Source organism: Devosia sp. (assembly GCF_014860165.1).
Taxonomy (GTDB): Bacteria; Pseudomonadota; Alphaproteobacteria; order Rhizobiales; family Devosiaceae; genus Devosia.
Genome location: NZ_JACZKG010000013.1, coordinates 1 through 49,447 on the forward strand (window position 1 = coordinate 1; position 49,447 = coordinate 49,447).

At 64.2% G+C, this 49,447-nt stretch carries 42 protein-coding genes; 18 read left to right on the plus strand and 24 right to left on the minus strand.

Going from position 1 to position 49,447, the window contains the following annotated elements:
- From IH615_RS02980 to IH615_RS02995, 4 genes are all read left to right on the plus strand, one after another.
- Positions 1–1,594, plus strand: a 1,594-nt coding sequence (locus IH615_RS02980; protein WP_291359681.1) for a nitrite/sulfite reductase, incomplete at its 5' end; no start/stop codon positions are given.
- Entirely contained in the window at positions 1,581–2,855 is a 1,275-nt protein-coding gene (locus IH615_RS02985; RefSeq protein WP_291359683.1) for a phosphoadenylyl-sulfate reductase, read from the plus strand. The genes IH615_RS02980 and IH615_RS02985, both read left to right, overlap by 14 nt.
- Before the next feature lie 71 nt (positions 2,856–2,926).
- The gene (locus tag IH615_RS02990; RefSeq protein ID WP_291359685.1) at positions 2,927–3,952 is read left to right on the plus strand and encodes an NAD(P)/FAD-dependent oxidoreductase; all 1,026 of its coding nucleotides are present in this window, start codon (positions 2,927–2,929) and stop codon (positions 3,950–3,952) included.
- 79 nt (positions 3,953–4,031) lie between these two features.
- Positions 4,032–4,352: a 2Fe-2S iron-sulfur cluster-binding protein gene (locus IH615_RS02995; protein ID WP_291359686.1), complete on the plus strand. Its 321-nt coding sequence runs from the start codon at positions 4,032–4,034 to the stop codon at positions 4,350–4,352.
- A gap of 128 nt (positions 4,353–4,480) precedes the next feature.
- Here the strand turns inward: IH615_RS02995 and IH615_RS03000 are convergent, their stop codons facing one another.
- Positions 4,481–5,056, minus strand: coding sequence for an NAD(P)H-dependent oxidoreductase (locus IH615_RS03000; protein ID WP_291359688.1), 576 nt, complete (start codon positions 5,054–5,056; stop codon positions 4,481–4,483).
- A 95-nt stretch (positions 5,057–5,151) separates the two neighbouring features.
- Between IH615_RS03000 and IH615_RS03005 the strand changes: the two genes are divergently transcribed.
- Entirely contained in the window at positions 5,152–5,580 is a 429-nt protein-coding gene (locus IH615_RS03005; protein ID WP_291359690.1) for a helix-turn-helix domain-containing protein, read from the plus strand.
- Here IH615_RS03005 and IH615_RS03010 read toward each other — a convergent pair whose 3' ends face one another.
- The 4 genes from IH615_RS03010 to IH615_RS03025 all read right to left on the minus strand — a co-directional run bounded on the left by IH615_RS03010 (position 5,581) and on the right by IH615_RS03025 (position 10,018).
- Positions 5,581–6,597: a TIGR01620 family protein gene (locus tag IH615_RS03010; RefSeq protein ID WP_291359692.1), complete on the minus strand. Its 1,017-nt coding sequence runs from the start codon at positions 6,595–6,597 to the stop codon at positions 5,581–5,583.
- Positions 6,594–8,045 carry a YcjX family protein gene (locus tag IH615_RS03015; protein ID WP_291359694.1) on the minus strand — a complete coding sequence of 484 codons (1,452 nt, stop codon included), beginning with the start codon at positions 8,043–8,045 and terminating at the stop codon, positions 6,594–6,596. Before IH615_RS03015 ends, IH615_RS03010 begins: the two co-directional genes overlap by 4 nt.
- 87 nt (positions 8,046–8,132) lie before the next feature.
- Positions 8,133–9,053, minus strand: a complete 921-nt coding sequence (gene metA, locus IH615_RS03020; protein WP_291359695.1) for a homoserine O-succinyltransferase — start codon at positions 9,051–9,053, stop codon at positions 8,133–8,135.
- 68 nt (positions 9,054–9,121) lie between these two features.
- Positions 9,122–10,018: an ATPase gene (locus tag IH615_RS03025; RefSeq protein WP_291359697.1), complete on the minus strand. Its 897-nt coding sequence runs from the start codon at positions 10,016–10,018 to the stop codon at positions 9,122–9,124.
- A gap of 198 nt (positions 10,019–10,216) precedes the next feature.
- On the opposite strand from IH615_RS03025, the gene IH615_RS03030 reads away from it, so the two are divergent.
- The 3 genes from IH615_RS03030 (at position 10,217) to IH615_RS03040 (ending at position 15,995) form a co-directional block, all read left to right on the plus strand.
- Positions 10,217–11,992, plus strand: a complete 1,776-nt coding sequence (locus IH615_RS03030; protein ID WP_291359699.1) for a flagellar hook-basal body complex protein — start codon at positions 10,217–10,219, stop codon at positions 11,990–11,992.
- A gap of 71 nt (positions 11,993–12,063) precedes the next feature.
- Entirely contained in the window at positions 12,064–13,902 is a 1,839-nt protein-coding gene (gene flgK / locus IH615_RS03035) for a flagellar hook-associated protein FlgK (protein ID WP_291359701.1), read from the plus strand.
- A gap of 20 nt (positions 13,903–13,922) precedes the next feature.
- Entirely contained in the window at positions 13,923–15,995 is a 2,073-nt protein-coding gene (locus tag IH615_RS03040) for a hypothetical protein (RefSeq protein ID WP_291359703.1), read from the plus strand.
- Between the two features lie 73 nt (positions 15,996–16,068).
- Here the strand turns inward: IH615_RS03040 and flaF are convergent, their stop codons facing one another.
- From flaF to IH615_RS03080, 8 genes are all read right to left on the minus strand, one after another.
- On the minus strand, positions 16,069–16,443 hold the full coding sequence (gene flaF / locus IH615_RS03045; RefSeq protein WP_291359705.1) for a flagellar biosynthesis regulator FlaF: 375 nt from the start codon (positions 16,441–16,443) through the stop codon (positions 16,069–16,071).
- A complete protein-coding gene (flbT, locus tag IH615_RS03050) occupies positions 16,394–16,819 on the minus strand; it encodes a flagellar biosynthesis repressor FlbT (RefSeq protein ID WP_291359706.1) in 426 nt (141 codons plus the stop codon). The genes flaF and flbT overlap by 50 nt, the downstream gene beginning before the upstream one ends.
- A 117-nt stretch (positions 16,820–16,936) precedes the next feature.
- Positions 16,937–18,745, minus strand: coding sequence for a flagellin (locus tag IH615_RS03055; protein ID WP_291359707.1), 1,809 nt, complete (start codon positions 18,743–18,745; stop codon positions 16,937–16,939).
- Between the two features lie 189 nt (positions 18,746–18,934).
- Positions 18,935–20,743, minus strand: a complete 1,809-nt coding sequence (locus tag IH615_RS03060; protein ID WP_291359708.1) for a flagellin — start codon at positions 20,741–20,743, stop codon at positions 18,935–18,937.
- Positions 20,744–20,953: 210 nt separating this feature from the next.
- Positions 20,954–21,298, minus strand: coding sequence for a hypothetical protein (locus IH615_RS03065; protein WP_291359709.1), 345 nt, complete (start codon positions 21,296–21,298; stop codon positions 20,954–20,956).
- Between the two features lie 102 nt (positions 21,299–21,400).
- Positions 21,401–21,868 carry a flagellar protein FlgN gene (locus IH615_RS03070; RefSeq protein WP_291359710.1) on the minus strand — a complete coding sequence of 156 codons (468 nt, stop codon included), beginning with the start codon at positions 21,866–21,868 and terminating at the stop codon, positions 21,401–21,403.
- Positions 21,865–22,185 (minus strand): rod-binding protein, encoded by a 321-nt coding sequence (locus tag IH615_RS03075; RefSeq protein WP_291359711.1) that lies wholly within the window; start codon positions 22,183–22,185, stop codon positions 21,865–21,867. The genes IH615_RS03070 and IH615_RS03075 overlap by 4 nt, the downstream gene beginning before the upstream one ends.
- Positions 22,185–23,258, minus strand: a complete 1,074-nt coding sequence (locus IH615_RS03080; protein WP_291359741.1) for a flagellar basal body P-ring protein FlgI — start codon at positions 23,256–23,258, stop codon at positions 22,185–22,187. Before IH615_RS03080 ends, IH615_RS03075 begins: the two co-directional genes overlap by 1 nt.
- A 299-nt stretch (positions 23,259–23,557) precedes the next feature.
- Here IH615_RS03080 and IH615_RS03085 point away from each other — a divergent pair, with 299 nt between their 5' ends.
- The 4 genes from IH615_RS03085 (at position 23,558) to pbpC (ending at position 32,520) form a co-directional block, all read left to right on the plus strand.
- Positions 23,558–23,977, plus strand: coding sequence for a flagellar assembly protein FliX (locus IH615_RS03085; protein WP_291359712.1), 420 nt, complete (start codon positions 23,558–23,560; stop codon positions 23,975–23,977).
- A 152-nt stretch (positions 23,978–24,129) separates the two neighbouring features.
- On the plus strand, positions 24,130–24,549 hold the full coding sequence (gene dksA / locus IH615_RS03090; RefSeq protein ID WP_291359713.1) for an RNA polymerase-binding protein DksA: 420 nt from the start codon (positions 24,130–24,132) through the stop codon (positions 24,547–24,549).
- Between the two features lie 158 nt (positions 24,550–24,707).
- On the plus strand, positions 24,708–30,197 hold the full coding sequence (locus IH615_RS03095; protein ID WP_291359714.1) for an alpha-2-macroglobulin family protein: 5,490 nt from the start codon (positions 24,708–24,710) through the stop codon (positions 30,195–30,197).
- Positions 30,198–30,402: 205 nt separating this feature from the next.
- Complete coding sequence (pbpC, locus tag IH615_RS03100) at positions 30,403–32,520, plus strand: penicillin-binding protein 1C (protein WP_291359715.1); 2,118 nt, start codon at positions 30,403–30,405, stop codon at positions 32,518–32,520.
- A 49-nt stretch (positions 32,521–32,569) separates the two neighbouring features.
- Here pbpC and IH615_RS03105 read toward each other — a convergent pair whose 3' ends face one another.
- From IH615_RS03105 to IH615_RS03125, 5 genes are all read right to left on the minus strand, one after another.
- Positions 32,570–32,989, minus strand: a complete 420-nt coding sequence (locus IH615_RS03105; RefSeq protein WP_291359716.1) for a curlin — start codon at positions 32,987–32,989, stop codon at positions 32,570–32,572.
- Positions 32,990–33,344: 355 nt separating this feature from the next.
- Positions 33,345–33,731: a curli-like amyloid fiber formation chaperone CsgH gene (csgH, locus tag IH615_RS03110; protein ID WP_291359718.1), complete on the minus strand. Its 387-nt coding sequence runs from the start codon at positions 33,729–33,731 to the stop codon at positions 33,345–33,347.
- A gap of 82 nt (positions 33,732–33,813) precedes the next feature.
- Positions 33,814–34,248, minus strand: a complete 435-nt coding sequence (locus IH615_RS03115; protein WP_291359720.1) for a curlin — start codon at positions 34,246–34,248, stop codon at positions 33,814–33,816.
- 98 nt (positions 34,249–34,346) lie between these two features.
- Positions 34,347–35,942, minus strand: coding sequence for an ABC-F family ATP-binding cassette domain-containing protein (locus IH615_RS03120; protein ID WP_291359722.1), 1,596 nt, complete (start codon positions 35,940–35,942; stop codon positions 34,347–34,349).
- Positions 35,943–36,105: 163 nt separating this feature from the next.
- Positions 36,106–37,596, minus strand: a complete 1,491-nt coding sequence (locus IH615_RS03125; protein ID WP_291359723.1) for a carboxypeptidase M32 — start codon at positions 37,594–37,596, stop codon at positions 36,106–36,108.
- An 86-nt stretch (positions 37,597–37,682) separates the two neighbouring features.
- Between IH615_RS03125 and IH615_RS03130 the strand changes: the two genes are divergently transcribed.
- Positions 37,683–38,048: a hypothetical protein gene (locus IH615_RS03130; RefSeq protein ID WP_291359724.1), complete on the plus strand. Its 366-nt coding sequence runs from the start codon at positions 37,683–37,685 to the stop codon at positions 38,046–38,048.
- Positions 38,049–38,217: 169 nt separating this feature from the next.
- Here the strand turns inward: IH615_RS03130 and flgH are convergent, their stop codons facing one another.
- The 4 genes from flgH to flgF are packed head-to-tail and all read right to left on the minus strand — an operon-like array spanning position 38,218 to position 41,474.
- Positions 38,218–38,955 carry a flagellar basal body L-ring protein FlgH gene (gene flgH, locus IH615_RS03135; RefSeq protein WP_291359726.1) on the minus strand — a complete coding sequence of 246 codons (738 nt, stop codon included), beginning with the start codon at positions 38,953–38,955 and terminating at the stop codon, positions 38,218–38,220.
- Positions 38,956–38,977: 22 nt separating this feature from the next.
- On the minus strand, positions 38,978–39,922 hold the full coding sequence (flgA, locus tag IH615_RS03140; RefSeq protein ID WP_291359728.1) for a flagellar basal body P-ring formation chaperone FlgA: 945 nt from the start codon (positions 39,920–39,922) through the stop codon (positions 38,978–38,980).
- A gap of 14 nt (positions 39,923–39,936) precedes the next feature.
- The gene (flgG, locus tag IH615_RS03145; protein ID WP_291359730.1) at positions 39,937–40,722 is read right to left on the minus strand and encodes a flagellar basal-body rod protein FlgG; all 786 of its coding nucleotides are present in this window, start codon (positions 40,720–40,722) and stop codon (positions 39,937–39,939) included.
- Between the two features lie 14 nt (positions 40,723–40,736).
- On the minus strand, positions 40,737–41,474 hold the full coding sequence (gene flgF, locus IH615_RS03150; protein WP_291359743.1) for a flagellar basal-body rod protein FlgF: 738 nt from the start codon (positions 41,472–41,474) through the stop codon (positions 40,737–40,739).
- Between the two features lie 289 nt (positions 41,475–41,763).
- On the opposite strand from flgF, the gene IH615_RS03155 reads away from it, so the two are divergent.
- From IH615_RS03155 to IH615_RS03175, 5 genes are all read left to right on the plus strand, one after another.
- Positions 41,764–42,270, plus strand: a complete 507-nt coding sequence (locus IH615_RS03155) for a flagellar basal body-associated FliL family protein (RefSeq protein ID WP_291359731.1) — start codon at positions 41,764–41,766, stop codon at positions 42,268–42,270.
- Positions 42,270–43,451: a flagellar motor switch protein FliM gene (gene fliM, locus IH615_RS03160; RefSeq protein ID WP_291359733.1), complete on the plus strand. Its 1,182-nt coding sequence runs from the start codon at positions 42,270–42,272 to the stop codon at positions 43,449–43,451. The genes IH615_RS03155 and fliM overlap by 1 nt, the downstream gene beginning before the upstream one ends.
- On the plus strand, positions 43,451–43,879 hold the full coding sequence (locus IH615_RS03165; RefSeq protein WP_291359734.1) for a DUF6468 domain-containing protein: 429 nt from the start codon (positions 43,451–43,453) through the stop codon (positions 43,877–43,879). Before fliM ends, IH615_RS03165 begins: the two co-directional genes overlap by 1 nt.
- On the plus strand, positions 43,876–44,946 hold the full coding sequence (locus tag IH615_RS03170) for a MotE family protein (RefSeq protein ID WP_291359736.1): 1,071 nt from the start codon (positions 43,876–43,878) through the stop codon (positions 44,944–44,946). Before IH615_RS03165 ends, IH615_RS03170 begins: the two co-directional genes overlap by 4 nt.
- Before the next feature lie 159 nt (positions 44,947–45,105).
- Positions 45,106–48,438 (plus strand): hypothetical protein, encoded by a 3,333-nt coding sequence (locus tag IH615_RS03175; RefSeq protein ID WP_291359738.1) that lies wholly within the window; start codon positions 45,106–45,108, stop codon positions 48,436–48,438.
- Here the strand turns inward: IH615_RS03175 and fliP are convergent, their stop codons facing one another.
- Complete coding sequence (gene fliP, locus IH615_RS03180; RefSeq protein WP_291359745.1) at positions 48,439–49,125, minus strand: flagellar type III secretion system pore protein FliP; 687 nt, start codon at positions 49,123–49,125, stop codon at positions 48,439–48,441.
- 79 nt (positions 49,126–49,204) lie between these two features.
- Positions 49,205–49,447: hypothetical protein (locus tag IH615_RS03185; RefSeq protein ID WP_291359739.1), on the minus strand; the 243-nt coding region annotated here is incomplete at its 5' end.

A 49,447-nucleotide genomic window follows, 5' to 3' on the forward strand; every position in this document is an offset into this window, starting at 1 on the left:
GGTGAACCGCCGGCTCAGCGGGGAGATCAACGAGGACCAGTTCAGGCCGCTGCGGCTGATGAACGGGCTCTACCTGCAGCTCCACGCCTACATGTTCCGCATCGCCATCCCGTACGGCACGCTGCGCTCGAAGCAACTGCGCAAGCTCGCCTATCTGGCGCGCACCTATGACCGCGGCTATGGCCACTTCACGACGCGCACCAACATCCAGTTCAACTGGCCCAAGCTGCGCGACATCCCCGACATGATGGAGCATCTCAACGAAGTCGAGATGCATGCCATCCAGACCTCGGGCAATTGCATCCGCAACGTGACGGCAGACCATTTTGCCGGCGCTGCCGCCGACGAGATCATCGATCCACGCCCGATAGCAGAAATCTTGCGGCAATGGTCAAGCCTGCATCCGGAATTCTCGTATCTGCCGCGCAAGTTCAAGATCGCCATCACCGGCGCTCCGAACGACCGTGCCGCCATCCGCTTCCACGATATTGGCCTGCAGGCAGCGACCAATGCCGCTGGCGATATCGGCTGGGAAGTCTGGGTCGGCGGTGGCCTCGGCCGCACGCCGATGATCGGCAAGCTGATCAACAGCTTCGTGCCCAACGAGCACCTGCTGGCCTATCTTGAGTCGATTATGCGCGTGTACAACCGCTACGGCCGCCGCGACAACAAGTACAAGGCCCGCATCAAGATTCTGGTGCACGAAGAAGGGCTTGAGACCATCAAAGGGCAGGTCGAGGCCGAGTTTGCCGAGGTCCGCGGTGGCGTGCTGACGCTGCCGGCAGAGGAAGTCGACCGCATCACCGCCTATTTCGCGCCGCCCCAGTTCAAGGCGCTGCCGGCGACCAAGATCGACGTGGCCTACGAGTCAATCATCGACCCGGCCTATGGCCGCTGGCTCGACAACAACATCAATTCGCATCGCGAGCCGGGCTATGCCTCGGTCACCATTTCGCTCAAGCCTGTCGGCGGCGCCCCCGGCGACGCGACCGACAAGCAGATGGACGATATCGCCGACATCGCCGAGCGCTATGCCTTCGACGAATTGCGGGTGACGCATGAGCAGAATATCGTGCTGCCGCATGTCGCCATCTCCGACCTGCGCGCCGTCTATGACGCGCTGGTGGCGACCGGCGTGGCCGAGGGTAATACGGGCCTGATCACCGACATGATCTGCTGCCCGGGCCTCGATTTCTGCGCCCTGGCCAATGCTCGGTCGATCCCGATCGCGCAGGAAATCTCGCGCAAGTTCGCCGAGCCTCAGCGCCAGGCGGAAATCGGCGACCTCAAGATCAAGATATCCGGCTGCATCAATGCCTGCGGCCACCACCATGTCGGCCATATCGGCATTCTCGGCGTGGAGAAGAAGGGCGGCGAGCTCTACCAGATCACGCTGGGTGGCGACGCCACCGAGCAGGCTTCGGTGGGCAAGATCATCGGACCCGGCTTCGAGGCCGAGCAGGTTCCCGGCGCCATCGAGACGCTGGTCGATACCTATATCGCGCGGCGCAACAGCGCCGACGAGACGTTCATCGAGGCCTATCGCCGCCTGGGCGAAGCGCCGTTCAAGGAGGCCCTCTATGGCAATGCCTAAGCTGGCGCCGGTTCAGCCCGCGCATGACAAGCTGCGCGCGCTGGGTATCCTGGCTCTTAACGGTATGTTCGACGAAATGGACGCCGTGGGCGTACTGCGCTACGCGGTCAGCGACGTCCTGCCCGGCGATCTGGCCATCGTCTCGTCCTTCGGCGCCGATTCCGCCGTGCTGCTGCATCTGGTTGCGCAGGTCGACCCATCCATGCCGGTCTATTTCCTCGAAACGGGCAAGCATTTCGCCGAGACGCTGGACTATGTCGAGACCCTCAAGAAGCACCTGGGCTTGATCAACGTCCACGCCATTCATCCCAATCCGGATGACGTCAAGCGCTTCGATCCCAATGGCGATCTGTGGGAGACGGACCCCGATTCCTGCTGCCATATCCGCAAGACGGAGCCGCTTGAGCCGATCACCGAGCAGTATGGCGGCTGGGTCACCGGCCGGAAGCGCTTCCAGACCAAGGAGCGCGGCGTGCTGCCGCATTTCGAGCTGACCAGCGATAATCGCATCAAGGTCAACCCTTTAGCCTATTTCTCCGACGTCGACGTCAACCAGTACAAGATCGACCACGGCTTGCCCGAGCATCCGCTGTTCGCTAAGGGCTACAAGTCGATCGGCTGCGCACCCTGCACCTCGGTTGTTGCCGAGGGCGAGGATCCGCGTGCCGGACGGTGGCGCGGTCTCAACAAGAAAGAGTGCGGCATCCATTTCGATTTCAACGGAGCGATTGCCTCGCCGATGACTGCCGCTGCCCGCCATACGCTGTGGAAGGACGGCGCCTTCATCGCCGACCCGTTCCACGAATGGACGGAGGAGAGCGGCCCGGCCACGGCAAGCTACCGCCATGTCCCGCTGCCGGTGTTCCTGGCCAACCGCGAAGCCTTCCTCGCCACCCAGCATCCGCTTGGATTGCTGATCGTGCCGGGTGATCGCGTCGAGGACGTGGAAGCCGACCTTGGCCGCTTTGCCTCGATCGCCATCAAGTTCCCGGCCTTCAGCGACGGTCGCGGCTATTCCACGGCGCGCCTGCTCGCAGAGCGTTACAAATATGCCGGTGAAATCAGGGCTGTAGGCGATGTGCTGCAGGATCAGATTCCGCATATGCGCCGCTGCGGCTTCAACGCGCTGGTCGTGACCCACGAACCGACCCGCGCGGCGCTGGTCGAGAACCGCCTGCCGGAAGTGGCGATCTTCTACCAGCCGGTGGGCACTACTGAGGTTCCCGTCGGCACCCGCCCCTTCCTTCGTCGCGTCTCCTAGGCTAAGCGGATCGCGTCGCACATCTTAACCTGGGGTGCTTGAACCCCGGCGAAAACGGACTTCGAGACGAAATGACCACTGAAATCACCACCGATGTCGTCGTCATCGGCGCGGGCCCCTGCGGGCTGTTCGCGGCCTTTGAGCTGGGCCTGCTCGATCTCAAATGCCATTTCATCGACATCCTGGATCGCCCCGGCGGCCAGTGCGCCGAGCTCTATCCGGAAAAGCCGATCTACGACATTCCCGGCTTCCCTGTGGTTACCGGCCAGCAGCTGGTCGACAACCTGATGGCCCAGATCGCGCCCTTTGCCCCCGAATTCCACTTCAATCGGATGGTCAATTCCATTGAGAAGCAGGAAGACGGCTCCTTCAGGCTGGCAACCGATGCCGACGAGATCTTCCACACCAAGATCGTGGTGATCGCGGCCGGCGGTGGCTCGTTCCAGCCCAAGCGCCCGCCGGTCGATGGCATCGAGGCTTTCGAGAACAAGTCGGTGTTCTATTCGGTCCGCAAGATGGACGATTTCCGCGGTCAGGACGTGGTGATCGTCGGCGGCGGGGATTCGGCGCTGGACTGGACACTGAATCTGCAGCCCATCGCGCGCTCGCTGACGCTGGTGCATCGCCGCGCCGTGTTCAAGGCGGCTCCGGCCTCGGTCAACAAGATGCAGGAACTTGTCGGCGAGGGAAAGATCAACTTCCTCACCGGGCAGATCGCCAAGCTCGACGGCGAGAATGGCCAGATCGACCATGTTCATCTCAGCACCGATGCGGGCGATCTCTCATTGCCGGCAACGCGTTTGCTGCCTTTCTTCGGGTTGACCATGAAGCTGGGTCCCGTTGCCGACTGGGGTCTTGAGCTCAACGACAACACCATTGTCGTGGACACCGAGAAATTCGAAACCTCCGTGCCGGGCATTTTCGCCATCGGCGATATCAACTGGTATCCGGGCAAGCTCAAGCTGATCCTGAGCGGCTTCCACGAGGCCGCGCTGATGGCGCAGGCCGCCAAGGCGATCGTCTCGCCGGGCGAGCGCGTGGTGTTCCAGTACACCACCAGCTCGACCAAGTTGCAGAAGAAGCTGGGCGTCGCCTAAGCCGAAATGTGCAGGATCTTCCCCTTGCGGGAAGGGCTTGTCCGGGGGTATGGACGCCCTCGAAGTTGAGGACCCATCCATGATTATCCACGTTACCGACCAGGCCGGTGAAACGCACCAGCTTGAGGGTCTCGAAGGCTGGCGCGTCATGGAGGTGATCCGCGACTGGGGCCTCAACATCAAGGCCGAGTGCGGGGGGGCACTGAGCTGCGCCACCTGCCACGTCTATGTCGACAAGGACTGGCTTGAAACCGTTGGTGCGCCCAGCGAGGAAGAAGAGGACATGCTCGACAGCGTCGGCGACGTCCGCTCCAACTCGCGGCTGAGCTGCCAGATCCTGTGCAGCGATGCCATTGACGGGCTCAAGCTGACCCTGGCGCCGAGCGCCGCCAAGGATTAGATTCACATCCACCCACACTCACGGGGTCATTCCCGCGCAGGCGGGAATCTCCGTTTGCGGTGGTATGTGAAACAGAGATTCCCGCCTGCGCGGGAATGACCCGGTGACGCGTATCGTCCGGCGCCGAACTACTCCGCTGCGACGCTGAGCGTGTCGCGCTCACCATGCCTGTCGATCCAGTTGGCGAAGCTATCGACGAACCCGGCCAGGAATGCCCGGCTCTGGTCGTCGGTGACTTCGAAATGCTCGTCGATCAGGCCCGGCTTGAACTGGAAATAGACCTCGGGCTGGCCCATCACCACAAAATCAAGCACCGGCAAGACGGCGCGCAGCTGGCTCTGGCCGGCCGCCGTGCCGACGCCGCCCGGGCTGGCGCCGGCAATGGCCAGTGGCTTGCCGGCCCAGGAATTCTGGCCATAGGGGCGCGATGCCCAATCCAGCGCGTTCTTGATGATAGCGGGGAACGAGCGGTTGAATTCCGGCATCACGATCAGCACGGCATCGGCGGCCTCGACTCGATGCTTGAGGTGGGTGACGGCGGCGGGCGGGTTGTCCCACAGGTCGTTGTTGTAGAAGGGCAGGGCAGCGATATCGAGATAATCGAAGCGCAGGCGACCCTCGCCCAGCTTTTCGAAGGTCTTGGCCAGCGTCTTGTTGATCGAGTTTTCGCTCAGGCTGCCGAGCAGGACGGCGACGTTTTTCATGTCAGTACCCGTGGTATCTGTTGGTGACTGACGCTATATGAGTGACTGTCAAAAACGCCACAAGACGGCACTTTTTCGATACGCGAGGTACAAAAATGAAACCTGTCGATCTCGAACTTCACCACGACTGCCGCCCGGTCGGGGAGATTTTGAACCAGATCGGCGGCAAGTGGACGGTGCTGATCATCAACATGCTCAGCGGCGGTCCAATGCGGTTTTCAACGATCAAGCGGATGGTCGGGGGCATCAGCCAGAAGGTTCTCACCGCGACCCTGCGGGACCTGGAAATGGATGGCTTCGTTACCCGCACGGTGACGCCGTCAATCCCGCCACGCGTCGACTACGAACTGACCGAACTCGGTCGCGACCTGCAAAAGCCGCTCGACCTTCTGGGTAAGTGGGCCGTCGACAACCGCCCCAAAGTGCTGGCGGCACGGGAGCGATATTTCGCCGCCAATCCCGAGGCCCTGCCAACGCGCAAGGGCCGGGTCGCCCCAAGGCAGCAGTTGGCCGCTGCCGAATAGCTATGGAGCGGCGTCGCCGGTGAGCTTGGTCAGTTCGGGGATGAAGTCGCGCACCACAGGCTGCGGCTGCGTCTCGAAGGGCAGCGGTCGAACGACCCGCATGGCAGCGATGCCGACGCGCACGGTCATCAGGCCATTGACGACGCCCTCTCCGAGACGCGCCGAGAGTTTGGCAGCGATGCCCTGGCCCACCAGCTGTTCGACTATGCCATCGGTCAGCACCAGGCCGCCGGTGACGGCCAGATGCGCCAGCACGGCACCGGTGAGCCGCCAGAAGCCGAAGAAGCCCGGGCGGGCCCCGTAGAGGGCCGCAATCGCACCGGCAAGGCGGATGCTCTCATAGATCACGAAGGCGATGTCGACCAGCGCACGGGGCGACACGGCAGTCACCAGGGCGACGCGGCGGGCCGAAGCGGCTGTCAGCGCCTTGGCACGGGCATCCAGCGGGGTCATCAGGCTGCGCTCGGCCAGGGCGATGATTTCGTGACCATCAAGCAGATGCGGCAGGTGGTCGGCCACCGATTGGCGGGCGCGGGCGAGATCGGGGCGGTCGGCATAGATGCCGGCGAGGCTGCCGACGACATGTTTGGCGCGATGGCTGTCATTTTCTGCTGTTGCCAGGGCGGCGTCGCGGCGTAGCGCGTCGAGCACGCGCAGGCGGCGCAGGGCGAAGACTTCTCGCGCCGCCAGGGCCAGTATGGCGACGACGAAGACGCCGAGCACGCCAAGCCCCAGCCAGCCGAGCCACGCATTGGCGGCAAACAGGTCGCGGATCAACCGGTCGGCGGCAAGGCCCAGGCCGGCGGAGACGAGAATGCCGCCCGCGGTCCAGGCCAGACGGCCGACCCAGCCCATGCGGCGGGGAGGGGGTGCCACCAGCCTCTCATCGGCAACCGGGTCAAAGTCGGGCTCGGCAATCGCCACCTGGGCGGGTGCGAAGGCACGCGGGGCGCGGTTGGTGACTTCGGTGTCTGCTGCCGGGGTTGTGGCGGTGGGGCGGGCAACGGGCCGTTTCATGCGAGCCAGTCTCCCAGCAGATAATCCAGCGCCCGGTCGAAGCGGATATGGGGCAGGACCACATCGCCGTTGGCGTTGCGGTCGAGTTTTTGCGGTGGCGTGAAGCGCAGGAAGTTGAGCGAGACCGGCGTTCCGTCCTCGAACAGTGAATCCGGGCGCTCCGGCAAGTCCCCGGGAAACAAGGCGATTTCGGTCTTGCCGTCATAGATGGTGCCGTCGAGTTCTTCCCCGGCCATGGGCGTGCCGATGATGGTCGACAAGGTCTCGCCGGCCTCGACTATGGTGCCCTCGCGCGTCGCCCTTATGCCCGCCAGGGCGATGGGGCGCGCCTCAGCTCCGGCAAAGCGGGCGCGTTTGGCGGCATTGGCCACCAGCCGGTTGAGAATGGCTTCCAGTCGGTCATGGCTGGTGTGGTGAACGTGGTCGGCCTTGGTCGCGGCGAACAGGATGCGGTCGATGCGGCGCACGAACGGGCGGAGCAGGGGATTGGTTTCGCCCTGACGGAAGCAGCCCAGTACGGCGGTGAGTGCGGTCTCCAGATCGGCCACCGCGGCCGGCCCTGCATTGAGCGCGCGCAGCGTGTCGACCAGCACGATCTGGCGGTCGAGCCGGGCGAAGTGGTCGCGGAAGAAGGGGCGCACGACCCGATCCTTATAGGCCTCGTAGCGGTGCTCCAGCATGGCGTGGAGGCTGTTGCCGCGCATGGTCTGCTGCTGATGGGGCAGGGGTGCGAAGGTCAGCGCCGGGGAGCCCTCGAGATCGCCTGGCAGCAGGAAACGGCCCGGCGGCAGCGTGGACAAGGCGCCATGCTCGCGACTGCGCCGCAGGTATTCGGTAAAGGCGGCGGCCAGCCGTTCGGCATCCGGATCGTTGGCGTCCTTGTGCGGATCGATGCTGTCGAGCAGGTCGAGGAAGGGACCCGCTTCCTTTCCCGAGCCCGGGCGCCGGGCCCGTTCCAGTGCTTCCGCGCTCCATTCGGCAAAGCTCAGGCCGAGCAGCGGCAGGTCGAGCAGCCATTCGCCGGGATAGTCGACGATGTCGAGATTGAGCGTCGATGGGCCGGTCATGCCGGAATACCAGTTCTTCGACTGGTATTTGAGGACGATGCGAAGCTGGGAGATGCGCCGCGTGCTTTCGGGCCAGGTCGGCGTCTTGCCGGTCAGGGCCTCCAGATGCTGTTCATAGGCAAAGCGCGGGACAGTGGCATCGGGATATTCCGCGAGCCTGGCGCCGATGAAGCGACCCTCGGCCAGCGGGGTGAAGCCGGGCAGGCGGCCGCCGGTCAGCAGATTGTGCACCAGAGCGGTGATGAAGATGGTTTTGCCGGCCCGGCTGAGGCCGGTCACGCCCAGACGCAGCGTGGGGGTAAACGCGCCGGTGGCGGCGTCCGCAAGGTTGGAGAGGGCGATGCCCAGTTCGTCGACGATGGTCGTGGGTGGCTGGGGCACGCTGGGGTCTCACTTGTCCGTCCGCAAGATAGGGATTTGTGGAGACGGTTCAAGCGGCTGGGCTCCGCCATGGCGGAGCCCTTGATGTCAGGCCTTGCCTGTCCCGATCTCCGCCATGTCGTATGGGGTCGTCTGGTAGATCTCGTTGATCCAGTTCTGGAACAGCAGGTGGGCATGGCTGCGCCAGCGGTTTTCCGGCGTGGCTGACGTGTCGCCATTGGGAAACAGGTTGGCCGGCGGTGGCGTGTCGAGGCCGGCCTTGATGTCGCGCTCATATTCATCCGCCAGCGAGCGGTTGTCATATTCGAGGTGATTGAGGAAATGCACTGCGCGGTGCTTCGCGTCGCCCAGCATGCAGACCCCGATCTCCGGGTTGTCGATCAGGATTTCGAGGTCGGGGCCCAGCGAGGTCCGGTCGATGTCGTTGTAGCGCGACACCGGAATCATCGGGCTGTCGGAAAAGCCGCGCAGATAGGGCGAGCGCGGGCTGACCACCTGGTGGCGGAACACGCCGAAGGCCTTTGACGGCATGCGGTAGCGCACAGCCCCATGGAAATGGTGCAAGGCGGCCTGGGCGCCCCAGCAGATGAACATGGTGTGGTGCACATTGGTCTGCGTCCAATCCATGATCTCGACCATTTCGGGCCAGTAGCGCACCTCCTCGAAAGGAATATTGGCAATGGGCGCGCCGGTGACGATGAAGCCGTCGAACTTGGCGCTGCGGACCTCTTCCCAGGTTTTGTAGAAGGTCTTGAGGTAGTCCTCGGAGGTGTTCTTGGACTGGTGGTCGGTGACGCGCACCAGCGTCAGTTCCACCTGCAGCGGCGTCGAACCGATGAGGCGGGTGAACTGGGTTTCAGTGCGCTCCTTGTTCGGCATCAGATTGAGCAGGCCGATGGAGAGCGGGCGGATGTCCTGCCGCGCGGCGCGCGTTGAGTCCATCACATAGACGCCCTCGTCCTCAAGGGTCTTGCGGGCAGGCAGGTTGTCGGGAATTCGTATAGGCATATCAGCCTCTTGAGCGAGTTTGATCGAAAAGCGATTCAGGCGGTGCGCGTCTCCCCGAAGGAAGCGCGCTAGCGCATTCGCTGTTCGATGGCGGCCGCCATGAGATCGATGAATTCATCACCGTCGCGCACCGTCGCCAGGTCCGAAGCCTCCACCACATAGCCGAAATTGTCGGCCAGTGCCTGGTAGCGCGGCAGCCGGTCATGCAGCAGCGCCTCGAAGCCCCAGGCGCCGAAGCCCAAGGGATCGACGTCGCAGTCTTCCACGATGCCGTTGATCAGCTTGTACTCGGCCCATTTCTCCAGGAGGAAGGGCGGGCGGTAATACATCGGCTTGGGTGACTGCTTGAAGCGGCGGACCAGTTCGGCCGTGTCCTTGTCGGTCCCGCGGATGTAGAGCAGCGCGGTGGAAGCGGCCAAGGTCTTGACCACCGGGTCTTCGGGGTTCGCGGGGTCGATGACCTCGATCAGCGAGCCGCCGGTATCGGCGATGAAGTCGTCGTAGCCGTAAAGCGCCTTGGCCCGTTCGATGAAATACGGCACGTCCTGGAGCGCTGCGATTTCGGCCACCCGATGCTGCTCCTGGCGCCGCTGGTATTCGGGCAGCGGCAAGCCGCCCTTGTCGGGGTTGCCGGGCGTGCCGAGGTAGGTCGAGAGCGGATCGAGGTTGTCGAAGGTGATGTTGGACGAGATGTAGATCGAGTCCGAGCGCAGCAATTCCGCCAGGAACGGCACCTTCATGGCCTCGCGCTTGAAATTGTCGACGATGTACTCGCCCATGTAGCGCGTGCCGATGCGATAATCGGCCGAGTAGTGAAACCACTTGCTGGCGCGCAGCATGCTGCTCAGCCGGGTCTTGCCGACGCCGGCCATGCCGAACACGGTCACCGCGCGGCGCGGCGCTTTCACAAACTCATCGGCACTAGTGAACAGCATGGAATGACCCGGAATTGCAGGCTTCTGCATTACTGCAAGCGCCCCGCCTCCACAAGCAGGCGGCAAAATCTGCCGGTGGCTCGGACTCAATTGCCGGGATGTTGCCACATTCGCGGGCATCGGGCCGGAATAACCCAATCAAATCAAGGGAAAGGCGAGTTGGCATCGCGTTTGCATTGTTCCTGGTGAACGCGTCCGACGACGCAAACGGGTTTTACGGAGTATCACATGGGCATTTATGGCGCTCTTTCCAGTGCGGTGACCGGGCTGCGGGCCCAGGCACATGCCTTGGAGAACATTTCGGGCAATATCGCGAACTCGCAGACCACGGGTTACAAGCGCATCGAGACTGACTTCCTCGACCTGATCCCCGATGCTCCGATCTCGCGCCAGGTTCCCGGCGCCGTGCTGGCCCAGTCGCGCGGCACCAACAATGTGCAGGGCGACATCAAGACGGTTTCGGACGAAACCTTCATCGCCCTCAACTCCAACGGCTTCTTCGTCGTCGAGCCCAAGATCGGCCAGTCGGACGGCAATGCCGTGTTCGCCGGCACCAACTTCTACACCCGCCGCGGCGACTTCGAGATCGACAAGGACGGCCTGCTGGTCAACGGCGCGGGCTACTACCTCAAGGGCCTGCCGATCGACACCCTGACCGGCAATATTTCCGGCTCCGTGCCCGAGGTGATCAAGCTTTCGAACAACTTCCTGCCGGCGCAGGCGACCACCCGCGTCAACTACCAGGCCAACCTGCCGCAGCTGCCCAAGAACACCGGCTACAACCCGACCATCTACAATAGCGAGCTATTGGAAGCCGCCGACTATATTGCGGGTTCGACCACCGCATCGCGCACCGGCACGGTTGCCCTGGTGGGCGGCAACGACGCTGACACGGTCATGACGGCCGGCGAATCCATCACCGTCACGGTCAATGGCACTGCGGTGAAGTTCGATTTCTATGATGGCGACCTGGGCCCCTATGCCGGCACCGATACCGGCATCAACATCAAGAACAGCGCCCCGGCCATTACCATCACCCAGGCACTGGCGGCGATGCAGGCGGGCCTGCGTTCGGCTGGCGGGCCGGCGGCGACCTCCGCCACCGTGGCCCTCAACGGCGCCAACAACCTGGAAATCACGCTCGGTACCGACTATCACGCCTCCTTCTCTGTCGCTGGCTCGGCCGGCACCATGGCGGCGCTGGGCATGACAGCCGGCGCGTCCTCTGCCCCAACCCGACCGGCTGTCGCCACCGTTTCGGCGGACCTCGACGCGGAGTTCAAGGCGAACTCGGTCGCGGGTGGCGCCATCACCGTCTATGCCGAGAACGGCGCGCCCGCCAACGTCCAATTGCGCTGGGCCAAGGTGGATAGCGCGGCTGCGGGCGGGGTGGACACCTGGAACCTGTTCTACATGTCCAACAGCGAAGCCACCGGCACGTCGCCGATGTGGACCAATATCGGCCAGACCTACTCTTTCTCTGGCGACGGTTCGCTCGTGCCCCCTGGCGTGCCCACCGCGACGATCAACAACCTGACCGTCAACGGCGTCAACCTGGGTACGGTCGAACTCAAGCACGACACCAATGGTGTTTCCCAGTTCGCCGACGTGAACGGCACGGTGAACGTGTCGACCTTGAACCAGAACGGCTATGGCGCGGGCGAGTTCGTTTCGGTCGCCATCAATGACAATGGCCGCGTTGTGGCCACCTATTCCAATGGCGAGCGTATCGACATGGCGCAGGTGGTGACGGCGGAATTCAACGCCATCAACAAGCTGAAGCGCCTTGATGGCGGTGTGTTTGCGACGACCTCGGAATCGGGCGAAGCCATCCTCGACCTCTCGGGCTCGGGCGTCATCGGCGGGGCGCTTGAAGCCTCCAATACCGATATCTCGGACGAGTTCACCAAGCTGATCGTGACGCAGCAGGCCTATGCGGCCGGTACGCGCATCGTCACCGCCGCCGACAAGATGCTGCAAGAAGCGCTCAACATGATCCGCTGAGGCGGAGCTCGCCAGTAGCGGTCCGGGACCAGGGGTTCCGGGCCGGATTTCTCAGTTTGGAGTCCTCCTGAATGGGTCTGACAACGTCACTTACCAACGCTGTGTCCGGTCTGCGCGTCAATCAGGACTCCATCGACATCCTGAGCCGCAACATCGCCAATTCGGGCACGCCCGGATACCACCGGCAGTCGCTCAACATTCTCGACTACAATTCCCAGGACAGCAGCTACGCCCGCTCGGTCGGCACCAACCGCGCCTTCAATTCCAGCCTGCAGGCCTATTACACGCGCCAGGTGTCGGACACGGCCAATTCCAGCGTGAGCGCCAGCTATCTCGACCGGTTGCAGGGATTTCTGGGCAAGCCCGGTACCGCAGGCTCACTCGATACCGTCTTTAGCGGATTGCAGAACGCCCTGCAGGGCATCGCCACCAGCCCCGATGACTACAATTCCCGCGCGCAGGCCGTATCCGCCGCGCAGAGCATGGTGGAGACGCTCAACCGCCTTTCCACCACCGTCCAGGGCATGCGCCAGGAGACGGAAGGGCAGATAGCGTCCAACGTTCACAACCTCAACGGCATGTTGAACTCCCTCGCCGAGGTCAATCACCGCATGCTCGACCTGGGCATGACCGAAACCGCGCGCGCCGCGCTGCTCGATCAGCGCGACCGGCTGGTAAGCTCGGTCGCCGAGATGATCGACGTGCGAGCCGACTACCGTGCCGACGGTACGGTGGCGCTGATGACGCGCTCGGGCGTGGGGCTGATCGACAATGGGGTCTCGACCTTCAAGTTCGAGAGCGCCGGCAACCTGTCCCCCAATTCGATCTTCGATCCCGACCCGACGCAGACCAAGGTCGGCAAGATGACGCTGACGACCCCCTCGGGCCTCACCATCGATCTGGTGACGCAGGGCGTCTTGCAGGGAGGCGAACTGGGCGGCCTGGTGACGCTGCGCGACCGGACGCTGGTCGAGGCGCAGGAACAGCTTGACCAGATCGCCGCCGGTCTGGCGCTTGCCTTTTCGACCAACAAGAGTGCCGGCGTGGCCGCCACCAGCGGTGCGGCCACAGGGCTCGATGTCGATATTTCCAACCTGGCGCCGGGCAATGATGTCCTTCTGACCTATGCCGAAGACGGCGTGGAGAAGCGCGTCCGCATCATCAATACGAGCCAGGCGTCGGACTATGTGGACGCCTCCGGCCAGCGGGTCATCGGCGTCGATTTCTCGACAGGCGCGGCAGCCGTTGCCGCGGCGCTGGATGCCAAGCTGCCCAACCTCGATATCAGCAGCACCGGCGCCAACAACCTGCGTATTCTGGACGATGGTGCCGCCGGCAGGACTGACGTCCGCACCGCGGTCGCGCGCTCGAGCTCGACAGGGCTGCAGGGCACCGGTCTCGGTCTCAACCTGTTCGTGGACCAGGGCAACAAGGCCTTCACCAATAATCTCGATACCGACCCGCAGCAGATCCAGGGCTTTGCGGCACGCATCTCGATCAATCCGGCCGTCGTCGCCGACAATCGCCTGCTGGTGCAGTATGAAGTCGGCGGCACGCTGGGCGATTCAGACCGCGCCGACTACGTCATCGATCAGCTCAACAAGATGCAGTTCGTGTCCGGCGGCAACCCCGCCGCCAATACCGGGCGGTTCCAGCTCACCGGCAACCTCAGCGAGGTCATCTCGCAGATCGTCGGCTTTCAGGGTTCGACCGTCAACGCGGCCATCAGCAAGCGCGACGATCGCCAGCTGACCCTCGATACCATCGTCGACCAGATGCAGAGCGAATATGGCGTCAATGTCGATGAGGAAATGGCTCGCCTGATGGAGCTGCAGAATGCCTATGCCGCCAATGCGCGTGTGGTTTCCGTCGTCAAGGAACTGCTCGATGCCCTGCTGGCTGCGACGTGACGGTGAAGGAGTAGCGTAAGATGATCGTCAACAAATCCATGTTCCCGCTTCAGACCGGGTTCGGCGTCATCTCCCAGATGCAGGACAAGTTCGCCACGCTGCAGATGCAACTGGGGACGGGCAATAAGGCGTCCAAGCTGTCCGAGATGGGGCGGGACCTGCCCATGTCGCTGTCGGTGCGGGCGCGCCTGGGCAAGATCGAGGGCTTCTCGGCCAATATCGACACGGTCAACCTGCGCCTGAGCTTCCTCGACAAGACAGTCACCCGGCTGGACGCCATGGAGGCCGAGGCCCGCAATGCTGCGGTGCAGGGGCAGTACGGCACCAACAATATCAACATGGCGACCTTGCCCGGCCTGTCCAAGGCACGGCTGGATGAGCTCGTGACCCTGCTCAATTCCGATGTCGCGGGGCGCTACCTGTTCGGGGGCTCAAACACCGACCGCCCGCCACTGCCCGACACCAATGTGCTGCTCGATGGGCAGGGGGGCAAGGCCGGTTTCAAGACCGTCCTCAACGAGCGCAAAGCCGCCGATATCGGCGATGACGGCATGGGGCGGCTGGATTCGACCCTGGTTGTCGGGGCTCCGCCGGTGCCGGGCCCGGCAACCGCCTCGGTGCTGACCCTCAGCGAAGACGGGGTGCATCCGTTTGGCTACAAGCTCTCGACCATCTCCACCACAGCGGCGCCTTCGGCATTGACCTACACGTCCCCGGTGGCTTCCGTGCCGCCGGTGGCCAAGAATCTCACGGTCACCTTCCAGCCGGATCCGGCCGAGCAGGTGAGCTCGGGTCAGACCATCACGATGGGCTTCACCTTGCCCGATGGTACCGAAACGCAGATCACGCTGCGGGCGACGACCGCGGCCGAGTCCACTGGCGGTACCGATGAGTTCATCATCGGTGCGGATGCCAGCGTGACCGCCACCAACTTCCAGGCGGCGCTCAACGCCAAGCTGGTTTCTGTGGGCGAAACCCAACTCTCCGGAGCGTCGAATTTCGCAGCGGCAGCCAATTTCTTCAACGGCGCGGGGGAGCCCGTGCTGCGCGTCCAGGATGGCGGTGGCGGCTTCGGCAATGCGACATCGCTGCGCGTCGCCGACGCGACCGATACCATCATGTGGTATACCGGCCAGTCGCCGGCGATCGCCGGAGAAGGCCTGGGTCGCATGCAGATCGGCACCAACACGGCCACCAATACCGTGTCGCTGACCGAGACCGCGCCTGTCTCGGCCAACCATGGCTTCCAGATCACCAGTGTTTCCGCCAGCACGGCCAATATCACCACGGCCTATACAGCGGCCGATCCCAGCGTGGCCGCTGCGACCTTCGCCGCCAATCCGGCTGCAGGCGAGGCGGTGCAGATAACGCTGACCGAGCCCAGCGGCGCCACGCGTGTGCTGGCGCTGACGGCGGTGACCGGCAAGGCCGGCGCAGGCCAGTTCACGATCGGCGCCACTGTCGCCGAAACCACCGCCAATTTCGCCAAGGCGCTGAACGTGGTAGCGGCAGAAGCCGCGATGACGGCCGAGGGCAACCCGCGCCAGAGCGTTACGGCCCAGGTGGATGACGCCACTCGCGTTGCCTATGGCATCCAGGGCAATGAATCGGGCCTGCTCAACCTGGTGCGCACGATGGCCTCGCTATCGGTCGAGACTTACCCTACCGAAGAGAACATCCTGGCCTCGCGTGAGCCGATGCGGCTGGCTGCCATGGCCCAAACCAACCCCGCAACACGCGCTGCAGACCTTGCCGCCTATGAAAAGGCCGTTGTCGCGGATCGCCGCGCCGCCAATGGTCGGTTCGACGCCATGGCGACCCGGCAGCAGGCGCAGCTATCGGAGGCGCACAACGCCGAGCGCGGTTCGGTGGAAATCCTGACCATGGAACTGGCCGTGGCCCGTATTTCGCTCAACACCTCGTCCGAGCGCCACGTCAACTACAAGGCGCAGCTCGACAACCTGCTCAGCGATGTCGAGACCGTCAGCAAGGAAGACGTGGCGATGGAGATCCTAGCGTTGCAGACCCGCTTGCAGGCGAGCTACCAGGCGACCTCGATGGTGAGCCAGTTGAGCCTGGTCAACTTCCTCTAGCGCGCCGCACAGTCGACAAGCAAAAACCCCCTCGGCACTGCCGAGGGGGTTTTGTTATCAGGCAAACTTGCGTTCAGCTGCCGCGCAGCCCGGCGGCGATCTGGCGATTGAGTCGCACCAGCACATCGAGCTGCTGGGGCTGTGGATTGAGGTCGAGCAGGATTTCGCGGGTCTGGTTCATGATGAACATGCCCAGATTGGCGATGTTCTGGCGGATTTCGGCGGGGAGGGGGCTGTCGTCCTTGGTCACGGCTGCCATGAATATCGTCCAGATCTTGCGGTTGAAGGTCAGCGCCGCCCTCAGGTCCTGATCGGTGCCAGTCGCCCACTCATCCTTCACCCGCTGTAGGCCGGCTGCCGCCTTCATCAGGAGCGCTGATTCACGCTCCCGGGCCGACTCAACGATTTTCGTCGTCTGCTGGTAGGCTTGTGCGCCTTGCTGATGCATGAGAAAGCAGTTCCTGTTCGTACTCTGTCAGCCGCTGTGCAGCCTTCAGAGCTTTGTACAGAGCCCCAGTTAATATCTCGTTATTGATTTGGTTAATGATGTCTGCGGCCGACGGCACGGCCTCCAGGAAGTCCCTGGACAGCTCGGTATAGGCGGTCCGCGCCGCGTCCGAATCCTCGTCGATATACATCAGCTGGATCGCCAGGTAGATGCGCTTGGCCGGTGTCGTCGCCGTCTCGGATGTCAGGATATCCTTTTCGCGCAGGATCGGCGCCCGTCCTTCGATGAAGAGGCGGGTCCGCTGGTCCGAGTTGGTGATGATGCAATTGCCCACCAGCAGCTTTTCGCCGGGCTTTAGTTCGACCTTGAGTGCCATTCGGCCAGCCTCCGCGACTCGTAACTCGTCCTGATTGGTCTAGCTCGCCAACATGGCGAAAACAATGAAGGCGGGCACATGGCCCGCCTTCGGTCGTGTTCGTCCTGAATGGAGCGTTTACCGCAGGAGCTGCAGGATCGACTGATCGGCCTGGCTGGCCAGCGACAGCGAGTTCTGCGACAGCTGCTGGCGGGTCTGCAGGGCCAGCAGGTTGGCAGCCTCGGTGTTCATGTCGGCCAGCGTCAGGTTGCCGGCGCCGGTTTCGAGCGTATCGATCATCGCTGTCGTAAACGATTTGCGGTTCTGCACGATCGACAGGTTCGAGCCGAAAGTCGAGGCCTGCGAGCGAACCTCGTCCAGTGCAGCCTTCACATCGTTCAGCAGGCCGTCGATGGTGCCATCGCTGTCGAGCTGCTTTTCCTCGAGCTGGGTGGGCACGCCAAGATTAAAGGCGTTGATGGTCTCGCCATTCTCGGTCTGGATGTCGATGGACGACGTGCCAGTTTCGTTGAAGGTGATAGCCAGTTTGTCGCCGCGCAGCAGGTTGATACCGTTGAACGAGGCGTCGTCGGCGAGCTTGTCGAGCTGGTCGCGCAGTTCGTTGAACTGATCGGCCAGGCCGGCGCGCACCGTGTTGCCGGCGATTTCGGTGAGTGCGACGGCCGAACCGGTCACGGCGCCACCGGTGGCACCGGCGATCGAGAGCGGCTGGGTCGACTGGTTCTCGATACGCAGGCGTCCGTTGTCGTTGGAAGCGCGGATATTGCCCTTCAGATCGGCGTTGGCATTGATCTCACTGACCAGGGTATCGACGGTCTTGACGGCGAACATCTGGTTGACGGCGGTCACAGTGCCCGACGAGATGATACCGTTGGTCGAGGTCGTCGTCGTGGTGGCGCCACGGCCGAGAGCAGTGCCCAGGGCAGCGTCGCTGGTTTCAACGGTGAAGTTGCGACCATCGTCACGGGTGAAGTTGATACCGGCGGCAGCGCCGGCAAGCGTGAAGCCAGCGGTAGCACCGGCCGCGATGAGGGCGGCCTTCTGGCCGGTCGCGGAGGCGGTGAAGGTGTAGCTTGCGGTGTCGCCGCCTTCGCTGGTGAAGGTTACGGTCTTGCCCGCCAGGGCCGACATGTCAGGATCAGCAGCAGACCAGTCGGTACCACCGGCAGCCACCAGGGTCGCGTCGGTATTGGCAGTTGCTGCACCGGCGGTGAGACCAGCGAACTGAGCAGCCGTACCACCCAGGGTGAGGGACTCACCCTTGGAGCTTTCGATCCGCAGCTGGCCATCGACAACAACGGCCTGGACGCCGCCATCACCGCCGGTAACACCGTCGAGGGCAGCGTTGATCTTGTCTGCGGAGGTCTGGGCGGTGTCGCCCTTGACCAGGGCAATGGAGACGGCGGCGTTGGCGTTGAGGCTGGTGGCCTGGACGGTGACCGTACCGGCGAAGCCGAGGCGGCCGTTGCCGCCAACGAAGCCGTTGTTACCGGTCTTGGTGCCGCTGTGGATCGAGACAGACTGGGCCGTGGTGAAGGCGCCACCGCTGAAGGTTAGGTTCTCGGCTGCGGCTGTGCCGACGGTAGCCGGATCGACCGACATTGAAGTGGTCTGGAAGGACTTGTCCTGGCGAGCTTGGCGCAGGGTCGACTGCATCGATTCCAGCGTCTTGGTCATGGCGCTAAGGCCATTGTCTGCTGCTTCGAGCGTCTGAATGCCATTGGCCATGGAGTCGATCAGCGCGCCGAGATCGCTGGCGCGATTGGTGAGCCCCTTGGCTGTGAACCAGCTGGAGGGATTGTCCAGGGCCGAGTTCACCTTGTTGCCGGTGGCGAGACGATTTTGCGTCGTCGTCATCATGTCGGCGGTGCTCTTGAGCGAGAGTAGGTTCGACCGAACGGCCTTTGAAAGGGAGATATCCGACATTTGTGCAATCCTTGCCATGGGCCCGTCTCGGCCCCTTGCAACAAGTGTTAACAGCGGTTCCTTAAAGGGGCGTTAACCATGCGGATTGACAGCTCATAAACCATATGAGCTGCGGGAGCTGCGGCGCAAAAGAGAAGGGGCGGGTCTTGCGACCCGCCCCATTCCTTTGATCTGTAAGGCTTTTCCGAATTAACGGATGAGCTGCAGGATCGACTGGTCGGCCTGGCTGGCCAGCGACAGCGAGTTCTGCGACAGGGACTGACGGGTCTGCAGAGCCAACAGGTTCGCAGCTTCCGTGTTCATGTCGGCCAGCGTCAGGTTGCCGGCGCCGTCTTCCAGCGTGTTGATCATCGAGTTGGTGAAGGTCTGGCGATTCTCGACGATGGACAGGTTCGAACCGAAGGACGAAGCCTGCGACCGCACTTCGTTGAGAGCGGACTTCAGCTTGCCCAGTTCGGCGTCGATGGTGGTGTCGCTGTCGAGATCCGAAGCTTCCAGGGTGGTGGAAACACCCAGGTTGGCCGAGTTGATGGTGTCACCGTCTTCGGTCTGGATGTCGATGGACGACGTGCCAGTTTCGTTGAAGGTGATAGCCAGCTTGTCGCCGCGCAGCAGGTTGATACCGTTGAACGAGGCGTCGTCGGCGAGCTTGTCGAGCTGGTCGCGCAGTTCGTTGAACTGATCGGCCAGGCCGGCGCGGACGGTGTTACCGGCCACTTCGGTCAGGGCAAGAGCAGCACCGGTCACGGCACCACCGGTGGCACCGGCGATTTCAAGCGCCTTGGTTGACTGGTTTTCGATACGCAGCTTGCCGTTATCGTTGGAAGCACGGATCTTGCCGGTCAGGTCGGTGTTGTCGTTGATCTCGCTGACGAGCGCATCGACGGTCTTGACCGCAAATTCCTGGTTGACGGCGGTCACAGTGCCCGACGAAATCACACCGTTGGTGGAGGTCGTCGTCGTGGTGGCGCCACGACCGAGGGCAGTGCCCAGGGCAGTATCGCTGGTCGTAACGGTGAAGTTACGGCCATCGTCACGGGTGAAGTTCACACCAGCGGCAGCGCCGGCAAGCGTGAAGCCAGCGGTAGCACCGGCCGCGACGAGAGCGGCCTTCTGGCCAGTCGCGGAGGCGGTGAAGGTGTAGGTTGCGGTATCGCCACCTTCGCTGGTCATGGTGACCGTCTTGCCGGCCAGGGCCGACATATCCGGATCGGCAGCCGAGAAGTCGGTACCGCCGGCAGCTACCAGGGTCGCGTCGGTATTGGCAGTTGCTGCACCGGCGGTGAGGCCGGCGAACTGGGCTGCGGTACCGGCGAGAGTGAGCGTTTCACCCTTGGAGCTTTCGATCTTGAGCTGGCCGTCGACGACCGAGGCCTTGACGCCACCATTGCCACCGGCTGCACCACCGAGAGCGGTGTTGATCTTTTCGGCCGAAGTGGCGGCGGTGTCGTCCTTGGTCAGCGAGACGGTGACGGCAGCGTTCGAGTTCAGGCTGGTGGCCTGGACGGTGACCGTGCCGGCGAAGCCGAGGCGACCATTGCCACCAACGAAACCGTTGTTACCGGTCTTGGTGCCGCTGTGGATCGAGACCGACTGGGCCGTGGTGAAGGCACCACCGCTGAAGGTCAGGTTCTCGGCTGCAGCAGTACCGACAGTCGCGGCGTCAACCGACAGGGACGTGGTCTGGAAGGACTTGTCCTGGCGAGCCTGACGCAGGGTCGACTGCATGGATTCCAGGGTCTTGGTCATGGCGCTGAGGCCATTGTCCGCAGCTTCAAGCGTCTTGACGCCGTTGGCCATGGAGTCAAGCAGGGAACCAAGGTCGCTGGCGCGGTTGGAAAGGCCCTGGGCGGTGAACCAGCTGGAGGGATTGTCCAGAGCCGAGTTCACCTTGTTGCCGGTGGACAGACGGTTCTGGGTGGTTGCCATCATGTCGGCAGTGCCCTTGAGGGACAGCAGGTTCGAGCGGACGGCTTTGGAGAGGGAAATGTCGGCCATTTGAGAGTCCTTTTCTAGGATTACGCAAACTAAAAGCGCCTCTTCCTGAGGCATCCCGACCTTCAACCGGCAGGCTCTAAAGAAGGATTAAGCGGCTGATGAATATTTGGGCAAATTGCACTTGATTAGAAACCGGCGAAAAAACAAAAGCCCCGGAATCCGGGGCTTACATGTGTCTTCCATGCGGTGTGGCGGTGAGGTCGCGTTAACCTAGGCGATCATATCCTTGAGCCGCGCTTCGGACTCGGGCGGAAGCGGGATCGAGCCGATGCGCATGATCACCTCTTCTATGGTCGTGGGCGCGGGCGGCATGGCGCCGGCAATGACTGCGGCGGCGAACATGGAGGCGGCGCCGTAGCGCTCGGGCTCCGGTGCCGGTTCGGCGGGCGGGTCTTGCCGCGGAAAGCTGCCCTGGTCGCTGGCGCTGGAATTCTTGGGCGCCGGCGGGGTGCTGTCGGGCAGCATGCTGCGCTCCCCGGAAATGGGTTTGGCGCGGTAACTGTGAAGGCCGACGCTGCCTGTAGAAAGCGGATCGGCCGTGATTGCGGTGATCATGACGCTGTCCTTGCATCCACGAATGCCAGTGGCACCATAAATCTACCGCGATTTCCGCTCCATTATCGATATCGTCTGCAATTGATGTAAATGGAGTCTAAATCAAAGAGCTCGGTTGACTGCGATGCCGCGGGCGGATGCTGCCGGGTCTGCTGTGATTGCGCCACCCCGCCCGTAAGTCTTCGCCCGGTTTTGTTGTCCGACGATCTTGGCGACATCTGTCAGCAGGTCTTCGGTCACCATGCGGGCGGTTGCCAATACGCGCAGGTTCTCCGCCATCTGGGTGGCGAGGCGCTCATGGCCGAGGCGAAGGCGCTCGACGGCCGCGGGTGCCTGCGCCTTGAGGCGGTCTCCCTGGCGCTGCACCGAGCGGGCAAATCCAACATAGTCCTGCGCCAGCCGCGCCTTCTCGGGCGTCAGCGTGCTGGCCTGCCGCATGTGGCCGGCCCGGAGGAGGGTGGTCTCCTGATTCATCACGTCGACCAGTGCGGCCAGCGCGATTTCGGCCATGCGGCAGAGCTCGTCGGCCGGCAGGCTGTCGAGGGCGGCGAGGCGTGCGGCTGCGGTCATTTATAGGCTCCCGGCAAGATGGTGTTCTGGTTATTGGCGGCTTCCTGCATGGCGAGCAGGTCTGGCAGCAGTTGTTCGGCGATCCCAAGGCCACCGTTCTGCGCCATGTTGGCGGCAAGCTGTTCGGCCTGCATGGAGCGCCAGGTCTCTTCGCCGAAGCCACCGCCCATGACGCTCTCGTCGGTCTTGATGGAGGAGAAGAGTTCCTTGGTCAGCGTATTGAGGAACACGCCCTCGAAGTCTTCGGCCTGCTGGCGGACCCTGGCGATCTGCGCGGGGGTGAGGCTGGCGCCGGGCTGCGTGCTGGACTGGATCATCACAGCACCTCGATCTCGGCTTGCAGGGCGCCGGTGGCCTTGATCGCCTGAAGGATGGCGATCAGGTCGCGGGGCGAGATGCCGAGCGCGTTCAGGCCATCCACCAGTTCCTGCAGCGTCACGGACTCATTGACGATCGAGAGCGCCGTCTCGGAGAGGTTGGCATTGAGATTGGTATTGGGCTCCACCGCCGTCTGCCCCAGGCTCAGGGGGTTGGGCTGCACGACGGTAGGATCCTCGGCGATGGTCACGGTCAGGTTGGACTGGGCCACGGCCACGCTCGACACGCGCACGTCCCGGCCCATGACGATGATCCCCGAATTTTCGTCGATGACGATCTTGGCCGTCTGGTCGGTCTCGACCATCAATTGCTCTATGTCGGTGAGCAGGTCGACGATATTGCCATTGAAACCGTGGGGCAGGGTCAGTCGCACCGTGGCAGGATCTTCGGGCGTGGCGGTGGGGGCGCCGATGAAGTCGTTGACCGCCAGGGCGATGCGGCGCGCCGTTGTCAGGTCCGGATTGCGCAGGGCCAGGCGCAGCGAAGTCTGGCTGCCGAGGTGGAAGTCGATCTCGCGCTCGATCAGCGCACCCGAGGAGATCCGGCCGGTGGTGGGGACGCCCGAGATGATGGTGGCCGCGTCACCCTCGGCCTTGAAGCCGTTGATGGCGACCGAACCCTGCGCGATGGCATAGACTTCGCCATCGGCGCCCAGCAGTGGCGTTACCAGCAGTGTACCGCCCTGCAGGCTGTCTGCATCGCCCAGCGCGGCGACCGACACATCCATGCGCGAGCCCTGCGTGGCAAACGGGGGCAGGTTGGCGGTCACCATCACGGCGGCGACATTGGCGGTGCGCACGTTCTCGCCGGCGGTGTTCACCCCCAGGCGTTCCAGCATGGATTGCAGCGACTGCTTGGTGAAAGGCGAGTTGTTGAGGCTGTCACCGGTGCCGTTGAGCCCGACCACCAGGCCATAGCCGACCAGCTGGTTCTCACGGACGCCTTCAAAATCCACAATATCCTTGATGCGGGCGGCTGCCGCATGCGTCTCGAGAGTGGGCAGCAGCACCATCGAAATGGTCAGCGCCCCTGCGATCAGCCTGTGCAGCAGTGATTTGGTCATCCGGCATCCCCGTCGTCTGGCCGTGCCATCCCCATGGCGCAGCGTTCGGTGGTCACGTTGCGAAAACCGTGCCACTCGGACTTGTTTCGGCTAGAGCGTTGAAACTTATACGGTTTGTCGGTCGCTGCCGTCCGCCGATGTCGGCCGCAAGGCGCTGGTGAGCAATTCTTGCCGGGCTCATTAAGGCCTTGTTAACGGCTGGCGGCAGATTTTGCCGGGGACGGCAGTGAACTGATTTGAGTCCAGCCTTGCGCATCGACACCAGCAACCGAACGACAGGCGTTGGCCGCGGCAATGCCGCCGGCCGCTCCGGCTCAGGTGTGGACTTCGTGCCCGCCGGCGGTGACGCACCAGCTCGGGTAGCCGGAAACACGCCAGCCCAGGGGCTCACCGGTATAGAGGCCATCCTGGCATTGCAGGCCGCGGGCGAGCCGCTCACCGGGCGAAAGAAGGCCATACGCCGCGGCGCCTCGCTTCTGGACAGCCTCGATGACCTCAGGACGGACCTGCTGATCGGGCGGATCGATGCCGAAAAGCTGGATCGTATGGCGGCCATGTTGTCAGAGGCACGCGAACGATCGGTTCCGGGCCTTGATGCCCTGCTCGACGACATCGAGCTGCGGGTGAGGGTGGAACTGGCCAAGGTCGGACGTTTTCCGGCCAGTTAGGTGCCGGTCATCAAAATGTTGTCAGTATTGCGCTATGCGCCTGACGGGCCGGAACTTTCCCGTGTTAAGCACCGGCGCCTTGCGCGCTTGCCCGGTCGGCGTTAGGCGCATATATAGGCCGCCTTAGGGGTGCATTGGAGTTGAGTCTGCTGATGTCTTCGGTTGCAGAAGTGATTGAATACCGGCCCAGTGACGACGAGCCGTTCATGAATCCGCGCCAGCGCGAGTATTTTAGGGCCAAGCTCAACGCCTGGAAGGACGATATCCTCCGCGAAAGCCGCGAGACTCTCGAGAATCTGCAGGAAGAGAGCCAGAACCACCCCGACATGGCCGATCGCGCCAGCTCGGAAAGCGACCGGTCCCTCGAATTGCGGACGCGCGATCGTCAGCGCAAGCTGATTGCCAAGATCGACGCCGCGCTGAAGCGCATCGACGATGGCACCTATGGTTATTGCGAAGAGACCGGCGACCCGATCGGCATTGCCCGCCTCGACGCCCGCCCCATCGCCACGCTGAGCCTGGAAGCCCAGGAAATGCACGAGCGCCGCGAAAAGGTCTATCGGGACGAATAAGTCTCGATGCTCTGATTTTACGAAGGCTCGCAGTAGATGCGGGCCTTTTTTCTTGTCCGGGGCGCAACCGGCAAATTCTGACAAAGCGATATTTCTGGGGTCTTGTTTCCGCCGCAGCTTCTCGTCCATATGGTGGCGTCGAGCTTGGGAGGGCAACGATGCGGTTTGCTTCGAAAATGCGTGCGCTGGGTCTGGCGTTGGTCCTCGCTCTGGGCGCGCCGGCAATGGCGGCGGATCAAAAGATCACGCTGCTGGAAGATACCGACCTTCCCGGCTTCGATTACTCCATCATCCGCAACACGGACCTGGACACCTGCAGCGCGGCCTGCGCGGACGACAATATCTGTCGCGCCTTTACCTTCAATTCCCAGTCCAACTGGTGCTTTCTCAAGGGCATGGCGAGTGAGCCGACCGAATTTTCCGGCGCCACGTCCGGCCGCGTCAGCCGCGCGCCTTCGCCTGCAGTGACCGAGGCCGTGCGCCAGGCCGAATTGCCGTTCCCCGCCCAGGGCATCATCGACACCGCCCGCAGCTTTGCTCTTGGCCTGCCGCAAACCGACACCCCGCCGCCCAAGGTGACCTATGCGGGCCTCGTGGAATCCGCCGAGGAAGCGGCAGCCGCCGGCAACCAGGCCGCCGCGGTCGTCGCCTACAAGCAGGCGCTGGCGATCAACGCCAATGACCGCGCCGTCTGGCAGGCGCTGGCGCAGGCCGCGCTGACCCAGGCCGAAGCTGCCAAGAACCAGGCCGATGGCGACGGCGGCAGCAGCCTGGCCTATCTTGCCTCGTCCGCAGCCATGAATGCGTTCTTGCGCGCCACCGATGTGCAGGACCGCGCCGATGCGCTGGCCGCCCTCGCCAATGCCATGGAATATCGCGAGATGTGGCGCGAGGTGATTGCCAGCTATCGCCTGAGCCTCAAGCTGTCGCCCAACGAGGCGGTGGAGGCCCATCTCGACGACGTCGTTGCCCAGCATGGCTTCCGCGTGACCGACCACGTGGTCGATGCCGATGCGGCATCGCCGCGCATCTGCGCCGTGTTCTCCGCCCCCTTGCCCTATTCGACCACTGACCTGTCCGCCTATGTTGTCGTCGCCGACATGCCGCAGGCGTCAGTCGAGGCCGAGGATCAGCAGATCTGCGTCGAGGGCCTGCTGCATGGCGGGCGCTATGACATCCGCCTGCGGGCCGGCCTGCCATCCGCCGATGGCGAGGAACTGCTCAAGGATGTCGTGCTCGACGTTTATGTGCCCGATCGCTCGCCCTTCGTGGGCTTTGCCAATGACGCCTATGTCATGCCGGCTGGCCTGGGCGGCGGGCTGCCGATCACCTCGGTCAATGCCGATGTGGCTGAGGTCATGATCTATCGCGTGGGCGACCGCTCGATCGCCACTGCCGTGCGCGACGGCATCTTCCAGGGCAGCCTGACCGAGTATGACGCCGAAGACATTGCCGACCGCGTCGGTGAACAGGTCTGGACCGGCGAGGTCGACCTTGCCCGCGGCGAACCCAACGAGCTGACGACCACTGCCATTCCCGTGGCCGAGACGATCGGCCAGATGGAGGCGGGCGCCTATGTCATCACCGCCAAGATCAAGGACGAGTATTCCGAATATTGGGACAGCGTGGCCACCCAGTGGTTCATCGTCACCGATCTGGGGCTTACCACCATTTCCGGCGACGATGGCGTGCATGCCTTCGTGCGCGGGCTCGACGATGCCAAGCCGATCGAGGGCGCCACGGTCCGTCTCGTCGCCGTCAATAACGAAATCCTCGGCGAAGCCACGACCGATGCCGATGGCCGCGCCACCTTCGCGCCGGGCCTGGCGCGCGGCGAAGGGGGCAGGGCGCCCCAGCTGCTGGTCGCCGAGACCAGTGACGGCGACTATGCCTTCCTCGATCTCTCGCGCCCGGCTTTCGATCTGACCGATCGCGGCGTCGAGGGGCGTCCGTCCCCGGGCCCGCTCGATCTCTTCGCCACCACCGAACGCGGCGTCTATCGCCCCGGCGAGACTGTTTATCTGACGGCCCTGCTGCGCGACGAGCGCGCGATGGCCGTGACCGGCCTGCCGCTGACCCTCGAAATCGAGCGCCCGGACGGGGTTGTGGCCAGCACGCAGGTGCTCAACGATCAGGGCGCGGGCGGCTATTTCGTGGCCCTGCCCATGGTTGATGAAGCCATGCGCGGCTCGTGGACGGCGCGGCTCCATGCCGATCCCGAGGCCAAGGCGCTGTCCAGCACCAGCTTTCTGGTGGAAGATTTCGAGCCGGAACGCCTGGCCTTCGAAGTCAGCGCGCCCGACGCCCCAATGGTCGTCGGCGAAGTCACCGCGATCGATGTCGCGGCCAAGTATCTCTATGGCGCCACCGCGCCAAACCTGGCCATCGAGGCCGATACCATCATCAGCCCCCGCACGACCCTCGAGGCGTTCCCGGGCTATGTCTTTGGCCGCGAAGACGACACGGTCGAGACCAGCCGCGAGCCGCTGGGCGTAGTCGGGACCACCGACGAGGCCGGCAATGCCGTGGCCGAAGTGGTGCTGCCCGAACCACCAGCCACCACGCGTCCGCTCGAAGCGCAATTGTTGCTCCGTCTGGTCGACAGCAATGGCCGCACCATCGAACGCAGCATCAGCCGCCCGGTGCTGGCGACAGTCGACCGCATCGGCATCAAGCCGACTTTCAGCGACGCTTCCGGGCTCGCCGAAGGGAGCGAAGCCAGCTTCGACATCATCGCTGTTTCGCCTGAGGGCGACGCCATCGCCAAGACCGGCCTGAGCTGGACCATCTCGCGCATCGACACCAACTACCAGTGGTATCGCAATGGCAGCACCTGGCAGTGGGAAGCCATTACCACGTCGCGCGAAGTCGCCAGTGGCACGGCGGATACGCCCGACGGCGGCCCGGTGACCATCGGCGCCAATGTCGATTGGGGCCTCTACCGGGTCGAGGTGGAAAGCTCGGGCGACAACCCGACCTCATCCAGCTACGAATTCTATGCCGGCTACTACTATGCCGAGGCGGGCTCCGACACGCCAGACACCCTGCAGGTCGCGCTCGACAAGGCCGCCTACAAGGTCGGCGAGACGGCCCAGCTCAAGCTCGATCCGCAGTTTGCCGGCACGGCGCTGGTGATGGTGGTGGATAACCGCGTCATCGCCATGCAGGCGGTCGAGGTTCCCGAGGGTGGCACCACCGTGCCGCTCGAGGTGACCGAGGAATGGGGCCCCGGCGCCTATGTGACGGCGATCCTCTATCGTCCGTCCGACGCCGCCGAAAAGCGCATGCCCTCGCGGGCCCTGGGCCTGGCGTTTGCCGATGTCGAGCCGGGCGACCGCAAGCTCGACGTGACCCTGGAGACCCCCGAAGTCACCCTGCCGCGGCAGAGCTTCACCACCACGGTCGACCTGGGCAACCTGGCCGCCGGCCAGAAGGCCTATGTGGCCGTTGCCGCAGTGGATCTGGGCATTCTCAACCTGACCAACTTCAAGGTGCCGGACCCCGATGGCTGGTATTTCGGCCAGCGTCAGCTCGGCATGGAAGTCCGCGACCTCTATGGCTCGCTGATCGACCCGACCCAGGGACTGGCCGGCGCCATGCGTTCGGGCGGCGATGAGGGCTCCTCGCGCACCGGCACACCGCCGGCGACGTCGGTGCTGGTCGCGCTCCATTCGGGCATTGTCGAAGTCGATGCGGAGGGCAAGGCCACCATCACCTTCGACATGCCTGATTTCTCGGGCACGGTGCGGGTCATGGCCATGGCCTGGACCGATAATGCCGTGGGGCATGCCTCGGCGGATGTGATCGTCCGCGATCCTGTTGTCGTCACCCTCAGCCCGCCGCGCTTCCTGCGCGTTGGCGATGAGTCGCGGCTCCTGGTCGAGATCAACAATATCGATGGCGAGTCAGGCACTTATGGTGTGTCGCTCTCGACCGGTGACGGCATTGCCACGCCTGCCGAAGACACCGAGGTCGAGCTGGAAAAGGGCAACCGAACAGCGCTCGAACTCTCCCTCAATGGCATGCAGATCGGCGATTGGCCGGTCGTCCTGACCATCACTGCGCCCGATGGCAGCACGCAGGCCAAGGAACTGCTCCTCGGCGTGCGGCCGACCAGCGCGCCCGTCACCACCAGCCGCCTGCTGCCCATCAAGGCGGGTGCGACCGTGACCATCGGCCCCGACCACTTCGACAGCTACATGGCCAATACCGGGGCGATGACCCTGGCCATCGGCCCGATAGCCCGCCTCGACGTGCCCGGCCTGCTGCTGGCGCTTGATCGCTACCCCTATGGCTGCGCCGAACAGCTCTCGAGCCGCGCTCTGCCGCTGCTCTATCTCAACGATGTGGCCAAGCTCGTCGGCACCGCCTCAGACGACAAGCTCAACCAGACCGTCATTGACGCCATCGCCAACCTCCTCTCCAAGCAGAACTCCAGCGGCGGCTTCGGCCTCTGGGGGCCGTTCGATGGCGGCGACCTGTGGCTGGACGGCTTCGTCACCGATTTCCTGCTGCGTGCCAAGGCAGCCGGCTATGAGGTGCCCGAGCAGTCCATGACCATGGCCTTCGACAACCTGGCCAATCAGCTGTCCTATGCCGCCGATTTCGACAAGGGCGGAGAGGACATTGCCTACGCGCTCTATGATCTGGCGCGCGCCGGCCGGGTGTCGATGGGTGACCTGCGCTACTATCACGAAGCGCGCCTCAATGCCTTCGGTTCGCCGCTGGCTCAGGCCCAGCTTGGTGCCGCGCTGGCGCTCTATGGCGATCCGACCCGGGCCAATTCCGCCTTCGCGGCAGCGGTGGCGAAGTTGAACGAGCCGGACAATATCAGGCGCTATCGCGGCGACTATGGCAGTCGCATGCGGGATCTGGCGGGCGTGCTGGCATTGGCCGCCGAGTTCAAGCCCGAAGGCGTGGACCTGACGGACCTTGCCAACCAGCTTGCCAAGCTGCGCGACAGGGCAAGCTATACCTCGACGCAGGAAGATAGCTGGACCTTGCTGGCTGCGGCGGCCCTTGGGGCTTCCGCTACCGATGGTTCGGTGACGCTCGATGGAGAAGCCCTGAGCGGCGAAGTCTATCGCCGCTACGACCAGGCAGGCTTCGAGGCGGTGGAGATCGCCAATAGCGGCGACACCGATACCGAGGCCAAGGTGACTGTGAGCGGCTTCCCGCTCACGCCGCCGCCGGCCAGCAGCAACGGCTTCACCATCAGCCGCGAATACTACCTGCCCGATGGCACGCCCATCGATCCGCAGGCGGCGCCCATTGCGCAGAACGAGCGGCTCGTCGTGGTGCTGACAGTCCGGCCGCAGACCCTGGGTTCAGGGCAGTATGTGGTGGCCGATCCGCTGCCGGCGGGCTTTGAGATCGAGAATCCGGACCTGTCGGCGGGCGGCGGGGTCGCCGACTTCAGCTGGCTCAATCTCGATAGCGCCAACCACGTGGAATCCCGTACCGATCAATATGTTGCGGCGTTCCGCTACTTCGACGAATCCGGCAGCTTCACCACCGCCTATCTGGTGCGTGCAGTGTCGCCCGGCACATTCGTGCTGCCGGGCGCCACGGTGGAAGACATGTATCGCCCCGAGTTCCGGGCGAACACCGCGGCCGGCTCCATCGAGGTCACGCCGACCGGGCCATGAGGGGCGCGGAGACATGTAGCGGAGCCCCTTCACCTCTCCCTTTGGGGGAGAGGTCGGCGGCGAAGCCGACGGGTGAGGGGGCCTTCCACACCCACCGCGCGTCACCCTCGGGCTTGACCCGAGGGCTCTGTACTGGCGGAGGGGTCATCAAGTGTAGAGCCCTCGGGTCAAGCCCGAGGGTGACGACTGGTGTATTGGGTTCGTCATGATAAGGACCGATCAGCCCAAGCGCCACAACTGGGCCCGCTGGCTTACCCTGACCGGCTTCAGCCTCTTCACGCTCGCCTGCGCCGGCGTCATCCAGCTCAGCTCGGCCATTACAAACATCGCCGCTGCCCTTCCGCCGACGCCCGATGTGGCAACGCTCCCCGTTTCCGTCGCCGTCACCGACCGTGACGGCCTGCTGCTTCGCCCCTTCACCACACCAGACGGACGCTGGCGCCTGCCGGTGGAGCAGGCCGCCATCGATCCGCGCTTCATCGACATGCTCATCGCCTACGAGGATCGCGGCTTTGCCGAGCATGACGGCATCGCCTGGAGTTCGATGATCCGTGCTGCCTGGCAGTTCGTCGGTGCCGGCGGGCAGGTCGTGTCCGGCGGCTCGACCCTCACCATGCAGGTGGCCCGTCTCATCGAGGGGCAGCCGACGCGCAATGTCTGGGGCAAGCTACGCCAGATGGTTCATGCCACCAGGCTGGAACACGATCTCAGCAAGGACGAAATCCTGCACCTCTACCTGACCCTGGCGCCCTATGGCGGCAATATCGAGGGTATCCGGGCGGCGAGCCTGGCCTATTTCGGCAAGGAGCCGACGCGGCTGACCACAGCCGAGTCCGCATTGCTGGTGGCGCTGCCGCAATCCCCCGAGGCGCGCCGGCCCGACCGCGATCCGCTGGCCGCCCAGCGCAGCCGCGACATGGTGCTCGACCGGCTGGTGGCCATGGGCGCGCTACCACTCGAGGATGCCGTGGCCGCCAAGCGCGAGCCCGTGCCCACCGCGCGCCGCGATTTCCCCATGCTGGCCGCCCATATGGCTGAGCAGGCCGTCAAGGCGCAGCCCACCGCGCGCTCGGTGACCCTGACCATCGACAAGCGCCTGCAGGATGCGCTGGAGCATCTCGCCGCCGGCCGCGCCCGGCTGATTGACCCCAGAGTCTCGGTCGCCATTGTCGCTGCCGATATCGGGAGCGGCGAAATCCTGGCCTCGGTCGGCTCGGCCGGATTGTTCGACACCGACAGCGCCGGCTTTGTCGACATGACCAGCGCCATTCGCTCCCCCGGTTCCACCCTCAAGCCGCTGATCTACGGCCTGGCCTTCGAGCTGGGCCTTGCGCACCCCGAAAGCCTGATCGAGGACCGGCCCACGGCTTTTGGCGCCTATGTTCCAGTCAATTTCGACGGATTCAACCGCGGCACGGTGACCATCCACGACGCGCTCACCCAATCGCTCAATATTCCGGCCGTCGTCGTGCTCGATGCCGTCGGCCCGGCGCGCCTCGTCTCGCGCCTACGCCGGGCCCATGCCGATCCCCGCCTGCCCGTCGATACGGCGCCCAGTCTCGCGGTGGGCCTGGGCGGTGTCGGTATCACGCTGCGCGACCTCGTCTCGGTCTATGCCGCCATCGGCAATGGTGGGCAGCCGGTCACCCTGCATGATGGCATCAAACCGCAAGAGATCTCCGGGCTTGCTGCACCCGTGCTTGATCCGATTGCGGCCTGGTATGTGTCCGATATCCTTGCCGACGTGCCGCCGCCGCTCAATGGCTCGCCCGGCCGCATCGCCTACAAGACCGGCACGTCCTATGGCTATCGCGACGGCTGGGCTATCGGGTTTGACGGCAAGACGGTCATCGGCGTCTGGGTCGGCCGCCCCGATGGCGCGCCGGTGCCGGGCCTGTCGGGCATCGTCGGTGCGGCGCCGATCCTGTTCGAGGCCTTCGATCGCCTCGGCAGCCGCAAGGCGCCGCTGCCGCGGGCGCCGCAGGGGGCGGTGCTGGCATCCAACAGCGAATTGCCGACGCCATTGCGCCGCTTCCGCCACCCGGACGAAGATATGGTGGCCCGCGTCGCCGCGCCGGAAATCGCCTTTCCCGGCGATGGCGTCGATGTCGACCTGGGGCTGGCAGGCGTCGATCCGTCCCCGCTGATGGTCAAGGTGCGCAACGGCGTGCCGCCCTTCATCTTCTTTGCGAATGGCGCCCCCTTCGGCCGCCCCGAATTCGCCCGCCAGAGCCTGTGGGAACCCGATGGTCCAGGATACGTGACGCTGTCGGTGGTGGATGCCGAGGGCAGGGCGGATACGGTCACGGTGTTCCTGAACTAGACGTGCAAACGGGCCCCGAGGGGCCCGTCGCATTCAGATCGTCGGGAAATCAGAACCCGAACACCGTGGTCACGCTCGATTGACCGTTGCCGTTCTGGACGCATTGGCCATTGGTATTCTCGCCGAACTGGAACAAGCCGCAATTGTTGTTGTTGCCGTTCTGGGAAATGGTGCCGTTATGGCCGTTGCCTTCCTGGAAGATCAGGCCGTTATTGCCGCTGCCGTTCTGGTTGAAGCCGGCAGCGTTGAAATTGCCGTTCTGGTGGGCATTGGCGCCGGTGGCGGACATGCCGTTGATCAGCGAGAACAGGCCGAGGCCGAGGCCGAGCGCCTGGGCTTCATCCGGATCGGTGGGGGTGTAGCTGATCGATACCTGGCCGGCGGCCATGGCGGGGGCGGCGAGGGCGGCGACGCCAATGACGGCGGCGGCGACGGCGGCGACGAAGGTCCTGGTGAACTTGGTGGTCATGGCATCTCTCCCTGAGGGTCTGGTTGGTCCTTGCTGGGGTGTTCCAGCCGATGACCTGAGACTAGGGGGAGCCGACTGAACCGATCCGGAGTGGGGTGTTCAGAATGCGTTCAGCGATTCTGGCTGCAGACTTGATCCAGAGGGGTACCAGCCACTGCGTTCCCCGGCGCCTGACCCGAGGGCCATTGGAACAGCCTACAGCGTCATTCCCGCGTATGGGGGAATCCACTCTTCCTTGCACCACCTCAGAAATGAATTCCCGCCTTCGCGGGAATGACGTCGTGGCAGGTGGGGAGAGAAAGGAACAAAGGGCCCCGGTCGCCCGGAGCCCTTCAGCCGTCTCGGTGATGTGGTTTCAACGCAGGCTCGCAATGTCCTGGTCGCAGTCGATCTTCTGGCCACCGGCGGTGACGTCGAAGACGACGCTGTAGTTGGAGCCGGCATTGATCAGCACCTTGCCCAGCGGGGTGGCTTCGTTGGCATTGGCGGTGAAATAGCCGCCCTGGCTGATATTGGACGAGCCGCCATTGCCAGAACTCTGGATGGCGAAGCGGTATTCGCCGCTCAATGCGACCGGGCTCAGAATGGTGCCTTCGAGCGCCAGCATGCCGTTCTGGGAGCTGGTGGCGATGCCGCATTGGGTGGTGCCGGCGGCGGAATTGGCGAAACCGGCGCCGGCCGCCAGGGTGGCGACGACGAGGCCGAGAGCGATGGCGCTGCTGCGCCGGGATGGGATGGTCATGGCTTCCTCCTGAAGTCGGTTGGGGCAGGCGAGCCGGAAGGGTTGGCCCTTCCGGCTAAGTGCAGCTCACGTCAGGAGCCGATCAGGGGCAGGCCTGGACGAAGGCCGTCACGTTGCCGGCACCGGCCTGGGTGACATTGGCGTTGCAACCATTGCCGACCTGGACACCGGCGGCGACGTTGCCATTGCCGTCCTGGGTCAGGACTGCGGTGTGGTTGTCGCCGAACTGGCCGACGCCGGCGGCATTGTTCCAGCCATTCTGCAGCACGTCGCCATAGTTGTTGTTGCCCTGCTGGCCGATGGCGCTGACATTGTTGCCGCCGGTCTGGTTGGAAACGCCGGTGTTCCAGTTGCCGGTCTGCTTGACGCCGAACTTGTTGTTCCAGCCGAGCTGGCTGCCGCCGGCGGCGTTGCCGAAGCCGAACTGGTCGACGAAGATGTCGTTGGACATGGCGGGGGCAGCCGAAGCGGCGATGGCGACGGCGGCGACTGCAGTGATGATGAGCTTGCGGATCATTTTGGTCTCTCCTGTCTTGGCTGCGCTCCCTCCGAGCGCTTCTTGCCTATGACACGAGGATTAGCCCAGTGATTTGGAACGGCTTCTGAGTGGCGAGTTCAGACTCCGTTCATCGACAAGGTAATCGTGCGCGTAATGCCGATTGCATCGAGAAAATCGTCATCATGGCTGATCACCAGCAGCGCCCCGTCATAGCCGCGCAATCCCGCCTCGACCTGCTCGATGGCATGGATATCGAGGTGGTTGGTCGGCTCGTCCAGGATCAGCAGTTGCGGCGGATGGTTGCCGCCGATCGTGCAGGCCAACCCGGCCCGCAGCATTTCCCCACCGCTCAGGGTCCCGGTCAATTGCAGCGCGGCATCGGCGCGGAACATGAAGCGGGCCAGCGCCGAGCGGCAGGTATTCTCGTCGGCATCGGGATTGAGTGCCCGGAAATTGTCGCGGATGGACAGCGCCGGATCGAGCAGGCTCACCGTCTGGTCGAGCATCGCGTGGGGCACCAGAATCCGCGCCACACCGGCGCTGGCCGGCAGGGCGCCCGTCAGCAGCCGCAGCAGCGTGGTCTTGCCGGAACCATTGGGGCCGGTGATGGCGACGCGTTCGGGGCCGATCAGGGTCAGCGATAGGTCGCGGATGATCGGCGGCACACCCTCGGGGCCGCCCGTGAGCGCGTCGGCCTGCAGCACGGTTCGCCCCGCTGGCAGGCCGGTCGGCGTCAGCGTCACCGATAGGGGCGTCAGGATCTCGACCTTCGCCCGGGCTTCGCTGGCCGCCTCGGCGGCATCGCCGCGCAGGCGGTTGGCGAGGCGCGCATTGCCGCCGCTGGTATTCTCCGAATTCTCCTTCATGCCGCCGAGCAGGACCTTGGGAATATCGCCCTTGGCCGCCTTGCGCTTTCCGGCCCCGTCCTTGCGGGCCTTCTTCTCGGCCACCGCCTGAATCTTGCGGTCGATATCAGCGACCCTGCGCTCGGCCGTCCCGAGTTCATGCTCGGCCGCTGCCAGTTCCAGCGCCTTGCGCTCGGCATAGTGGTCCCAGTTGCCGCCATAGCTGGTGGTGCCCAGCGTCGTGAGTTCGACAATAGCATCCATCTCGCGCAACAGGGTGCGGTCATGGCTGACGACAATTGCCGCACCGCGCCAACGATGCAGCAGGTCCACCACCGCCTGCCGTCCATCGGCATCGAGATTGTTGGTCGGTTCGTCCAGCAGGATGATGTCGGGCCGCGCCAGGATCAGCCGGGCCAAAGCCAGCCGCGTGCGCTGGCCGCCGCTCAGGCTCGTCAGCATCCTATCGGGCGCATAGGCGGGCAGACCCACATCGGCCAGCGCGCTCTCGATGCGTCCCGGCAGGGTCCAGTCGGCCTCGCCGGCATCCTCGACAGTGCCAAGGCCCTGTTCCAGCCGGTCGAGCTGCGCCAGCTCACCGGCCACGCCGAGATGGTCGGCGACCGTGTCGTCGGGCGCAACCTGCACCGACTGGTCGAGCATGCCGATGCTGCCCTGCACGGTCACCGAGCCCGTGGCGGGCTGCAGGTGGCCGGCAATGATGCGAAGCAGGGTGGATTTGCCCGTGCCGTTGCGGCCGATCAGCCCCGTCCGTTCGTTGCCGAACGACAGGTCGAGGTCGGAAAAGAGCGGCTGGTTATCTGAGGTCGAATAGGAAAGCTGGTGCAGGGAAACGGAGGCAGGCATGGGCGGAATCCAGGTGAGCGATGCGGGCGAGGCAGTCGTTCAGCGTGGAATCCATTTGTACCGTCCGGTCAGTGCTGCGGATGGCGGGAAGATAGGGATGGAGGCGGGGTTGTCAAGTTTGGGGCGGCCTTACCTCTCCCCCAAAGGGAGAGGTGAAGACAGATTACGCCAGATACCGCTTCTTCAGATGCGCCTTGAAGAAATCCGCATTCAGCGGCTCCCCCGTCGCCCGTGTGATCAGGTCCGGGGTCGACCAGCGCGAGCCCTGCGTCCAGATCTGCTCGCTGCGCCACTGGTTGACGCCCCCGAATTCGCCCTTGCGAATATCCTCGCGCACACCAGGCTGTGCCTTTTCCAGCGCAGCCCATTGCTGGGCTGCAATCATGGCGCCCAAGGTGTAGCTGGGGAAATAGCCGAAGGCGCCTCCGGGCCAGTGCACGTCCTGCATCGGGCCATCCTTGGGGTCGTTGATGGTGGAGATGCCGAGATACTCGGTCATCTTGGCGTCCCAGGCCTCGGGGATCTGGCTGGCTTCCAGCTTGCCGTTGACCAGGTCCTGTTCCAGCTCGTAGCGCAGGATGACGTGAAGCGGGTAGGTGACCTCGTCGGCGTCGACGCGGATATAGCCGCGCTCGACGAAGTTCACTTCATTGAGGATGTCGGCGATTTCCCAGCCGGGAATGGCGTCCTCGCCCAGATATTGATGCACCTGTGGCAGCATGAATTCCCAGAATTCGGGGCTGCGGGCGAGCTGCATCTCGACGAACAGGCTCTGGCTTTCATGGATACCCATGCCGCGCGCCTTGCCCAGCGGCCAATGCGACCATTCCTTGGGCAGGCCCTGCTCGTAAAGCGCGTGGCCGGTCTCATGCAGCACACCCATGAGCGAGCTCAGGAATTCATCGGTGCGATAACGCGTGGTCATGCGCACATCTGATGGAACGCCGCCACAGAAGGGGTGATGCGACACGGCCAGCGAGCCGTGGGTGAAGTCGAAGCCGACGGCGCGCATCGCGGCAAGCCCGAGTTCGCGCTGCTTTTCGATCGGGTAGGGGGCGTTGAGCGTCTTGCGCGGGCGCCTGGCGAGGCGGCGCTCCTGAGCATCGAGCGCCTCGGGCACGAAGCCCTTGAGAAAGCCCTTGAGGTCGTCAAAGACGAGGTCCAGGTCGGCTGTCCGGTTGCCGGGGTCGTACTGGTCCATCAGCGCATCATAGGGTGCCAGCTTAAGGGCGTCGGCACGCAGTTGCGCCTCCTCGCGCACCAGCTCCACCACACCTTCGAGCGCTGGCAGGAAGCTGTCCCAGTCGCCCTTGGCGCGCAGTTCGCGCCAGAGTTGTTCGGAGCGCATGGTGGCAGTCGTGCGGCGCTCGACGAACTCGGTCGGCAGGCAGGTGGCGTTGGTATATTGCCGCTTGAACTCGGCCAGGGCCAGCTTCTGGTCCTCGGTCTCGGGCCTGGTGGCCTCGATCCAGTCGGCGATCTCAGGGGCCGTGGCCTGGGCGTGATACATGCCGGCCAGGTTCGACATGGCCTCGGCGCGTTTCTCGCCACCGCCCACCGCCATATGGGTGGCTTCGTCGGCGCCCAGGATCGACAGCGCATGCTCCAGCGCTTCGAGCTTGCGGCCGAGATCATCGAGTTTCTGGAAGGACATGCGGGTTACTCCGGAGTTTGACCAAGGTCTTTCACAGAGCGCAATTTCGATCAAGCCGCCGCGGGCCGATGGGCTATGCTGGGGTCATGACCGACGACAGCACCATCAAGATCCGCCCGCACAGCGTCAGTGGCGTCATGGTTGACCAGACGATGCTCCTGCCCAGCGCCGAAGCGATCGTCCGTCAAATTCTGGCCGTGCCCGTGGGCGAGACCCGCTCGCTGGCGCAATTGCGCGAGGCGCTTGCGCAGCAATATGGCGCAGAGGCGACCTGCCCGGTCACGACGCAGCGCATGATCAAGGTGGTAGCCGCCAAGTCCGTTGCCGACCACCAGGCAGGGCGCCAGGCGGTGCCGTTCTGGCGCGTGGTGGATCCCGACAAGCCCAATGGCAAAAAGCTTCCGGGCGGCAGCGAATTCATCCTGGCGCGCCGCAAGGAAGAGAAGGCTTAGCCCGCCCGTTCGCAGCCTGACACAAAGGGGAAGAGGCGCAGCCGGGGGACTGCGCCTCTGGTATAGGCCGGGTCTGTTCTGGAGCCGACCGGGCAGGGCCTTCTGGCGTCTGCCGGGGAGCCCGGCCGCGCCTTGGGGGACGCGCGGCGGGGAAAGGGATGCGGCGCCGCTAGAAGGGCAGGATGGCGTCCATCGCCTGCTGGCCGTAGCGCGGCTGCTGCATATTGGTGATCTGGCCGCGGCCGCCGTAGGAGATGCGGGCTTCGGCGATCTTGGACGAGAGGATCGTGTTGTTGGCCTGGATATCGGAGGGCCGCACGATGCCGGCGACGATCAGGTCGCGCACTTCGAAATTGACCCGCACTTCCTGGCGCCCCTCGATGACCAGGTTTCCATTGGGCAGGACCTGCGTGACGACGGCAGCGACCGAGGTTTCGAGGCTTTCCGAGCGATTGACCGAGCCGTTGCCGCGATTGGTGAGGCCGGAGTCGAACTCGATCATGGCCGACGGGTCGATGCTGCCGGCGCTGATATTGTCGACGGCGACGCCGAAGATGCCGCCCATGCCGGCCGAGTTGGTCGAGGTGCGGTTGGATTGCGTCGTGTTGGCGATCTTGGCGCTGTCGTCGATGGTCACCATCACGGTCAGGATGTCGCCGATGCGGTGGGCGCGCTCATCCTTGAAGAAGCCCCTGGCCGAGGTGCGGTAGAGCGAATTGGCCTGGTAGGTGTCCGAGATGGCCTCGGGCATGGGCATATGGACGGGCTGGTAGCCGGCGGTGGTCGTCGGGTCGGCGATGGCAGTCAGCGGCGGCGCCTGGCCGACGCTGGCGAGCTGGTCCATGGTGTTGCATGCGGCGAGGCTGGCCGTGAGCGTCAGGAGGGCGGCGAGTTTGAAGAGGTTCATTGGTCTGTTCTCCTGAAGGCTACTAGAGGCCGGCCAGCGCCAGCGGGTCGGCGCTGACTTCGACGGCACCGGCCGAGATGGCGGTGGCGCTGATGACGCGCTTGGACATGAGGTTGATGACCTGGACCAGTCCGCCTGCGGCGGCGCCGGTCACGGCCTGACCCTTGACGGTCAGCGTCATCGGGCCGTTGCGGAAGTAGATGGTGACGGCATCGTTCTTGCTGATCAGCAGGGGAACGCTGACATCGGTGGCCTTGAGCATCATGCCTTCCCGGCTCTGGCGAACCAGGGACTTGCCGACCACGTCTTCCAGCCGCGCGACGCCGGTGCTTTCGACGAATTTGAGCGGCACAGGGCGCATCTCGATATTGTCTGCCGAGAGCAGCGTGCCCGCCGGCAGGCTGGCATTGATGTGCGGGGCCGCAATCATCAGCTCGATGCTCCCGGACACGTCGAGCGGCTGCTCGATGCCGGCTATGGCGAAGCGGGCGGTGAAGGCGCCGCTGCCGGGCAGGTAGCGCAGGCTGATGACGCTGGCAGGCTCGGCCACGGCCTCGGCATTGAGCGGCTTGACCGGCACCGAGAACAGCGTGTCGACGGTCATGCCCTTGCTGATAATGCCGCGTGCGGACAGGTCTGCGGTGATAAGGTCGGTGAGCACCGCCTCATCGATGACGGCAGCGGCGCGGCTCACCCGGACGCCGTCGAGGCCTCCGGTCTCGAACTCCTCGATGCCGATGCGGGCCAGTGCCGCAACGATATCGGTGACGCTGACCATGCCGCTGGTGCCGGGATTGGGTGCGCGGAACAGCGGCTGCTCGGCAATTGGGCCGGCGGCATCGAACATGTCGCCGATTGTCACTATGGGCGCGGTGACCACGATGTCGGACTTGAGCACCGGTGCGGCCCAGGCGGCGCCTGATAGCAGCAGTGCGGCGAAGGTGGTGATGGCGGAACGCAGGATCATCAGAAGTGCTCCTATCAACGCAGCTGGCTGGTGGCCTGCATCATCTGGTCGGCGCCGGAGATGACGCGGGCGTTCATCTCGTAGGCGCGCTGGGCAGCGATGAGGTCGGCGATTTCGGTGACGGAATTGACGTTGGCCATTTCGAGATAGCCCTGCAGCAGGTCCCCGGCGCCGTCGGCATTGGGCACGGCTACCTGGGCCGGGCCGCTGGCTGCGGTTTCGAGGAACAGGTTGTCGCCCATCGATTCCAGGCCCGACTTGTTGACGAAGCGGGCGAGCTGGAGCTGTCCGAGCTGGGTCGGGGCGGCGTCGTTGTCGAGATAGGCGCTGACCGTGCCGTCGGGGGCGATGGCGACGCCGTCGGCCGTGCCCGGAATGGTGATGCCCGGATCGATGGGATAGCCCGTGGACGTCACGATCTGGCCCTCGGGCGAGCGTTCGAAGGAGCCGTCACGCGTATAGCCGGTGCGGCCGTCCGGCAGCTGCACCATGAAGAAGCCCTCGCCGCGGATGGCCACGTCGAGATCGCGCTCGGTGATGTTGACCGTGCCCTGGCTCATGACGCGCGGGGTCGAGACAGTGCGCACGCCCGAACCGATTTCGAGGCCCGCCGGGATCAGGGTGCCCTGGTCCGAGGTGGGCGAGCCGGCGCGGGTGATCTGCTGGTAGAGCAGGTCCTCGAACTCGGCGCGCTGGCGCTTGTAGCCGGTGGTCCGCATATTGGCGATGTTGTTGGAGATGACTTCGACGTTGCGTTCCTGGGCGCTCATGCCGGTCGATGCGATATAGAGGGCTTTCATGGCATATCCTCAGGTTAGCTATTGGCGTCGCCGAGACGCTGGATGGCGCTGCGGCGCAGCTCGTCCTGCTTCTGGGCCAGGTTCGCCGCGGACTCGTAAGCCCGGGTCACCCGGATCATTTCGGCCATCTCGGCAACGCCCGAGACGTTGGATTTTTCGGTGAAGCCCTGCATGGTGCGGGTATTGGTAGCGGCGACCGGAGTGCCGCCGGCAAACAGGTTGTTGCCCTCGCGGGTCAGCGCCTGCGGATCGGCGAATTCGACCAGGCGCAACCGACCTTTCGGGCCGGCGCTGGAGCTGACCGTGCCATCGGCGGCGATCAGGATGCCATTTTCATCGGGGCCGAACTGGATGGGGCCACCTTCGCCGAGCACAGGGTTGCCGTTGAGATCGACCAGCGTGCCATTGGCGCTGAGCTGGAACGCGCCGGACTTGGTCCAGCGCTCGCCGGCGGCGGTCTGCACGGCGAAGAAGCCGTCGCCGTTGAGGCCGACGTCGAGCTCGTTGCCGGTCTGCACCATGGCGCCGCCGCTGAGGTCGTGCATGGTGGCCCAGTCCTGGACGTAGGACAGCGGCTGATCGAGGCGCGGAAAGTCCTGATCGCGGGCGACCGGCATCACATATTCCTCGAACAGGATGTTCTCGGACTTGAAGCCGGTCGTGTTGATGTTGGCCATGTTGTTGGCCACCACATCCATCTGCCGCTGCAGCGCGATCTGCCTGGAAAGGCTGATCAGTTGCGCATTCTCGATCATTGCTGATCCCCGGAATGTTTACGTCCCCGAGACTGCCAGCTTCCCCAAGCGTGCCGCCTCGCCGTTTACATTGCAGAAACCATGCCAACACACAAAATTTAATAAAATCAGATAGATAGGGAAAGGTCCGGGCTAACCTTGCCGCGCTATCCTTTCCCCGCACGGCAAAAGCTGCCCGGCAAATTTTGCCGCTTTGGGCGCTTTGTAACCAATCGTTAACCATCGGGCGCTTAGCTGGACGAACAGCCGGAATCGTCCGGGTAGCCTCGTATTTTGGCAGGTTGGCATGGCCGCGGAAGCAGACATCGAAGAAGGCGCCCCGGCCAAGAAGGGGATACCGAAACTCTTTATCATCATCGGCGCGGCGGCGATCGTCGTGCTGCTGGGCGGCGCTGGCCTCTTCTTCTTCCTGTCGTCTTCGGCGCCGGTGGAGGATGCCGCGGCAGCCGCGAGCGGCGACCATTCTGGCGTGGCTACTGCCGGCCACACCTTCATCTTCAACCTCCCGCCGATGATCGTGAACCTCAATGCGGAAGAGGGGCAGAAGGAAGCTTTCATGAAGCTTACCGTTGCCCTCGAAGTCGCCAACGAGGAGACCATGCTGGAGATCCAGCCGAGCATGGCCAAGGTGGTCGACGCCTTCCAGGTCTATCTGCGCGAGCTGCGCCGGTCCGATCTCGAGGGCTCGGCGGGCGTCTATCGCCTCAAGGAAGAGCTGCTGCGTCGCGTCAACGTCGCGATCTACCCGTCCAGGGTCGAGTCCATCCTGTTCAAGGAAATCCTGGTGCAGTAATGGCGGGCCCCACCGAACAGGACAAGCTTGCGGATGAATGGGGCCTCGAAGAGGTCGCGGCCGCCCCCGGTATTGTCAATGAAGAGGACATGACCGACGAGGAAAAGGCAGCCGCCGCGGCCGCCGAGTGGGCGGCCATGCTCGAGGGCACGGATGCCGACGGTGATGGCGGCGCTGACCGCGTTCTCAACCAGGACGAAATCGACAGCCTGCTCGGCTTCGATGCCAGCGTCGGCAGCAATGTCGAACTGACCGGCGTCCAGGCGCTGATCAATTCGGCGCTGGTCAGCTACGAGCGCCTGCCGATGCTCGAAATCGTCTTCGACCGGCTGGTCCGGCTGGCGACGACCTCGCTGCGCAATTTCACCTCCGACAATGTCGAAGTCACCATGGATTCGATCTCGTCGGTGCGGTTCGGCGACTATCTCAATTCCATCCCGCTGCCCGCCATTCTCTCGGTCATCAAGGCCGAGGAATGGGAGAATTACGGGCTGCTGACGGTCGATTCCAGCCTCATCTACTCGATGATCGACGTGCTGCTGGGCGGGCGCCGCGTCGGCGGCAATATCCGCGTCGAGGGCCGGCCATATACCACGATCGAAATGGCGCTGGCGCGGCGGATGATCGAGGTGATCCTCGATGACACCCATCGCGCCTTCGAGCCGGTGACCCAGGTCAATTTCAAGCTCGAGCGCATGGAGACCAATCCGCGTTTCGCGGCGATTTCCCGGCCGGGCAATGCCGCCATCCTGATCGAGCTCCGCATCGAGATGGACGATCGCGGCGGCAAGATCGAAATCCTCTTGCCCTATGCCACGATCGAACCGATCCGCGAACAGCTGCTGCAGATGTTCATGGGTGAAAAGTTCGGCCGCGACCCGATCTGGGAAGGCCACCTGGCCACCGAGATCTATTCGGCGGACGTGGAAGTGGAGGCGGTGCTGCATGAGCAGGACCTGCCGCTCTCGCGCATGCTGGCGATCAAGCCGGGCGACACGGTCATGTTCGAGCGCAGCCCGTCCGATCCGGTGCGGCTGCGCTGTGGCGATGTCGAACTCACCGAGGCCGTCATGGGCCATATCGGCAATCACGTATCGGTGCGGGTTTCCCGCCCGCTTAACCCGCCCAAGGTCACCATGGCGGCCTTTGAGGCGATCGACGAGAAAATGGAAGGACGATGATGTTCAGCTTGCCTCTGGGGCTGCTCGTGGAGAGCGCTGTCGCTGTTCTGCTGGCACTGACAATCGGATACTGCATCGTGCTCAACCAGCGGCTGAAGCGGCTGCATGCCGACAAGGACGTGATGCGCCAGATGGTCGCCGACCTGGTCGGCGCCACCAACCTGGCCAACCAGGCGATCAAGGAGCTCAAGCAGACGGCGGTCGAGGCCGATCTGGCGCTCAATTCGCGCCTTGAGGAGGCCGAGCGCTTCGGCATCGAGCTGGCCAATCATGTCCATGCCGGCACCACCCTGATGGAGCGGATCGCCAAGATCACCAGCGTGGCGCGCCACAGTCAGGCCATCGAGCCGGTCGAGCAGCCCAACAAGGTGCAGTCCGCGCTTGAGCAGCTTTCGGCCCGCGTTCGCACCCGCGGAGCTGCCGCGTGACCAAAATCCGCCTCCTGCCGGTCGTTGTTCTGGCCATTGCCGCACTGCTGGTGCTCAAGACCCTCGGTCTTGTCACCAATGGCGGCTATGTGCTGACCGGCATGGGCGCGGCGCAGGCCGCCGGCGCCAGCTCCGGCGGCGTGGCGGGCTCGACCGAGACCGACTCAACCATCACCCCGGCGGGCGAGCCGACTATTGAGGATACCAATCCGACCCTTTCCGATACGGCGCCTACCCTGGGCGGGGAACCTGCCGCTGGCGGCCATGCGGCGCCGGTCGCGGATGCGGAGGTACCTGCCGAGGAAGCGCCGGCCGACCATGCGGCGCCTGCCGGGAATGCTGTGGCGGATCACGGCGTTACGCTGGGAACCTACTGCGTTGAATCCAACGCCTCCATCACCGAGGGTGGAGAGGTTGTCATGAACGCTGCTTTGGCCGAGGCGGGGGGCGGCGGACATACCGCGCCGGCCGGAGAAGAGGGTGCGGTCGTGGTTCCCCAGGGCAGCTTTGCCGCCCAGATGGCGGCCGATTGCCTGCCCTCGGGCGATGTGGTGCCGATGGAGATCAGTGGCGACGGTGGGGTCATTCCCCTGGTTGGCGCCGACGGGGTAACGGCCACCGAAGAGCAATTGCTCGAGCGCCTGGCGGCACGTCGCACCGAGTTGCAGGAATACGAACAGGATCTGGCGCTGCGCGCTTCCATCGTCGATGCCGCCGAAAAGCGCATCGAGGAACGGACGGCGACGCTCGAGGCGCTGGAGGCCCAGATTTCCGCGCTGGTCGATGAGCGTGAACAGTTGGAAACCGGGCAGTTTGCCGGCATCGTGGCCATGTACGAGACCATGAAGCCCAAGGACGCTGCCAAGATCTTCAACAACCTCGACATGGAAGTGTTGCTGCGGGTGGCCAAGACCATGAGCCCGCGCAAGATGGCGCCCATCCTGGCCGAAATGGACGCCACGCGGGCACAGGAACTGACGGTGCAGATGGCGGCCCTTGCCGACCGTCCCGCGGCCGAAATGACCCCGGAAGACCTGGCCGCCCTGCCTCAAATCGTTGGTCAGTAAGGCTTTACCGGTTCACGTAAGGCGACGTTAAGCACCGAACGCTAGGGTCGGCACGAGAGTATCGTGTAACCCATGCGTTTTATGTCCCCGGAGCTGAAGGCTTCGCCATGAGACGCTCCAAGTGTGTCGGGCGGGCAGAAGCCGGTGAAGACCGCGTGCATGACTGGTTTGCGACGCGCTGCGCGCGCCGTGCTGATTGGCGTCGTTGCGGCGGCGCTGAGCCTTGTCGCGCCCGCTTTTGCCGAGGAACAGGGCCAGCTTTTTGCGACCCAGGAAGAGGGTTACGCCCGCCTGATCCTGAGTTTTCCAGGCCGAGACGACCTTCCCAAGTATACGATGCGCATCGAAAATGGCGTGCTTTCGCTCGAATTCGAGGAGAAGGTATCGATCATCCTGCCTGATGTCGGCACCACGATGGCGCCCTACCTCTCGGTGGCGCGGGTGGACCCCGATGGAACCGGCCTGCGCCTTGGCCTGCGTTCCGCCTTCAATTTCAATCGCATCGAGGCCGGCGAGAAGCTGTTCATCGATCTGCTGCCCCAGACCTGGCAGGGCATGCCACCGGCGCTGCCGCAGGACATTATCGACGAACTGGCCGAGCGGGCCCGTGTGGCCGCCATTCGTGCCGAGCGCGAGCGCAAGGCGGCCGAGGTGATCGACCTCGATCCGAAGGCCAGCATCCGCGTCGGTCGCAATCCCACATTCATGCGCGTCCAGTTCGACTGGACCGTTCCGACCACGGCCGAATTCGTCCAGGATGGCACGACGAGCCGCATCGCCTTCGAATGGCCCGTCGAGGTCGACCTGCGCGTCATGGCCGCCGACCTTCCGCCAGAGATCGCGTCGGTGGAGAGCACGGTCAGCCCGGACGGATCGCTGGTTACGATGACCCTTGCCGAAGGCATCACGCCGCGCTTCTATCAGAATACGCCGCGCCAGTTCATTCTGGACGTCGACATTGCCGGCGTCGGCCTGCCCAGTTTCACCGCAGCCAGCCTGGCCGGGGATGTCGCGACTGAGCCCGAGGCCGAAGCCGCCGGTGGGCCAGCGGATGCCCAGGTCGACAAGCTCTTCCCCGAGAATGCCGCCAGCGCGATCACGCCCTTCGTGAGCGTATTGGGATCGACCGTCCGGGTCGTCTTCCCATTCGAGCAGGATACACCGGCTGCCGTGTTCCGTCGTGGCGACACCGTCTGGATGATGTTCGACAGCGTTTCGGGCATCCTGCCTCCCGGTCAATCGGACGAACTCGATGCGCTGGCCAGCGAGTTCGCCATCGTGTCGTCCGGCGATACCCAGGTGGTGCGGGTCGAGCTGTCGCAGGACCGGCTGGCGACCCTGGGGTCGGAAGGCATGGCGTGGGTGCTGTCGCTCGGCGACATCATGCTCACCCCGACCGAGCCGATCGAGCTCAGCCGCCGCCGCGATATCGAAGGCAATTTCGAGATGGTTGCCGATGTCGTCCGTCCGGCCCGCATCCACGATTTCCGCGACCCGATGGTTGGCGACCTGCTCAAGGTGGTCACCGCCTATCCGCCGGCTCGTGGGGTGACGCGGACGCTCGATTACGTGGAATTCTCCGCCTTGCGCAGCGTGCACGGCCTGGTCATCAAGCCGGAAACGCCGGAGCTTGACCTTGCCATCGAGAATGAGCTGGCCGTCATGTCCACCTCCGGTGGCCTGACCGTTTCGGCTATCGATACGCCGCGCACCATGGGTAACGGCGTCACCGAAAGCCTGCGTGGCAGCTTTGTCGATCTGGGGAGCCTTGAGGAGAAGGACTACGGCGCCATGGCCGCCCATATCGAGGACCTGCTGGCCAAGGCCGCGGGTGGCGAGGGCAGGGAGCGAGACATCGCGCGTCTCGATCTGGCGCAGTATTATGTCGCCAATCGTTTCGCCCATGAGGCCCTGGGCGTGCTCAAGGTGCTGGAGACCGAACTCAAGGCCGAGGACCTGACGCGCAAGGTGCGCATCACCCGGGCCATTGCCGAGACGCTGGCATCGCGCCCGATCGATGCCCTGCGCATCCTCAATTCATCCTCCGTCGGTCAGGAGCTCGACGCGCTGTTGTGGCGCACCATCGCCCGGACAGACAGCTACGACTTCAAGGGTGCGAACTCCGATGCAACGGAGGCCAATGGCATCGTCGAGAACTACCCGCTCTGGGTGCGCAACAAGTTCTACTTCGCGGCCCTGCGATCGGCGGTCGAGACCAATGACCTGTCGCGGGCCGAGCGTTTTCTCAACGATATCGACTTTGCCAGCCTCAATCCGGAAGATTCCAGCCTCTATCACCTGCTGTCGGGTCGGATCGACGAGGGGCACGACCGCATTTCGGAGGCGCTCGATACCTATGGCCAGGTGATCGCAGCCGACATTCGCCCCACCCGCGCCGAAGCGATCTACCGCACCCTGCGTCTGCTGGACGAGCAGGGCACGCTCGATCTCGCCAAGGCCGCCCATACGCTATCGGCCGAGTCGCTGCTCTGGCGCGGCAATGCGCTCGAAGCGGATATGCAGACCATGCTGGCTGACTTCTATTTCCGCGACGGCGACTATCGCAGCGGCTTCGAGACCGTCCGGCAGGCCGTTGCCAACTATCCCGAAAGCCCGCCCGTCAACGCGTTGCGCGACGAAGCGCAGCGCATGTTCAGTGAGCTGTTCCTCAATGGGGCCGCCGACTCGCTGGGTCCGGTCGATGCCCTCAGCCTGTTCTACGATTTCCGCCAGCTGACACCGCCGGGCTCGCGTGGCGACGAAATGATCCGCAACCTGGCGCGGCGCCTCGTGCGGGTGGACCTGCTGCCGCAGGCCGCCGAACTGCTCGAATATCAGCTGGAGAACCGGTTGACCGGCGTCGCCCGCACGCAGATCGCAGCGGATCTCGCCATTATCTACCTGGCCGATCGCAAGCCGCAGGATGCGCTGCGTGTCCTCAACACCACCCGCCTGCCTGACTTGCCCGAGTCACTGCTGCGCCAGCGTCGCGTGCTCGAGGCGCGCGCCATGATCGATGGCGGCCGTGACCAGCTGGCCCTCGACCTGCTGCGCGACATGGATGGGCAGGACGTGACCCTGCTGCGCATCGACGCACATTGGAAGGCCAAGCGCTACGATCGTGCCGGCGAAATGCTGGAGGCTTTCTATGCCGACCAGCCGGCCGGTGCGCCGCTGGATCGGGGCGTGCGCATGGGCCTGGTCAAGGCTGCGGTCGGGTTTGCCCTGGCAGGCGATTCATTCGGCTTGTCGCGCCTGCGGTCCAAGTTTGGCGATGCCATGGTCGTGACCCCGGAATGGCCGATCTTCGACCTGGTCACCGGTCAGGTTGCCGTCACCAGCCTCGAATTCAAGGCGGTGGCCAGCCAGGTCGCCGATGTCGGCGGCATCAATGCCTTCCTGGCGTCATATCGCGATACCTATGCCGGCGAAGGCGCCTTGGCGCCTCTGTCCGCCGCCGAGCCGGAAGCGGGCCTGGCGGCCGCGCAATAGCTACCCGCCGCCGCTGACGAAGCTGCGGACCAGCGAGCCTGCAACCAGGTACCAGCCATCGACCAGCACGAAGAAGATCAGCTTGAACGGCAGTGAGATCACCACTGGCGGCAGCATCATCATACCCATGCTCATCAGCACCGACGCGACCACCATGTCGATGACCACAAAGGGCAGGAACAGCAGGAAGCCGATCTCGAAAGCCCGCCGCAGCTCGGAAATCATGAAGGCCGGAACCAGCAACTGCAGCGGGATCGCCTCGGGCTCTTCGGGAATGGGAGCTTCCGTGAGGTCGTAGAACAGGCTCAGATCCTGTTCGCGCACATTGGCGCGCATGAATTCATGCAGCGGCGCGCTGCCCAGCTCGAACGCCTCGGCGATCTCGATCTCGCCCGCCAGCAGGGGCGCGATCCCCTGGTCATAGGATTGCTGCAGCGTCGGCTGCATCACGAAGATGGTCAGGAACAGCGCCAGCGACACCATCACCGAATTGGGCGGCGCCGTCTGGAGGCCGATGGCGGTGCGCAGCAGCGACAGCACCACCACGATGCGGGTGAAGCTGGTCACCATCACCAGGATGGACGGGGCCAGCGACAGCAGCGTGATGAGGCCGATGATCTGGACGGCACGCTCGGTCAGCGTGGTGTCGTCACCGAAATCGATCGATACGTCCTGCCCCAGGGCGATGGTGGGAAGCAGGGCCGCAAAGGCGAAGACAACGAGGCCGGCATAGGGTGCAAGCCGCCGCAAGGGCGACAGTGGCGCCTCAGTTCCGGTTCGCCTCGCTGTTGTCCTCGACAAAGTCGGTGCCTTCTACGTCATGCCGCGCCGTTTCCTCTTTAGCTGAGTCGGAGGTCGGCACGACCGAAGCGCGCGAGTTTTCGGGGGAAAGCGGCATTTCCGTATCGCTGACCGGCCGAAGCAGGCCGGTATGGCGCAGCGAGAGGTGGGCCCGCTTGTTGGTCGGCAGGCCCATGTCGCGCAACTGTTCGATGGCGGTGGTCGGGGC

Bases quoted from the DNA above. Each gene is read 5' to 3' on its own strand.
- IH615_RS03005 (WP_291359690.1), top strand. From the start codon at position 5,152: ATGAAACCTGTCGATCTCGAACTTCACCACGACTGCCGCCCGGTCGGG.
- flaF (WP_291359705.1), bottom strand. From the start codon at position 16,443: ATGCATCAGCAAGGCGCACAAGCCTACCAGCAGACGACGAAAATCGTT.
- IH615_RS03125 (WP_291359723.1), bottom strand. From the start codon at position 37,596: ATGTCCTTCCAGAAACTCGATGATCTCGGCCGCAAGCTCGAAGCGCTG.
- csgH (WP_291359718.1), bottom strand. From the start codon at position 33,731: ATGACCATCCCATCCCGGCGCAGCAGCGCCATCGCTCTCGGCCTCGTC.
- IH615_RS03070 (WP_291359710.1), bottom strand. From the start codon at position 21,868: ATGACCGCAGCCGCACGCCTCGCCGCCCTCGACAGCCTGCCGGCCGAC.
- IH615_RS03030 (WP_291359699.1), top strand. From the start codon at position 10,217: ATGGGCATTTATGGCGCTCTTTCCAGTGCGGTGACCGGGCTGCGGGCC.
- IH615_RS03115 (WP_291359720.1), bottom strand. From the start codon at position 34,248: ATGATCCGCAAGCTCATCATCACTGCAGTCGCCGCCGTCGCCATCGCC.
- pbpC (WP_291359715.1), top strand. From the start codon at position 30,403: ATGATAAGGACCGATCAGCCCAAGCGCCACAACTGGGCCCGCTGGCTT.
- IH615_RS03130 (WP_291359724.1), top strand. From the start codon at position 37,683: ATGACCGACGACAGCACCATCAAGATCCGCCCGCACAGCGTCAGTGGC.
- IH615_RS03155 (WP_291359731.1), top strand. From the start codon at position 41,764: ATGGCCGCGGAAGCAGACATCGAAGAAGGCGCCCCGGCCAAGAAGGGG.
- flgH (WP_291359726.1), bottom strand. From the start codon at position 38,955: ATGAACCTCTTCAAACTCGCCGCCCTCCTGACGCTCACGGCCAGCCTC.
- metA (WP_291359695.1), bottom strand. From the start codon at position 9,053: ATGCCTATACGAATTCCCGACAACCTGCCTGCCCGCAAGACCCTTGAG.
- IH615_RS03080 (WP_291359741.1), bottom strand. From the start codon at position 23,258: ATGGTGCTGCTGCCCACTCTCGAGACGCATGCGGCAGCCGCCCGCATC.
- flgG (WP_291359730.1), bottom strand. From the start codon at position 40,722: ATGAAAGCCCTCTATATCGCATCGACCGGCATGAGCGCCCAGGAACGC.
- flbT (WP_291359706.1), bottom strand. From the start codon at position 16,819: ATGGCACTCAAGGTCGAACTAAAGCCCGGCGAAAAGCTGCTGGTGGGC.
- IH615_RS03000 (WP_291359688.1), bottom strand. From the start codon at position 5,056: ATGAAAAACGTCGCCGTCCTGCTCGGCAGCCTGAGCGAAAACTCGATC.
- IH615_RS02990 (WP_291359685.1), top strand. From the start codon at position 2,927: ATGACCACTGAAATCACCACCGATGTCGTCGTCATCGGCGCGGGCCCC.
- flgA (WP_291359728.1), bottom strand. From the start codon at position 39,922: ATGATCCTGCGTTCCGCCATCACCACCTTCGCCGCACTGCTGCTATCA.
- IH615_RS03060 (WP_291359708.1), bottom strand. From the start codon at position 20,743: ATGGCCGACATTTCCCTCTCCAAAGCCGTCCGCTCGAACCTGCTGTCC.
- IH615_RS03025 (WP_291359697.1), bottom strand. From the start codon at position 10,018: ATGCAGAAGCCTGCAATTCCGGGTCATTCCATGCTGTTCACTAGTGCC.
- IH615_RS03175 (WP_291359738.1), top strand. From the start codon at position 45,106: ATGACTGGTTTGCGACGCGCTGCGCGCGCCGTGCTGATTGGCGTCGTT.
- IH615_RS03120 (WP_291359722.1), bottom strand. From the start codon at position 35,942: ATGCCTGCCTCCGTTTCCCTGCACCAGCTTTCCTATTCGACCTCAGAT.
- dksA (WP_291359713.1), top strand. From the start codon at position 24,130: ATGTCTTCGGTTGCAGAAGTGATTGAATACCGGCCCAGTGACGACGAG.
- IH615_RS03040 (WP_291359703.1), top strand. From the start codon at position 13,923: ATGATCGTCAACAAATCCATGTTCCCGCTTCAGACCGGGTTCGGCGTC.
- IH615_RS03165 (WP_291359734.1), top strand. From the start codon at position 43,451: ATGTTCAGCTTGCCTCTGGGGCTGCTCGTGGAGAGCGCTGTCGCTGTT.
- IH615_RS03105 (WP_291359716.1), bottom strand. From the start codon at position 32,989: ATGACCACCAAGTTCACCAGGACCTTCGTCGCCGCCGTCGCCGCCGCC.
- IH615_RS03095 (WP_291359714.1), top strand. From the start codon at position 24,708: ATGCGGTTTGCTTCGAAAATGCGTGCGCTGGGTCTGGCGTTGGTCCTC.
- IH615_RS03075 (WP_291359711.1), bottom strand. From the start codon at position 22,185: ATGATCCAGTCCAGCACGCAGCCCGGCGCCAGCCTCACCCCCGCGCAG.
- IH615_RS03065 (WP_291359709.1), bottom strand. From the start codon at position 21,298: ATGATCACCGCAATCACGGCCGATCCGCTTTCTACAGGCAGCGTCGGC.
- IH615_RS03010 (WP_291359692.1), bottom strand. From the start codon at position 6,597: ATGAAACGGCCCGTTGCCCGCCCCACCGCCACAACCCCGGCAGCAGAC.
- flgK (WP_291359701.1), top strand. From the start codon at position 12,064: ATGGGTCTGACAACGTCACTTACCAACGCTGTGTCCGGTCTGCGCGTC.
- IH615_RS02985 (WP_291359683.1), top strand. From the start codon at position 1,581: ATGGCAATGCCTAAGCTGGCGCCGGTTCAGCCCGCGCATGACAAGCTG.
- IH615_RS03055 (WP_291359707.1), bottom strand. From the start codon at position 18,745: ATGTCGGATATCTCCCTTTCAAAGGCCGTTCGGTCGAACCTACTCTCG.
- fliM (WP_291359733.1), top strand. From the start codon at position 42,270: ATGGCGGGCCCCACCGAACAGGACAAGCTTGCGGATGAATGGGGCCTC.
- IH615_RS02995 (WP_291359686.1), top strand. From the start codon at position 4,032: ATGATTATCCACGTTACCGACCAGGCCGGTGAAACGCACCAGCTTGAG.